The sequence below is a fragment of the Pseudomonas koreensis genome, assembly GCF_012986595.1.
In the GTDB taxonomy this organism is placed as follows: Bacteria; Pseudomonadota; Gammaproteobacteria; order Pseudomonadales; family Pseudomonadaceae; genus Aquipseudomonas; species Aquipseudomonas koreensis.
Window position 1 is genome coordinate 334,537 of the sequence record NZ_JAAQYM010000007.1, and the last position, 57,671, is coordinate 392,207.

At 62.6% G+C, this 57,671-nt stretch carries 43 protein-coding genes and 1 pseudogene (1 of these 44 running past the window's edge); 31 read left to right on the plus strand and 13 right to left on the minus strand.

The window, feature by feature from the left end; translation table 11 throughout:
* On the plus strand, window positions 1-8,130 hold the 3' portion of the coding sequence (locus HBN98_RS22670; RefSeq protein WP_083368910.1) for a filamentous haemagglutinin family protein. Its footprint begins 4,383 nt before the window's first position; only the last 8,130 of its 12,513 coding nucleotides appear in the window; its start codon lies off the left edge, out of view; its stop codon occupies window positions 8,128-8,130.
* Window positions 8,131-8,286: 156 nt separating this feature from the next.
* On the opposite strand, the gene HBN98_RS22675 is transcribed toward HBN98_RS22670, so the two are convergent.
* On the minus strand, window positions 8,287-9,234 hold the full coding sequence (locus HBN98_RS22675) for a SphA family protein (protein ID WP_083368911.1): 948 nt from the start codon (window positions 9,232-9,234) through the stop codon (window positions 8,287-8,289).
* A 211-nt stretch (window positions 9,235-9,445) separates the two neighbouring features.
* On the opposite strand from HBN98_RS22675, the gene HBN98_RS22680 reads away from it, so the two are divergent.
* The 11 genes from HBN98_RS22680 (at window position 9,446) to HBN98_RS22730 (ending at window position 20,168) form a co-directional block, all read left to right on the plus strand.
* Window positions 9,446-10,486 (plus strand): AraC family transcriptional regulator, encoded by a 1,041-nt coding sequence (locus HBN98_RS22680; protein ID WP_064587804.1) that lies wholly within the window; start codon window positions 9,446-9,448, stop codon window positions 10,484-10,486.
* 142 nt (window positions 10,487-10,628) lie between these two features.
* Window positions 10,629-11,516 carry a Dyp-type peroxidase gene (locus HBN98_RS22685; RefSeq protein ID WP_083368912.1) on the plus strand — a complete coding sequence of 296 codons (888 nt, stop codon included), beginning with the start codon at window positions 10,629-10,631 and terminating at the stop codon, window positions 11,514-11,516.
* A gap of 27 nt (window positions 11,517-11,543) precedes the next feature.
* A complete protein-coding gene (locus HBN98_RS22690; protein ID WP_083368913.1) occupies window positions 11,544-12,512 on the plus strand; it encodes a Gfo/Idh/MocA family protein in 969 nt (322 codons plus the stop codon).
* Between the two features lie 277 nt (window positions 12,513-12,789).
* The gene (locus HBN98_RS22695; protein ID WP_007968661.1) at window positions 12,790-13,542 is read left to right on the plus strand and encodes a GntR family transcriptional regulator; all 753 of its coding nucleotides are present in this window, start codon (window positions 12,790-12,792) and stop codon (window positions 13,540-13,542) included.
* Window positions 13,539-15,269 (plus strand): fumarate reductase/succinate dehydrogenase flavoprotein subunit, encoded by a 1,731-nt coding sequence (locus tag HBN98_RS22700; RefSeq protein ID WP_083368914.1) that lies wholly within the window; start codon window positions 13,539-13,541, stop codon window positions 15,267-15,269. Before HBN98_RS22695 ends, HBN98_RS22700 begins: the two co-directional genes overlap by 4 nt.
* Before the next feature lie 25 nt (window positions 15,270-15,294).
* Window positions 15,295-15,540 (plus strand): 4Fe-4S dicluster domain-containing protein, encoded by a 246-nt coding sequence (locus HBN98_RS22705; RefSeq protein ID WP_003225615.1) that lies wholly within the window; start codon window positions 15,295-15,297, stop codon window positions 15,538-15,540.
* A 228-nt stretch (window positions 15,541-15,768) separates the two neighbouring features.
* Window positions 15,769-17,172 (plus strand): ABC transporter substrate-binding protein, encoded by a 1,404-nt coding sequence (locus HBN98_RS22710; protein WP_083368915.1) that lies wholly within the window; start codon window positions 15,769-15,771, stop codon window positions 17,170-17,172.
* Window positions 17,173-17,303: 131 nt separating this feature from the next.
* Window positions 17,304-18,086, plus strand: coding sequence for an ABC transporter permease (locus HBN98_RS22715; RefSeq protein WP_083368916.1), 783 nt, complete (start codon window positions 17,304-17,306; stop codon window positions 18,084-18,086).
* Window positions 18,086-18,934 (plus strand): ABC transporter ATP-binding protein, encoded by an 849-nt coding sequence (locus HBN98_RS22720; RefSeq protein ID WP_083368917.1) that lies wholly within the window; start codon window positions 18,086-18,088, stop codon window positions 18,932-18,934. Before HBN98_RS22715 ends, HBN98_RS22720 begins: the two co-directional genes overlap by 1 nt.
* Window positions 18,931-19,893 (plus strand): HEAT repeat domain-containing protein, encoded by a 963-nt coding sequence (locus tag HBN98_RS22725; protein WP_083368918.1) that lies wholly within the window; start codon window positions 18,931-18,933, stop codon window positions 19,891-19,893. Before HBN98_RS22720 ends, HBN98_RS22725 begins: the two co-directional genes overlap by 4 nt.
* Entirely contained in the window at window positions 19,890-20,168 is a 279-nt protein-coding gene (locus tag HBN98_RS22730) for a DUF971 domain-containing protein (protein WP_064587787.1), read from the plus strand. Before HBN98_RS22725 ends, HBN98_RS22730 begins: the two co-directional genes overlap by 4 nt.
* Before the next feature lie 129 nt (window positions 20,169-20,297).
* On the opposite strand, the gene HBN98_RS22735 is transcribed toward HBN98_RS22730, so the two are convergent.
* A complete protein-coding gene (locus HBN98_RS22735; protein ID WP_083368919.1) occupies window positions 20,298-21,956 on the minus strand; it encodes a phosphoethanolamine transferase in 1,659 nt (552 codons plus the stop codon).
* A gap of 435 nt (window positions 21,957-22,391) precedes the next feature.
* On the opposite strand from HBN98_RS22735, the gene lexA reads away from it, so the two are divergent.
* From lexA to HBN98_RS22785, 10 genes are all read left to right on the plus strand, one after another.
* Window positions 22,392-23,009, plus strand: a complete 618-nt coding sequence (gene lexA / locus HBN98_RS22740; protein ID WP_064587783.1) for a transcriptional repressor LexA — start codon at window positions 22,392-22,394, stop codon at window positions 23,007-23,009.
* Complete coding sequence (gene imuA, locus HBN98_RS22745; protein WP_025109863.1) at window positions 23,009-23,626, plus strand: translesion DNA synthesis-associated protein ImuA; 618 nt, start codon at window positions 23,009-23,011, stop codon at window positions 23,624-23,626. The genes lexA and imuA overlap by 1 nt, the downstream gene beginning before the upstream one ends.
* Window positions 23,627-23,633: 7 nt before the next feature.
* A complete protein-coding gene (locus HBN98_RS22750; protein ID WP_083368920.1) occupies window positions 23,634-25,049 on the plus strand; it encodes a Y-family DNA polymerase in 1,416 nt (471 codons plus the stop codon).
* A complete protein-coding gene (locus tag HBN98_RS22755; protein WP_195826210.1) occupies window positions 25,025-28,123 on the plus strand; it encodes an error-prone DNA polymerase in 3,099 nt (1,032 codons plus the stop codon). The genes HBN98_RS22750 and HBN98_RS22755 overlap by 25 nt, the downstream gene beginning before the upstream one ends.
* Window positions 28,124-28,394: 271 nt before the next feature.
* Window positions 28,395-29,081 (plus strand): CsgG/HfaB family protein, encoded by a 687-nt coding sequence (locus HBN98_RS22760; RefSeq protein ID WP_162276313.1) that lies wholly within the window; start codon window positions 28,395-28,397, stop codon window positions 29,079-29,081.
* A gap of 29 nt (window positions 29,082-29,110) precedes the next feature.
* Window positions 29,111-29,479 (plus strand): DUF4810 domain-containing protein, encoded by a 369-nt coding sequence (locus HBN98_RS22765; protein WP_003225593.1) that lies wholly within the window; start codon window positions 29,111-29,113, stop codon window positions 29,477-29,479.
* Window positions 29,476-30,135, plus strand: coding sequence for a DUF799 domain-containing protein (locus HBN98_RS22770; protein ID WP_027613674.1), 660 nt, complete (start codon window positions 29,476-29,478; stop codon window positions 30,133-30,135). The genes HBN98_RS22765 and HBN98_RS22770 overlap by 4 nt, the downstream gene beginning before the upstream one ends.
* 349 nt (window positions 30,136-30,484) lie before the next feature.
* Complete coding sequence (locus tag HBN98_RS22775; RefSeq protein WP_064587776.1) at window positions 30,485-31,174, plus strand: GntR family transcriptional regulator; 690 nt, start codon at window positions 30,485-30,487, stop codon at window positions 31,172-31,174.
* A 133-nt stretch (window positions 31,175-31,307) separates the two neighbouring features.
* Window positions 31,308-33,419 carry a hybrid sensor histidine kinase/response regulator gene (locus HBN98_RS22780; RefSeq protein ID WP_083368922.1) on the plus strand — a complete coding sequence of 704 codons (2,112 nt, stop codon included), beginning with the start codon at window positions 31,308-31,310 and terminating at the stop codon, window positions 33,417-33,419.
* A 458-nt stretch (window positions 33,420-33,877) separates the two neighbouring features.
* Window positions 33,878-36,511, plus strand: a complete 2,634-nt coding sequence (locus HBN98_RS22785) for an excinuclease ABC subunit UvrA (protein ID WP_083368923.1) — start codon at window positions 33,878-33,880, stop codon at window positions 36,509-36,511.
* A gap of 42 nt (window positions 36,512-36,553) precedes the next feature.
* On the opposite strand, the gene HBN98_RS22790 is transcribed toward HBN98_RS22785, so the two are convergent.
* From HBN98_RS22790 to HBN98_RS22815, 6 genes are read right to left on the minus strand one after another with little or no spacing between them, the layout of a single operon-like run.
* Complete coding sequence (locus HBN98_RS22790) at window positions 36,554-38,476, minus strand: response regulator (RefSeq protein ID WP_083368924.1); 1,923 nt, start codon at window positions 38,474-38,476, stop codon at window positions 36,554-36,556.
* Window positions 38,466-39,341: a sensor histidine kinase gene (locus HBN98_RS22795; RefSeq protein WP_064587768.1), complete on the minus strand. Its 876-nt coding sequence runs from the start codon at window positions 39,339-39,341 to the stop codon at window positions 38,466-38,468. The genes HBN98_RS22790 and HBN98_RS22795 overlap by 11 nt, the downstream gene beginning before the upstream one ends.
* Complete coding sequence (locus HBN98_RS22800; protein ID WP_083369434.1) at window positions 39,334-40,344, minus strand: ATP-binding protein; 1,011 nt, start codon at window positions 40,342-40,344, stop codon at window positions 39,334-39,336. The genes HBN98_RS22795 and HBN98_RS22800 overlap by 8 nt, the downstream gene beginning before the upstream one ends.
* On the minus strand, window positions 40,341-40,745 hold the full coding sequence (locus HBN98_RS22805) for an anti-sigma regulatory factor (RefSeq protein WP_064587766.1): 405 nt from the start codon (window positions 40,743-40,745) through the stop codon (window positions 40,341-40,343). Before HBN98_RS22805 ends, HBN98_RS22800 begins: the two co-directional genes overlap by 4 nt.
* The gene (locus HBN98_RS22810; RefSeq protein WP_083368925.1) at window positions 40,742-41,104 is read right to left on the minus strand and encodes an STAS domain-containing protein; all 363 of its coding nucleotides are present in this window, start codon (window positions 41,102-41,104) and stop codon (window positions 40,742-40,744) included. Before HBN98_RS22810 ends, HBN98_RS22805 begins: the two co-directional genes overlap by 4 nt.
* A gap of 4 nt (window positions 41,105-41,108) precedes the next feature.
* Complete coding sequence (locus tag HBN98_RS22815) at window positions 41,109-41,960, minus strand: STAS domain-containing protein (RefSeq protein WP_064587762.1); 852 nt, start codon at window positions 41,958-41,960, stop codon at window positions 41,109-41,111.
* Window positions 41,961-42,209: 249 nt separating this feature from the next.
* Here HBN98_RS22815 and HBN98_RS22820 point away from each other — a divergent pair, with 249 nt between their 5' ends.
* Window positions 42,210-42,479: a hypothetical protein gene (locus tag HBN98_RS22820; RefSeq protein WP_083368926.1), complete on the plus strand. Its 270-nt coding sequence runs from the start codon at window positions 42,210-42,212 to the stop codon at window positions 42,477-42,479.
* Window positions 42,480-42,543: 64 nt separating this feature from the next.
* Here HBN98_RS22820 and HBN98_RS22825 read toward each other — a convergent pair whose 3' ends face one another.
* Window positions 42,544-43,065, minus strand: coding sequence for a DUF4142 domain-containing protein (locus tag HBN98_RS22825; protein WP_083368927.1), 522 nt, complete (start codon window positions 43,063-43,065; stop codon window positions 42,544-42,546).
* A 204-nt stretch (window positions 43,066-43,269) separates the two neighbouring features.
* Here HBN98_RS22825 and HBN98_RS22830 point away from each other — a divergent pair, with 204 nt between their 5' ends.
* Both HBN98_RS22830 and HBN98_RS22835 read left to right on the plus strand, forming a co-directional pair.
* A complete protein-coding gene (locus tag HBN98_RS22830; RefSeq protein WP_083368928.1) occupies window positions 43,270-43,512 on the plus strand; it encodes a DUF465 domain-containing protein in 243 nt (80 codons plus the stop codon).
* Window positions 43,513-43,621: 109 nt separating this feature from the next.
* A complete protein-coding gene (locus HBN98_RS22835) occupies window positions 43,622-43,786 on the plus strand; it encodes a hypothetical protein (protein WP_169841519.1) in 165 nt (54 codons plus the stop codon).
* A 131-nt stretch (window positions 43,787-43,917) separates the two neighbouring features.
* On the opposite strand, the gene HBN98_RS22840 is transcribed toward HBN98_RS22835, so the two are convergent.
* The 4 genes from HBN98_RS22840 to HBN98_RS22855 form a co-directional block, all read right to left on the minus strand.
* Complete coding sequence (locus tag HBN98_RS22840) at window positions 43,918-44,988, minus strand: SMP-30/gluconolactonase/LRE family protein (RefSeq protein WP_083368929.1); 1,071 nt, start codon at window positions 44,986-44,988, stop codon at window positions 43,918-43,920.
* A complete protein-coding gene (locus HBN98_RS22845; RefSeq protein WP_083368930.1) occupies window positions 44,985-46,130 on the minus strand; it encodes a sterol desaturase/SRPBCC family protein in 1,146 nt (381 codons plus the stop codon). Before HBN98_RS22845 ends, HBN98_RS22840 begins: the two co-directional genes overlap by 4 nt.
* Window positions 46,131-46,242: 112 nt before the next feature.
* Window positions 46,243-47,106, minus strand: a complete 864-nt coding sequence (locus tag HBN98_RS22850) for a LysR family transcriptional regulator (RefSeq protein ID WP_064587750.1) — start codon at window positions 47,104-47,106, stop codon at window positions 46,243-46,245.
* A 180-nt stretch (window positions 47,107-47,286) separates the two neighbouring features.
* Complete coding sequence (locus HBN98_RS22855) at window positions 47,287-49,005, minus strand: hydrogenase maturation protein (protein ID WP_083368931.1); 1,719 nt, start codon at window positions 49,003-49,005, stop codon at window positions 47,287-47,289.
* A 295-nt stretch (window positions 49,006-49,300) separates the two neighbouring features.
* Here HBN98_RS22855 and HBN98_RS22860 point away from each other — a divergent pair, with 295 nt between their 5' ends.
* The 6 genes and pseudogenes from HBN98_RS22860 to HBN98_RS22880 all read left to right on the plus strand — a co-directional run bounded on the left by HBN98_RS22860 (window position 49,301) and on the right by HBN98_RS22880 (window position 57,514).
* A complete protein-coding gene (locus tag HBN98_RS22860) occupies window positions 49,301-49,810 on the plus strand; it encodes a sigma-70 family RNA polymerase sigma factor (RefSeq protein ID WP_083368932.1) in 510 nt (169 codons plus the stop codon).
* The gene (locus HBN98_RS22865) at window positions 49,807-50,754 is read left to right on the plus strand and encodes a FecR domain-containing protein (protein ID WP_083368933.1); all 948 of its coding nucleotides are present in this window, start codon (window positions 49,807-49,809) and stop codon (window positions 50,752-50,754) included. The genes HBN98_RS22860 and HBN98_RS22865 overlap by 4 nt, the downstream gene beginning before the upstream one ends.
* A gap of 211 nt (window positions 50,755-50,965) precedes the next feature.
* The gene (locus HBN98_RS22870; RefSeq protein WP_083368934.1) at window positions 50,966-53,887 is read left to right on the plus strand and encodes a TonB-dependent receptor; all 2,922 of its coding nucleotides are present in this window, start codon (window positions 50,966-50,968) and stop codon (window positions 53,885-53,887) included.
* 269 nt (window positions 53,888-54,156) lie between these two features.
* Complete coding sequence (locus HBN98_RS22875; protein WP_083368935.1) at window positions 54,157-54,633, plus strand: antitoxin Xre/MbcA/ParS toxin-binding domain-containing protein; 477 nt, start codon at window positions 54,157-54,159, stop codon at window positions 54,631-54,633.
* Between the two features lie 22 nt (window positions 54,634-54,655).
* Window positions 54,656-54,754 (plus strand): annotated as a pseudogene (locus tag HBN98_RS27970) (RES domain-containing protein); the annotation flags it as partial.
* A gap of 117 nt (window positions 54,755-54,871) precedes the next feature.
* Entirely contained in the window at window positions 54,872-57,514 is a 2,643-nt protein-coding gene (locus HBN98_RS22880; RefSeq protein ID WP_083368936.1) for a TonB-dependent receptor, read from the plus strand.
* Window positions 57,515-57,671 lie beyond the last annotated feature (157 nt).

The following is a 57,671-nucleotide window of genomic DNA, read 5'->3' on the forward strand; positions in this document are numbered from 1 at the left end:
CGTGGCTTTGAACAGGTCACGCTCGACAGTCGAGGCGATCTGCGCTTTCTGGCACCCACCGGCAACGTCGAGAAAACCGAACTCTGGACACCGGGCGACCTGAACCTGCGTGCTGCGCAGATCTACCCCGCCAGTGATGTCACCGCCGAGGTGCGCGCCGGCTATCAGAGTGTCCAGCGTGACGCCAATCCTGAGCGGACCCTGCGAATCAGCAGTTCCGGGGCCGCGCCTGCCGCGTTGCCTTACTCGGTCTTCGGCAACCTGACGCTGGCGGCCGCCCATATCGAGCAGGGCGGGGTGATCCGTGCGCCTCTGGGCATGATCAATCTAGGCGACAACCTGGTCCTCAATACCCAGACCTTGCATCTGTTGCCTGGCAGCATCACCTCGGCCAGCGCCGCCGGGCTGGTCATGCCTTATGGCGGCACCACCGACGGCATCGACTATCGCTACAACGGCAAGTCCGTGCTGCTTCGAGGGATCACCGCCGAAACCGCCGGCGTGACGCTCACCTCGCAGTACGTCGATGTGCAAGGTGGCGCGTTGATCGACCTGGCGGGCGGCGGTGATTTGCGCGGTGCCGGTTTCGTTTCCGGGCGTGGCGGTTCCACCGATGCCCGCTACAACCCGCTGGTGCGCAATGCCGTTGAAGGCACCTTCAGCCTGCCGGGCCTGGCCAGCAACCCGGTATACGCTATCGTGCCGGGGAATCAGAGTGCTTATGCGCCGATGCTCGCCGAGGTGGGGGCGGTCGATCCGCGCATCGGCCAGCAGATCACCCTCGGGGCCGGCGTGCCGGGGCTGGCGGCGGGCACCTATACGCTGCTGCCTTCGACGTTTGCGCTGTTGCCGGGTGCCTTTCGGGTCGAGGTCAATGGTCAGGCGGCAGCGGGTGCAACCAACGCTGCGCTGCCACTGCGCAATGGTTCGTGGACAAGTTCGGGACAGATGTCGATTGCCAATACCGGCCTGCGTGACAGCCTGGCGAGCCAGGTCATCCTGACATCCGCCGACGTGCTGCGCCGTTACTCGCAGTACAACGAGACCTCTTTCAGTCAGTTCATCCAGAGCGATGCGACACGCCGAGGCGTGCCTCGGGCATTGGCGCCCATGGACGGCAAATCCCTCAGACTGAATCTGTCCCAGGGCGCCGCACCGGGTAACGCGCTGGACTTCAAGGGTCAGGCGCTGTTCCAGCCGGCCACGGGCGGTGTCGTCGGGACGGCCGTGGTGCAGGGCGCGGCGAACTTGGAAATTCTCGGCGCGGGGCATTCGAGCATTGACGGTTTCGCAGGTGTGTCGCTGTACGCCGACAGCCTCAATTCGCTCGGCGCCGGCCGCTTGACCCTCGGCGCGCAACCGACGATCGATTACAACACCTCGGGCAACATCATCGCGTTCAGCGGTGATACCGCAACGATCACCCTGCGTGAGGGCGCCGTGTTGTCGGCACCCGAAGTGCTGCTGCGCACCACCCGGACCGATGGTGGTATCACCCTCGAAGCCGGCTCGGGTATCAACACCTTGGGGCGTGGCAATGCACCTTATGATTCCAGCACCGGCTTCATCTACAAACCCGGTGCGGCAGGGCTGCTGGTGGTGTCGAACGGCTGGACCAATGTGCTGGCGCCAGAAGTGTCGGTCAGGACATCCGGCTCGGGTGACATCCGCATCGGCAACTGCCCGACGACAGCCTGCAACAACCCGACACTGCTCTATTCCAATGGCAGCATTACTGCTGCCACCGACAGGCAGTTCGAGCTCGACGAGTCGGTGCGCTTCGGCACCCGTCATCTGACGCTGGCCGTGGGCTCGGTGAATGCCGGCAGTGCCGAGGCCTTGAGCGCCGCCGGCAACCGGGTGCCGACCGGTCTGACCCTGAACCAGAATGTCTTGAATCGCCTGTTGCGGGGCGATACACAGTTCGGCGCGCCGGCGCTGGAAACCCTGAGCCTGACCAGCCGCGATGCGTTCAATTTCTACGGCAGTGTCAGCCTCGATACGCTGGATCCGCAGACCGGTGTCAGCAAGCTGCAAAACCTGATCCTCAGCACGCCGGCCATTTACGGCCTGGGTGAAAGCGGTGACGTGGCGTCCATTCGCACCGCCAATCTGATCTGGAACGGTGCGACTCAGGATCCGGGTTCGGTGATCACGGGCGGCGCCGGCACCGGTCGCGGTTCGCTTGATATTCAGGCGCAACGGATCGAGTTCGGTTACGGCGCCAATCCGCAGGCCAGCGGTCTGGATCAGAACAAGCGGCTGGTGCTGGGCTTTGCCGATGTCAATCTCACCGCCAGCGAACGCATCACCGCCAACCACAAGGGCAGCCTGGCGGTGTATCAGGCGCAGGGCGCTTTCGATCCGGTCAACGGTTATGCCTACAGCGGCGGCAATCTCACGCTGCGTACGCCATTGCTGACGGGAGAGGCGGGCTCGGTCAACCTGCTCAAGGCCGGTAATGACCTGACCCTGACGGGGGCCGGCACAGCGGCTGCCGCCAATGCGCTGGGGGCGGAATTGACCCTCGATGCGCGCAATGTCTTGCTGGACAGTCGCATCGCCCTGGCCAGCGGCAAGCTGGTGGTCAAGTCCGAGGATGATCTGACCCTCGCCGGTGGCGCGTATCTGGACATGGCCGGTCGCACCTTGCCTTTCAACGATGTGAACAAGTACAGCTGGGGCGGTGATGTGGCGCTGTACAGCCGCGACGGCAATATCCGCCAGGTGGCGGGTTCGCGAATCGATCTGTCGGCGCAGAACCATCAGGCCGGTAACCTGAGCGCCGTCGCGCTGGCCGCCGATGCCGGCATGGTCGATCTGCAGGGCGATATCCTCGGTGCCAGCAGCGGCTATTACGATGCCGGCGGCACGCGGGTGCCGTACAGGGCCGGTGGCGTGGATATCCGCGCGCAGCACCTCAATGGCGATCCGGGCCAGCAGTTCGCGGCCCTCAATCAGCGCTTGAACGCAGGGCAGGTCTTTGGCAGCCGCAGCTTGCAGCTCAAGCAAGGCGATCTGTTGATCGGCGACGGGCTCAAGGCGGGCGAGGTCAATGTTTCGGTAGACAACGGCCGGCTGACGGTGGCTGGCCTCATCGATGCCAGCGGCGAGCGAGTCGGCAGTATTCGCCTGTCGGCGCAAAACGGTCTGACCCTGGCAGGCAATGCGGTGCTTGACGCCCATGGTCGTGTGCTGCGGGTCGACAGCTACGGCAAAATAATCGACGCCCCGAACCGGGCAATGGTCGAACTCGACTCCGGCCAAGGCGTGCTGACCCTCGGCAGCGGTGCGCGCATCGATTTGCGCCATGGCACCGATGCCGTTCGCGGCGTTCTGCCGGGGCAGTCCGACGGGTTGCTGCGCGGCACGCTGGAACTGAACGCGCCACGCCTGGGAGCGGGTGACATTGCCATCGATGCCGGCGGTGCCCTGAGTATTCAGGGCGCGCGCTCGATTGGCCTCAACGCCACGCGCCGCTATACCGATGCCAGCGACGGCACGGACCCGGCGGCCAGCGGACGTCCGTATCAGGTGATCGATCAGGCGTATCTCGATCGCATCCACGGCGACAGCACGGCGTTCATCGACGCGGCGCTGGCCAACAGCAACTTGCTGAATAACAAACTGGCCGGTTTGAACAACGCCACGTATGCCGACGCCTTCCATCTGCGGCCTGGGATCGAGATCGCCAGCAAAACTGCCGACGGTGATCTGGTGGTGCAGGGTGATGTGGACCTGTCCGGTTACCGCTATGCCAGCCTGAATCCGCACACGCAGAAGACTTCGGTCTACGGCTCGGGCGAGGCGGGTAACCTGGTGATCCGTGCGGGCGGCAACCTCGATATCCACGGCAGCCTCAACGACGGTTTCGCACCGCCGCCGGAGACCGTGGACGATGCCGGCTGGAAATTACTGCCGGGGATTCAGCCGTTCGGCGGCGATCTGATCGTGCCGGGCGCGGGCGTTACGCTCGCCGACGGTACCCTGTTCCCGGTCGGCGCCACGTTGAACTACGACCTCCCGTTGCAAGCGACGACGCTGGCCAGTGGCACGCTGCTGCCGACCGAGGCAACGCTGGCGGCGCCTTACACCTTCGGCGCCGGCACGGTGCTCGCCGGCTCGGTTCGCGATGCTTCGGGCAACGTGCTGTATGCCGCTGGCACGCTGCTCGCCGACAGCGTGACCTTGCCGGCGGGCAGTCGCTTGGGAGCGGGTATCCGTTTGAACAACGCAACGGCGCTGCAAGCTCTGCGCTGGCCCAAAGGCGTGCCGTTGCCGGGCAGCGCCGAGGCCGGCGACAACGGGATCAAGGGCGTGCGCCTGAGCGGTTCGCTGGCCCTGTTGCGCGGCTCGCTGATTCCATCGATGACCAATGTCGTGCTGGCGGACGGTACGGCGTTCATCGAGTTGCGGCCATTGACCGGCACGACCCAGGGGCGCAATTGGGCGGTCGCCAGCATGTTGCCGGCCGGCAGCGCGTCATGGTCGATGCGCGTGGTGGCGGGGGCCGATCTGGACGCCGCGGACAGCCGGGCGATCAAACCGGTGTCCAGCGATGGCAATCTGCGCCTGGCCGACACCCATTACGGTCTGACCGTGACAGAAAAACCACCGACCCTGGTCTGGGGCGAGGGCAACCTGGGCGGCTTCACGCCGGGCGACCCCGTCCCCGAGGATCAAATGATGTGGTGCGACTGGGCGCCGAACTCCTGTGTGCCGGCGCCGCGTTGGGTCTGGGCACCGGACAACTGGATGGGCATGCCGCCTGGCTCGCCGATGACCGACGATGATGTACTCGCCTGGTGTGGTGCATTCCCGGAACTGTGCGTGGAAAACAAACCGGGTACCACGGTAAAGACCCACACACAGATGTTCAGCGTGCTGCGCACCGGCACCGGCGATCTGGACGTGCTCGCCGCCGGCGACCTGAGCATGGATTCGCCGTACGGCGTGTATACCGCCGGCACTCAGTCGCAAGACATCGACCCGCGCTTCAATCAGCCTCGCGGAAAACTGTCGGACAACGGCTCGGTGCTGGGCAGTGCCGGCGGCGACTACGAAAAATGGGTCAGTGGCAGCGACAGCCTGTATCAGGCCTGGTACCCGCAAATGGGCGGTAACCTGACTATCAATGCCGGCGGTTCGATTTCGGGCGATGTACTGGGGCGTCGCGGCTTGTCGCAAAACATGGACACCCGCGAGCAGGTTCCGAGTGTGGCCGTGGGCAACTGGCTCTGGCGACAGGGCACCGGCAACCGTGATGTGCCGACCGCGTGGTGGATCAACTTCGGTAGCTATGCGACGCAACCGTTGCCGGATCAAAGTGTTGATACCGGCCCGTACCTGGTCGGTTTCACCGGTTTCGGCACCTTGGGCGGCGGCAATATCAGCCTGCGCACGGGGGGCGATGCCGGCATGCTCAAGGCGATGGGCGACGCTAACAAAACCAACCTTTATCCGCGCGGGCAGGGGCTGGTCGTGGCGGTCGGCAGCACCGGGCGCGTGGGCAGCGACGGCAGCCTGCAATTGACCGGTGGCGGCGACATGGACATCCGCATTGGCGGATCGGTGAACCCGTCATTGCAGGCCCGGGCCGGAGAGAATGGCATCGGTGTCGCACAACACGACCTGCAAGGCGCGTTGATCAACCTGCGCGGTGCTGCGCGACTGGCGGGCGGCGCGCTGGGCGGGATCAATCTGCAATATGGCGCCGCAGCCGCGACCCAGGATCCTCGTGAAGTGCGCCCGTTCGACCCGTTCACGTCCACGATGGGCAGCGCCTCCGGTGGGCTGGTGCTGATTCCGGGGGATTCGGGGATGAGCCTCAGCACGCGCGGCGATCTGGTGTTGGGCGGGGCGGCGGACCCGGGTCGGGTGCGGCTGCAGAACTCCACGCCGTTCACCACTGACGACGGTGTCGTCCATGAGGGGGGCGGCTTGACGGGCTTCTCGTTGTGGACCGATCACACCGCCATCGACCTGTTTTCGGCGGGAGGCAACCTGACACCGAGTACTCAACTGGGTGATGTCACAGGTCAAGGCCCTGTCACCGGCCGTAATACGTCGCCTACCGACGGACGCTTCGTCTACCCGTCGATTCTGCGGGCGGTGGCGGCGCAAGGTTCGATTTATGCCGGACCTTCAGCGGTCTACAGCCAGGGCAGTGGAACGGTGCCGGCAACCGGTTATTCGCTGCTGCTGGCACCTTCCAGCACCGGGCAACTGGAGTTGTTGGCGCAGGACTCGATCTACGCGGGCGGCTATGCGATCAATCAGTCGGGCGCCAGTCCGCTGGCCATCGCCACACCGTTCGCGCCGGCCTTCAACGGGTACGGCAACAACACGTCGGCCACGCCGATCATGAGCAATCGCAACAGCGACGGGGTTTTGCCGGACAAAAACCTGCGCTATCCGTTATTCGCTTTCGGCGCCAACAGCTACTCGGGCTTGAGCGACGTCCAGACACCGGCGCGGTTCTATGCCTTGACCGGCGATCTGGTGGGTGTTCGCAGCGGTGAAACGCTGACGTTCAGCCTGTCGAAACGCACCTGGTACGAAGCAGCAGGCCCTGTCTGGATGCTGGCGGGGCGCGATATCGTGGCGTCCGGTACTTTCCTGGGCAACCCTGCGACGGTGCCGAGTGCCGAGATGGGCATAACGCCAACAGAAGGCATCACCTCGACCGGCAACCTGTTCGTGCATGACGACCCCAGGGACGTTTCGCGGGTATCGGCAGGGCGGGACATCCTCTACAGCAGCTTTGACATCGCGGGCCCCGGCGTCCTGGATATCAATGCCGGTCGCAACATCCTGATGGAAAACCGCGCCAGCATCACCAGCCTCGGCTCGCTGGTGGCAGGCGATAAACAGCCGGGCGCCAGCGTGGTGTTGCAGGCCGGTGTGGGCGCGCAGGGGCCGGATTATTCGCGGTTCATTGCCCGCTACCTGGACCCGCAGAATCTCGCCGACCCGAATGCCTCTCTCAACGGTCAGCCGGGCAAAGTGGTCAAGACCTACCTCGACGAGCTGCAGAGCTGGCTGACCTTGGGCTACGGCTTCAGCGGTAACGCCGAACAGGCGCAAGTGTTCTACGCTGCGCTGCCAAGTGCCGAGCAGGCGATCTTCGCCCGTCAGGTGTACTTCGCCGAACTGCGCGCTGGTGGCCTGGAATACAACGATGCCGACGGCCCACGCAAAGGCAGTTACCTGCGCGGTCGCAACGCCATCGCGGCGCTGTTCCCGAGCACCGATGTGGCCGGCAATCCGATCCGCTACGACGGCGACATCACCCTTTACGGTGGCGCCGGGGTCAAGACGCTGTTTGGCGGCGACATCCAGATGCTCACACCGGGCGGTGGCCAAGTGTTCGGCATCGAAGGCGCGGCGCCGCCATCCACGGCGGGGATCATCACTCAGGGTTCGGGCAACATTCAGCTCTATTCGCAGGGCAGCATTCTGCTGGGGCAGAGCCGGATCATGACCACGTTTGGCGGCTCGATTCTCGGCTGGTCGGCCGAGGGCGATATCAACGCCGGTCGTGGCTCGAAAACCACTGTGGTCTACACCCCGCCGAAACGCGTGTACGACACCTGGGGCAACGTGACCCTGTCGCCGTCGGTGCCGAGCACCGGCGCCGGTATCGCCACGCTCAACCCGATTGCCGAAGTGAAGCCCGGCGACATCGACTTGATCGCGCCGCTGGGCACCATCGATGCCGGTGAGGCGGGGATTCGCGTGTCGGGCAACGTCAATATCGCCGCACTGACGGTGGTCAACGCCGCGAACATCTCGGTGCAGGGCAAGGCGACCGGTGTGCCGGTGGTCTCGGCGGTGAACACGGGCGCGATCACCTCGGCCAGCTCCGCCGCATCGTCTGCCACCCAAGCGGCGGAAGATGTCGCGCGTCAGCAGCAAGCGGCGGCGCGACAGAACCAGGCGTCGGTGTTCACCGTGCAGGTGCTGAGCTTCGGCAACGAACAACTCGCGCCGTCCCGCGATGGCGCCAGCCGTGCTCCGGCCCCGGGTTACAACCCAAACAGCCCGGTGCAGGTGTTGGGCGCCGGAGCGCTGGATGAACAGGCGAAGCAGCAGTTGACCGAGGAGGAACGTGGGCAACTGACGTTGTAAAAGACTCTCGTGCAGTACGTTTGGGCGGCCATTTGGTCGCCCTTTTTTTATCACCTGTAGGAGCTGCCGCAGGCTGCGATCTTTTGATCTTGCTTCGAAAAGACAAAGTCAAAAGATCGCAGCCTGCGGCAGCTCCTACACGGGATTGCGGGGGGGTCAGAAAGCGTAGGGGATGCTGACTTTCGCCCAGAGCATCTCGCCTTCGGGGCGGTTTTCGACGTCGAATTCCTTGGCCCAGCGTATCTCCGCACTGGCGTATTTGAGAAAGGTGAAGTGCAGCGCCGGGCCGATGGCGAACACTTTGCCGCGCACGCCGTCATCCACGTCCTGCCCGGCGAACTGCACGGTGTGGCCGTACTGTTTGTCGTCGGTGGTCTGTTTGAGGTAGTAGCCGTTGACCCCGAGCATCAGGTCGTCGGTGATCTTGTAGCTGGCCGAATAATCGAAGTGGAAGATCTGCCCGGACTTGTAGTCGGTGTCCTTGTTCTTCTCGTTGAAGCTGTAGGTGGTCTTCATCGACACCTCGGTCTTGTCCGTCGGCAACCAGGTGAAGGAGAACAGCGGCTTGTAGGTGTAGAAATTGTTGCTGGTGTTGGCCAGTCGATCGACGCTGTACTCGCCGGTGGGCACGGTGATTTCCACGGCGGCGCCGAGGGTCAGGTTCTTGCCCATGTCCCACAGGATGATCGGCGCGATGGTGGTGTCGCCCATGCCTTCGCGGGTATCGCTGAGGCCGAATACCGACACTTCCTGCTTGAGCCAGGGCTGGGCGATGTAGCCCGCCAGGCGTCCGCCGAACACCCGCACCGGGCTCAGGTAGTCGAGGCGCGGAATCACGGCGGTGGACTCGATCTCGACGTTCGGCACCTTGCCGCCATACGAGCTGATGTTGAGCTTGGTCGCCTTGTAATGGTTGTAGTAGAGGTTGAACGCGACCATGTTCTCCGGAAGGCTGTCGACCTCCAGGGGCAGCATGAAGAAGCCGTCGGTGCCAGTGCCGATGTTGTCGACGCCGGCTTCGGTGGCCAGGGCGGGCAACGTCAGGGTGCAGCCCGCCATGAAAAGCGCGAGTGGCAAGAAGGAGGTCACACGGTTCGGGCTCATAACTGTCCTCATTATTATTGTGATTGGGACCTGGCACCGGTCGCACGGGGCGCCGGTACCATAGAAATAAGCGTTTGGCGGACGTTGGGGCAGGGTATTGGCGGACATAGAGGGGGGCTTCTGCGGACAGTCCGCGTCCCCTGTGCTAACTTTCTTCGACATAACCGGTTACAAAAATAACAATCAAGCGTGATCCGGAATGTCAGCCCCCATGAACGTAAAAGTCCAAGACCCGACCTTCGAACTGGCGCTGGTGTCGCCGTTCCTCCTGCAGACCCTTGCCGAAGTCGTGCACAACAAGGGCATCGACCCTGAAAGCCTGTGCCGTGGCCTGGGCTTTACGCTCGAGGATCTGCAGGATCCGGCACAACGCATCTCCTATCGCCAGGCCGTGGCCATGATTCAGCGCGCGCTCAAAGTGCTGCCCAATCAGGGGCTCGGCCTGTGGGTGGGCGCGCAAAACGTGCTGGGGACGCTGGGGCTGCTCGGGCATGTGTTGTCGCTGTGCAAGACCTTGCGCGATGCCTTTGCACTCGGCATCCGCCACCAGCACACTTCCGGCGGGATCGTGGTGTCCAGCGTCGATGTGGTGGGCGGGCAGGTGCACCTTGATGCGGAATGCCGCCTGCCGTTCGCTGATGTGCAGGTGTTCGCGGTCGAAGAGTTTTTCGCCAGTTTGCTGGTGTACGGGCGGGCGCTGGCGGGGGCTGATTTCAAGCCGATTGCCGTGGAATTCGTGCACGCCGCCCCGGATTATCTGAACGAATACCATCGCCTGCTTGGCCCGGACGTCCGCTTCGGCTGTCTGCACAATCGCATGCTGATCGACGCGCAATGGCTCGACGTCAACCTGCCCAATCATCATTCCCTGGCACTGCGTCAGGCCGTGGCCTTGCTGGAGCTGGAAGCGGCGCAGGTGCACCAGAAACTCGACCTGATTCAGGCGGTGGAGCGGGCGATTGCCCGGGACTTGAGCCGGGGCAGCCATATCGAGAAGATCGCCGGTGACTTGAACATGAGCAGCCGCACCTTGCGCCGGCGCCTGACCGAGCATGCGCTGACCTTCGAGGCGCTGCTGGAGCAGGTGCGTCAGGCACGCACCATGAGCCTGCTGGCCAATCCGGACATGCCAATCGAGCGCATCACCGAAGAAGTGGGTTACAGCGATGTGCGCAGTTTTCGTCGGGCATTCAAGCGCTGGACGGGAATGAGCCCGAGTGCGTGGCGTACCGAGAGCACCGCTAGCATTTAGAAGATCAAAAGATCGCAGCCTTCGGCAGCTCCTACACCGTTCCCTGTAGGAGCTGCCGAAGGCTGCGATCTTTCGACTTTCAGAGCCCCCACAAATCCTCCGGCTACAGGTAAACTCCCGCGCACTTTTCCAAGGAGTTCACATGAGTTACTACCAGCCTGGCATTCTCGCCACCCCCGTTCCTGCACAAGCGCGTCACCTGTTTTTCGCCCTTGAGTCGGTTGAAGCACTGTCGCAGGCGTTCGACAACTTGCTGAACCTGGTGGACGGCAAGTCGGCGGTGGTCGGTTTCGGTGAACCCTTGGTCAAGGCCCTGAACGTGCAGATCGACGGCCTGCGCAGCTTCCCGGCGATGAGCGGCGTCGGCGTGGAAAACCCGTCGACCCAGCACGCACTGTGGGTCTGGCTGCACGGTGTCGACCGTGGCGAACTGCTCAACCGCTGCAATGCTTTCGAAGCCGCGCTGGCCCCGGCCTTGCGTCTGGTCGAGATGCAGGAAGCCTTCCGCCACAAGGAAGGCCACGACCTGACCGGCTACGAAGACGGCACCGAAAACCCGCACGACGACGCCGCCATCGCTGCCGCGTTGCTGGGTGAGGGCGCCGAAGGTCTGGTCGGCGGCAGTTTCGCCGCAATCCAGCAGTGGCAGCACGACCTCAAGGGTTTCCATAAATTGTCCGGTGAAGACAAGGACAACATCATGGGCCGTCGCCTGAGCGACAACGAAGAGATCGACGACGCGCCAGTCTCCGCCCACGTCAAACGCACCGCCCAGGAAAGCTTCGCCCCGGAAGCCTTCGTCGTGCGCCGTTCGATGCCGTGGATCGAAGGCGATCGCGCCGGCCTGATGTTCCTCGCCTTCGGCTTTTCGCTGGATGCCTTCGAAGCACAACTGCGGCGGATGAGCGGGCTGGAAGACGGCATCACCGACGGTCTGTACCGCATCAGCCGGCCGATCACCGGCGGCTACTACTGGTGCCCGCCCATCAAGGACGGCCACCTCGATCTGCGCGCCGTGCGCCTGGGCTGAGTCGTTTCAAATCAAAAGGAGTTGACCATGGACGTGGTGCGTTGGGGCATGATCGGTTGCGGCAGCGTCACTGAGCGCAAGAGCGGGCCGGCGTTCTACAAGGCGCCCGGCTCGGCGCTGGTGGCGGTGATGGGGCGGCGCCTCGAAGCCGTGAGCGATTACGCCGCGCGCCATGCCATCGCCCGGGTCTACACCGATGTCGATGCGCTGATCAACGACCCCGAGGTGGACGCGGTGTACATCGCCACGCCACCCGACAGTCACCACGCCTACAGCCTCAAAGTCGCCGCTGCCGGCAAGCATTGCTGCGTCGAAAAACCGATGGCGCTCAACGCCGGGCAAAGCCGCGAGATGCAGCAGGCGTTCGCCGATGCCGGGCTGCACCTGTTCGTCTCCTACTACCGCCGCTCTTTGCCGCGTTTTCAACAAGTGCGGCAATGGCTGGCGCAGGGCCGTATCGGCGAGGTGCGGCACCTGAGCTGGACGCTGACCAAGGCCCCATCGACGGCGGATCTGGCCGGCAGCGCCAATTGGCGAACCGACCCGAGCGTGGCCGGCGGCGGTTACTTTGCCGATCTGGCCAGCCATGGTTTTGACCTGTTCCAGTATTTGCTCGGCGACATCGTCGAGGTCGCCGGTTTCACGGCGCGGCAGGCCGGTCTGTACGCCGCCGAAGATGCCGTCAGCGCCAGTTGGCGGTTCGCCTGCGGAGCACTGGGCATGGGCTGCTGGAGCTTTGTCGCGGATCGGCGCGAGGATCGGGTCGAGATTATCGGCAGCCTCGGTCGGATCAGTCTTTCCGTATTCGATGAACATCCCGTGCAGCTTCATGCGGATGAAATCATCAGCCTGGAAATCCCCCATCACGACCACATTCAGTGGCATCACGTCCTAGGCATGAACGCGCACATCCGTGGCGATTCGCAACATCCCGCTGTCGCCGCACAAGCCCTCAAGACCGATTGGGTGATGGACCAGATCCTCAAACGCCACTGATTTACGCGTTAAACCACAACCCTGTGGCGAGGGAGCTTGCTCCCGCTCGGCTGCGCAGCAGTTGTAAAACCATGCTCCTCGGTACACCCGACGGGCTGCGACCGCCGGGTTTTGGGGCCGCTTCGCTGCCCAGCGGGAGCAAGCTCCCTCGCCACAGAATCAGACATGATCTTCATGTTCTGTGCTCAGCTCTAAGGTTATGCCCAAACAATATTTCTCAAGCTTGTCATAACGTCTCTAAGATCACGTCATAACTCGTTATAACAAGTGATCCCTGATGACCGATAACGTCCTGTCCCTCAGCAGCGTCCCGCTGCACACCCAACTGCGCGATGTCCTGCGTGCGCGCATTCTTGACGGCGAATACCCGCAAGACAGCCAGATGCCCTCCGAAAGCGAGCTTGGCACGCTGTTCAAAGTCAGCCGCATTACCGTGCGCCAGGCCTTGGGCGATCTGCAGAAAGAAGGGCTGATCTTCAAGATCCACGGCAAGGGCACTTTCGTCGCCAAGCCGAAAACCTTCCAGAACGTCAGCAGCCTGCAAGGCCTCGCCGAGTCCATGACCGGGCGCGGCTACGAGGTGATCAATCGCCTGCGCAGCTTCAAATTCATCCCCGCCGACAAACGTGTGGCCGAGCGCCTGCAAGTCGCTGAAGGCGAGACTGTGGCGCAGATCAAACGCGTACGGCTGATCAACCGCGAGCCGATTTCGCTGGAAATCACCTACCTGCCCAAAGCCGTCGGCGAACGCCTGGAGAAGGCGGATCTGGTGACGCGCGACATCTTCCTGATTCTGGAAAACGACTGCGGCATCGCCCTCGGCCACGCTGACCTGGCGATCGACGCCGTGCTGGCCGACAGCGACCTGACCCAGGCGCTGAACGTCGAAGCCGGCTCGCCGATCATGCGCATCGAACGTCTGACCCACGACGCCAACGGTCAGCCGCTGGACTTCGAACACCTTTACTACCGTGGCGATGCGTTCCAGTACCGCCTGCGGATCGACCGGCAAAAAGGGGAGCAGGCATGACACGCAACACGTTGGAGCAGGAATACGACATCGTCGTGATCGGCGGCGGCACCGCCGGCCCGATGGCGGCGATCAAGGCCAAAGAGAAGAACCGCGACTTGCGCGTGCTGCTGGTGGACAAGGCCAACGTCAAGCGCAGCGGCGCGATCAGCATGGGCATGGACGGCCTGAACAACGCGATCATCCCCGGCCACTCGACGCCGGAGCAGTACACCAAGGAAATCACCATCGCCAACGACGGCATCGTCAATCAGGCCGCCGTTTACGCCTACGCCACGCACAGTTTTGAAACCATCGAGCAGCTCGACCGCTGGGGCGTGAAGTTCGAGAAGGACGAAACCGGCGATTACGCGGTGAAAAAAGTCCACCACATGGGCGCCTACGTGCTGCCGATGCCGGAAGGGCACGACATCAAGAAGGTGCTTTACCGCCAGTTGAAACGCGCACGGGTCAGCATCACCAATCGACTGGTCTGCACCCGCTTGCTGACCGACGAGGAGGGCGCGGTCAATGGCGTAATGGGCTTCGATTGCCGCACCGCCGACTTCCATGTGATCAAGGCCAAAGCGGTGATCCTTGCCTGCGGTGCGGCCGGTCGCCTCGGTCTGCCGTCCTCCGGCTACCTGATGGGCACCTACGAAAACCCGACCAATGCCGGCGACGGTTACGCGATGGCGTATCACGCCGGGGCCGAGCTGGCGAACCTCGAATGCTTCCAGATCAACCCGCTGATCAAGGACTACAACGGCCCGGCCTGTGCCTACGTCACCGGACCCTTGGGCGGCTACACCGCCAACAACAAGGGTGAACGCTTCATCGAGTGCGACTACTGGAGCGGGCAGATGATGTGGGAATTCCACCAGGAACTGGAAAGCGGCAACGGCCCGGTGTTTCTCAAACTCGATCACCTGGCCGAGGAAACCATCCAGAACATCGAGGAAATCCTGCACAGCAACGAACGCCCAAGTCGCGGCCAGTTTCACGCCAATCGCGGCACCGATTACCGCACGCAGATGGTCGAGATGCACATCTCGGAGATCGGCTTTTGCAGCGGTCATTCGGCGTCGGGCGTGTGGGTCAACGAGCGTGCCGAGACCTCAGTGAAAGGCCTGTACTCGGCGGGCGACATGGCTGCCGTGCCGCACAACTACATGCTCGGCGCGTTCACCTACGGCTGGTTTGCCGGGCACAACGCGGCGGATTTCGTCGCCGGGCGCGCGTTTTCGGCGCTGGATACCGGGCAGATCGCGAAGGAAAAAGCCAGGGTCTACGCACCGCTGGACCGTGAGCACGGCCTGCCGCCGGCCCAGGTCGAGTACAAGCTGCGACGCTTCGTCAACGACTACCTGCAACCGCCGAAAGTGACCAAGAAGATGCAGATCGGTCTGCAACGCTTCAGCGACATCGAACGCGACCTCGAGCAGATGAAAGCCAACAACGCCCACGAACTGATGCGCGCGATGGAAACCAGCGTGATCCGCGACTGCGCCGAAATGGCCGCGCGCGCCTCGCTGTTCCGCGCCGAAAGCCGTTGGGGCCTGTATCACTACCGCGTCGATCACCCGCAGCGCAACGACGCTGAATGGTTCTGCCATTGCCACCTGAAGAAGGGTGACGACGGCCAGATGACCAGTTTCAAGAAGCCCGTCGAGCCGTACATCATCCCGCTCGATGCCGAAGAAATGCAGGCTTACGACCGCTTGCGGGTGGGCGCTTTTGCCGCTTGATGCATCACCAGAGAGAGTCCGAACCATGGCCTATCAAGCCCAGGAAATCTTCTTCCGCTCCAACGCCCCGGTCACCGTCGATGAGGACAAATGCATCGCCGAAAAGGGCTGCACCGTGTGCGTCGACGTCTGCCCGATGGACCTGCTGGCGATCAACCCGGCCACGCAAAAGGCCTACATGGCGTTCGATGAATGCTGGTACTGCATGCCGTGTGAAAAGGACTGCCCGACCGGGGCCGTAAAGGTCGATATTCCCTATCTCCTGCGCTGAAACCCGGTCCCTGTAGGAGCTGCCGAAGGCTGCGATCTTTTGACTTATGTTTTTTCAGATCAAGATCAAAAGATCGCAGCCTGCGGCAGCTCCTACAGGGGATTGTGGTAAGCCATAAAGCCATCCGGAACACCCGGACGCTGGAATCACCAAAACCCCCTCGTTTCCCACCGCGCCCTGATCGCGGCGGAGACGAACAGCCAATCAATGATTCGAGGGGAAACAACCATGTTGCGTGCAGCAATCGCCGGTCTGGTACTGGCTTCATTCACCTTGTCGGCCTCGGCCGAAACCATTCGCATCGCCATCGGCACCCAGGACACCACCATCAACTGCGCTGCGGGCGGCCTGTTGATTCGGGAGCTCGGTCTGCTCGACAAATACCTCCCGCACGACGGCGCCTACAAGGACGCGAAATACGACGTGCAGTGGAAGAACTTCACCAGCGGCGCGCCGCTGACCAACGAGATGGTCGCCGGCAAACTCGACTTCGGCGCCATGGCCGATTTCCCCGGGGCGTTCAACGGGGTGGCGTTCGAGACCGCCGGCAAGCACAGCCTGTTCATCAGTGTGTTGTCGGGCAGCATCAAGGGCAGCGGCAACGGCATCGTGGTGCCGAGCGCGTCCGGGGTGCAGTCGCTGAGCGAGCTCAAGGGCAAGACCATCTCGGTGCCATTCGCCTCGACGGCCCACGGCATGTTGTTGCGTGCGGTGGCAGAGCAGGGCTGGGACCCGCTCAAGGACGTGAACATCATTGCCCAGCCACCGGAAGTTGCCGGCTCCGCATTGCAGGCGGGCAAGATCGACGCCCACGCCGATTTCGTGCCGTTCGCCGAACTGTTCCCCAGCCGTGGCTTCGCCCGCAAGATCTACGACGGTGCCCAGGCCAACGCACCGACCTTCCACGGTGCGCTGGTGGATCAGGCCTACGCCAAGAAGTACCCGGAAATCGTCGTCGCCTACCTGCGGGCGAGCATCGAGGCCAATCGGTTACTCACTGCCGAGCCTGAGAAGTACAGCGAGCTGATCGCCAAGGTCACCGGCGTCGATGCCGAGGTCAATTACCTGTTCCACGGCCCGCTCGGCGTGCAGACCCGCGACCTGAGCTGGAAGCCGGAATATCGCCAGTCCGTCGGCACCGCAATCGATACGCTGAAGCTGCTGAAGAAGGCCGATCGTGGCCTCGACCTGAATACCTTCATCGACGACCAGTACATCCGCGCCGCGTTCAAGGCGTCGAATCTGGACTACACCGCGCAGCTCGCCAATTACGCGCAGACCCCGCTGAAGGCCACGGATGCGGCGACTGGCAAAGCCATCACTGACTTCAGCCACGTCGCGGAAATCTGGGTACGCGGCGAAGACAAGGTGCGCCAGTACGCTTCCGCTGAATCGGCTTTCACCGCGTTGGCCGCTTTGAAGCAGGAAGGTAAAAACATCCGCGCGGTGTATGCGCAGGCCAGTGACAGCGGGATCAAATTGCTCGCCGATCAGGCGTGGTTTGCCAGTGATGCCAAGGGGCGTTTGAGCGCGTTTCTGCTCAAGGGCCAGGCGCAGCAGTTCGCGGCGGCGCAGGGCGGCAAGGTTCTCGATTTCACCGATGCCACGACCCAGGCTGTGGCGATCCACTAACCCGCAGAACATCGCTGCCACCTGTAGGAGCTGCCGAAGGCTGCGATCTTTTGATCTTGATTCTGAAAAACAAAGTCAAAAGATCGCAGCCTGCGGCAGCTCCTACAGGGGGCGTGGTGAAAGGAATATTTATGTTCAGATCTATTCAGCGCTGGGTTCCAAGGGCCGCTTCTTTGCTGCTCTGCCTGCTGTTCTGGCAACTCGCCGCCAGCCACCATTGGAACCTCGGACTGGTCACCTTCGCCAACGTGCCCGCCCCCTTGGCGGTCATTGAAGCGGCGCTGGGCCTGGGCGATTCCGGCAAGCTGCTGCAGCACCTGACCGCCAGCCTCAGCCGCGTGTTCGCCGGTTACCTTGCGGCACTGCTGATCGGCATCGCCCTGGGCCTGGCCATCGGCCGCTCGAAATGGGCCGAAGACCTGCTGCTGCCACCGCTGGAAGTGCTGCGGCCGATCCCGGCGGTGGCGTGGATTCCGCTGGCGATTCTGATGTTCCCGTCGTCGGAGCTGTCGATGGTGTTCATCACCTTCACCGGCGCGCTGTTCCCGATCCTGCTCAACACCGTGCACGGTGTCGAAGGCGTCGATCCGCGCCTGATCGCTTCAGCGAAAAGCCTCGGGGCAGGACGCCGGGCGATGTTGCTCGAAGTGATTTTGCCCGGTGCCGCACCGAGCATCATCACCGGCCTGGCGATCGGCATGGGCACCTCGTGGTTCTGCCTGGTGACCGCGGAAATGATCTCCGGCCAGTTCGGCATCGGTTACTACACCTGGGAGTCCTACACCATCCAGAACTACGCCGACATCGTCGTCGGCATGCTGCTGATCGGCGTGCTGGGCATGGGCAGCAGCCTGTTGATAAAACGTCTGGGCGGGCTGTTCACGCCTTGGCACCGACCACGAGGAAAAGCCTGATGAGCGCAATGCAAACCCCGGAAGGGCGGATCGATATTCGTCAGTTGTCGATCGTCCTCGGCGAAGGCCAGCACGCGTTCGAAGCCGTGCACGGTCTGGATTGCCAGATCGAACCGGGCCAGTTCGTGTGCATTCTCGGCCCGTCCGGTTGCGGCAAATCGACCTTGCTTGGCGCACTCGCCGGGCACTTGAGCGCCCATGCCGGCAGCCTGAAAGTCGATGGTGGCGAGGTGTCCGGGCCGTCGCCGCAACGTGGCATGGTGTTCCAGCATCACACGCTGTTCCCGTGGCGCACGGTGCGCGACAACGTTGCCTTTGGCCTGAAGATGCGTGGCATCGGAAAGACTGAGCGCCACCGAGCCGCCGACGACATTCTCCAACTGGTGGGCCTTGAAGGCTTTGCCGAACGCTGGCCCGATCAGCTTTCCGGCGGCATGCAGCAACGGGTGGAAATCGCCCGGGTGCTGGTCAACCGTCCGCGCCTGCTGCTGATGGACGAGCCCTTCGGCGCGCTGGATGCCTTGACCCGCCTGAACATGCAGGAACTGCTGCTGGACATCTGGACGCGCATCCGCACCACCGTGGTGTTCGTCACCCACGACATCGACGAGGCGCTATTCCTCGCCGACCGCCTGCTGGTGATGAGCGCGCGGCCGGGGCGAATCATCGAAGACCTGCGCCTGGATTTCCCGCGCCCGCGCACCACTGAGCTGGTGACCAGCGCCGAGTTTTCTCGGCTCAAACGCCACTGCCTCGACCTGCTGCGCCATGACAACGACCGACCGCTGCCGCGCCTCAATCCGCTCGGCCTGCCTCCCGAAAACCCTTTGCCGCGATTTGCCTTATGACCTCTATTTTTGCTGTGACCGATAACCCGGACATTCTCGCCCTGCAACCGCGTCTGACCGCTGACGATGCCGGCGTGCGGCGCATTGCGCTGATTGATCTCGCGGACCTGGAAGAGCCGGACGGCTTGCTCTGGCTGGTCGAACGGCTGAGCGATGATCCGGCGCAAGAAGTCCGCGCCGAAGCCGCGCGACTGCTGGAAGCCTGGGAGGACGAACCGGTGGTGGCGGCGCTGTGTCAGGCGCTGACCGACCCGTCGCCCGCCGTACAAACCGCAGCAGCGCAAAGCCTGAGCCTGCTCAAGAGCGAAGCCGCTGGCCGGGTGATTCTGCCGTGGACCGATCACGCGCAAGTCAGTGTGCGGATCGCTGCGTTCCGCGCCCTGCGCGAACTGCGTTTCGTCGCCGCCGCGCCTGCTGCGGTCGCGGCACTCGACGACGCCGATGCCAATGTGCGGCGCGAAGCGGTCGGCGTGCTCGGCTGGCTCAAGCAACTCGACGCGCTGCCGGCGCTGGCACGCCTGGCCAGCGCCGACCCGGACACCGAAGTGCGGCGCGCCGCCACCGGCGCCCTCGGCCTGGCCTCCGGCGCCGAGGTGCTGCCGGCGTTGCGTCAGGCCTTGCAGGATCACGCCTGGCAAGTGCGTGAAGAGGCGGCCACCACGCTGGGCAAGGTCGGCCACAGCGATGCCGGTCCGGCGTTGATCGAAGCGCTGGGCGATGATTACTGGCAAGTGCGCCTGCGCGCCACTCGCAGCCTCGGTCGCCTGCGTTTTGCCCCGGCGCTGGACGCGTTGATCGAGACCCTCGGCCATCGCATCAGCAACCTGCGCAAGGAAGCCGCGCTGGCCCTCGGTGAGTTGCATGATCGCGGGGCGGTGGCGGCGTTGCAGGCGGCGCAGGACGACGGTGACCCGGAAGTGCGCAAAGCGGTGCGGATTGCCTTGAGTCAGTTGCAATGAATCCGCTGTCGGTAGGCAATTCACAAAGCGCGCAGACGTTGCGCCTGAGTTGGCCGGACGGCCGTGAATCGGTGCTCAACCACGCCGAACTGCGCCGCCAGTGCCCGTGCTCGCAGTGCCGTGCGTTTCGCCTGAAAGGGATGACCCCGCGGGTCGATGACCGTGTTCGGCTGATCGAGATCAATCCGCAGGGCTACGGCGTGCAACTGGTGTTCAGCGATGGGCACCAGCGCGGGATCTACCCGTGGGATTACCTGGCACAACTCAATTCTTGACCCAACAAATATCCAATTGTGGGAGCGAGCCTGCTCGCGAATGCGGTGGTTGATTCAGCATTGATGGCGACTGATACGCCGCCTTCGCGAGCAGGCTCGCTCCCACAGTGGGGTTGTGTAATTCCCGGGTTATTGGGCAGCCGTCATCGCCGGCCGGCATCCCCGAAACACATCCAGCCCTGGCTGATACAGCGCCGTTTTCACCTCAAACAACCCCAGCACCGAATGGAACAGGTTGTCATGGCTCAAGTCCGGCTGCCCGGTCTTGCCTTGCAGGCAATCCCGATCAATCCCCAGTTGCGCCAGGGTGTTGTTGCCGAACCACATCACCATCGGCACATGAGTCTGCGCCTCGGGCGCCAGTGCATACGGCGCCGCGTGCAGGTACAGGCCGTTTTCGCCCAGCGATTCGCCATGGTCGGAGACGTACAGCATCGAGGTGTCCAGCGTGTCCTGATTGCGCTTGAGCAACTCGATCACCTTGGCGAGGAAGTGGTCGGTGTAGAGGATCGTGTTGTCGTACACGTTCACCAACTCATCGCGACTGCAACTGCCCAACTGGTTGGTGTGGCAGATCGGCGTGAAGCGTTCCAGGGTCTTCGGGTAACGCTCGTAGTATTCCGGGCCGTGGCTGCCGTCGGCGTGCAGGACGATGATCGCGTGGCCCTTGAGGCTGTCGATGTAGGTCTGCAGATCGGCCAGCAGCGCTTCATCGAGGCAGTTGTTGCCGTCGCAGAACGGCCCCGGCTGGTTCTTCGCGATGTCGCGGTGCGGCACGCGCAGGCAGGTGCCCTTGCAGTCGCTGTTGTTGTCCAGCCACAGCACCTGCACGCCGGCGCGTTGCAGGATGTCGAGCAGGCCTTCGTAGGTTTTGCCTTTCTTGTCGCTGTAGTCCTCACGCGGGAACATCGAGAACATGCACGGCACCGACACCGCCGTGGACGTGCCGCAGGAATGCACCTGGGTGAAGTTGAGGATGTCCAGCTGGCTCAGTTCGGGATTGGTCTCGCGTGCATAGCCGTTCAGCGAGAAGTGATCGGCGCGGGCGGTTTCGCCCACCACGAACACCATCAGCGATTTCTTCTCGCGGCTGGCGGCTTTCGCGCTCATCACCGCGTCTTCACCGATGGCCTGCACCACGAAGTGCTTTTTGATGCCCAGGCGCTGTTTGGTGTACTTGCTGATGGCGTAGATGTAGTTGGTCGGGTTGATGAAATGGGTGAGCTTGTCTTCTTCACGGAAGATCGGCGCGTAGGTCGAATAGAACGCGCCCACCGAGGCGCCGATCAGCAGCACGCAGGCGGTGATCACCAACAGCTTGTTGAGCAGGCCACGAAAGAACGGCCGATAACTCACCGGCCAACGCCAGATCAGCGCCGCCGGCAGCACGCCGAGCAGCAGCACGTAGGCCAGCAGCTTGCCGTTGAACAGCGCGGCGGCTTCGGCCGGGTTGGTTTCGAACACGTTCTGGATCATCACCGTGTCGATGGTGATCCCGTATTCGTTCATGAAATACGCAGCGCAGGCCGAGAGCAGGGCGACCACCGTCAGTGCCGGTTTCAGCGTCCAGCGAAACGACACCAACGTCAGCAACAGGCTGATGGCGGCCCACAGAAACAGCCCGAACGAGGCGAAAAACGCCAGTTTGTGCGCTCCTTGCAGGGTGATCAGCGTGCCCAGCGCCTTCCAGGTCGCCAGGTTGTACAGCGCCACCAGTGCCAAAGAAAACAGCAGCACCAGGCGGGTTGAAGTGATGGACGGTAAACGCAGTCCTTTGCCCAAAGCCATTTCAGACATTCCTCTACACGAATAGAAAACTCGTACGGTTACGCGCGTAACTGTAGAAGAACATTAGTAAAAATTCCGTAAACATCCCGTAACAAACACCGAGTGCACAGCGAAACCCTGTAGGAGTGAGCCTGCTCGCGATAGCGGTATTGCATTCAACATTGTTGTTGACTGACACACTGCTATCGCGAGCAGGCTCACTCCTACAGGTAATGCTGCTCGCTTAAGCCCGGCAATGTGACTGTGGCGAGGGAGCTTGCTCCCGCTGGACTGCGTAGCAGTCCCTCTTTTGGGGGCGCTTCGCGACCCAGCGAGACGAGGCGGCGATCCTACAAGCTCCCTCGCCACAGGTTTCAATTGAATGGGGAACGATCAATCAGTGTCCGGCCCGGGCCGACTGGCGGTCATTGTCAGAAAAACCCGGGAAGAGTACAAATGTACTCCATGACCAATCTGACTCCCCGCCGTACCGCCATCCTGACCTTTATCCGCGAACGCATCGCCGAACACGGTCAGCCCCCAAGCCTCGCTGAAATCAGCGAGGCTTTTGGTTTTGCCTCGCGCAGCGTGGCGCGCAAGCATGTGCTGGCGCTCACCGAAGCCGGGTTTATCGAGGTCAATCCGCATCAGGCCCGGGGCATTCGCCTGCTCGGGCAACCGCCGCGGCCGGAGCTGCTCGACATTCCCGTACTCGGCCGCGTCGCTGCCGGTGCGCCGATCGGTGCCGATGCCGAGATCCATAGCCGCTTGATGCTCGACCCGGTGCTGTTCTCCCGCACACCCGACTACATGCTGCGGGTGCAGGGCGACTCGATGATCGAGGACGGCATTCTCGACGGTGATCTGGTGGGCGTGAAGCGCAATCCCGAGGCGCTCAACGGCCAGATCGTGGTGGCGCGGCTCGACGGCGAGGTCACGATCAAACGCTTCGAGCGTGTCGGCGCGACGGTGCGCCTGCTGCCGCGCAACCCGGCGTACCAGCCGATTGTCGTGCGCGACGATCAGGACCTGGCCATCGAAGGGGTGTTCTGCGGTCTGGTGAGGCAAGGCTGATGGGCGCCGTCGTTGCACTCGATACGCTGTTCAATGGCGGCCAGGTCTGGAAGGGCCGTCCTGCGCCTCCGGCGGCCAGCCCGCAACCCACCGGCCATGCCGCGCTGGATGCGGCATTGCCCAGCGGCGGCTGGCCGGAAGCGGCACTGAGCGAAATCCTTCTGGCCGGCCCCGGGGTCGGTGAGTTGCAACTGGTCTGGCCGACCCTGGCGCGGTTGTCGGCGGCGGGCGAGCGCATCGTGCTGGTGGCGCCCCCGTTCGTGCCGTACCCGCAGGCGTGGGAGAACGCCGGGATCGATCTGCGTCAGTTGTCGGTGATCCAGGCCAGCGAACGCGATGCCTTGTGGGCGGCGGAACAATGCCTGCGTTCGGGCAGTTGCGGCGCCGTGCTGTGCTGGCCGCACAAGGCTGATGACCGCGCGTTGCGGCGCTTGCAGGTGGCGGCGGAAACCGGGCAGACCCTGGCCTTTGCCTGGCGCCCGCTGAGCGAGGCGGTCAACCCGTCGCCGGCGGCGCTGCGCATTGCCATCGATGCCAGACCTGCCCAGTTGCGCGTGCTCAAATGCCGTGGCGGACTGGCGCGCACGGCGCCGATTGCGTTTGCCGTGGGGCACTGAGGTCGTCATGCGCTGGGTCTGCATTCTGTTCCCGCAATTGGCGCTCGACGCAGTCCTGCGTCAGCGTCCCGATCCCGATCAACCGTTGGTGCTGCTCAGCGGCCCGGCCCAGCGCCGGGTGCTGCAAGCGGTGAATACGTCGGCGCGCCAGCTCGGCCTGCGCGCCGGCCAGTCGATGACCGCCGCGCAAGCGTTGAGCAAAGGCTTTGCCACCGCCGATTACGACCTCGCCGAGGTCGAGCACTGGCAGCAGTTTCTGGCGGCGTGGGCCTACCGGTTCAGCGCGCAGGTCAGTGTGCATTACCCGCGTACCGTGGTGTTCGAGATCGAATCCAGCCTGGGCCTGTTCGGTTCCTGGACGCAGTTTGAAGCGCGGCTGCGCAAGGAGCTGACCGAGCTGGGCTTCCGCCATCGCATTGTCGCCGCACCGAACCCGGTGGCGGCGCGGGTGCTGGCCAATGCTTACGATGGCCTGGTGGTGCCGGACGGTGAAGCCTTGCAGCATCATCTCGGGCAACTGCCTGTCGATCGCGTCGGGCTGGAGCCGCCCGTCGCCACGGCGCTGGCGCGTATGGGCCTGCGTAACCTCAGCCAGGTGCAGAGCCTGCCGCGTCAGGCCCTGGCCCGACGTTTCGAAGCATCGATGCTCAAACACCTCGACACCCTGTTCGGCGCACGTCCACTGGCCTTGGCGTTCTATCTGCCGCCAGACCGCTTCGATGTGCGCATCGAACTCAACTTCGACGTGCAATCTCATCAGGCCTTGCTGTTCCCGTTACGCCGGTTGACCGGCGACCTGTCGGCGTTTCTCTGCGGGCGCGACAGCGGTGTGCAGCGTTTCGATTTGCATCTGGAGCACGCCGGGCTGCCGGACACGCTGATCAAGGTCGGCTTGCTCAGCGCCGAGCGCGATCCGGCGATGCTCTTCGAACTGGCGCGGGGCCGGCTGGAGCAGGTACAGGTCGAGGCGCCGGTGCGCGGTTTCCGCCTGCGCGCCGAAGATCTGCCGAGTTTCGTACCGCAGTTTCAGGAACTGTTCGATGAGCGTCCGCAACAGACCTTGCCCTGGGAGCAATTGCGCGAACGCCTGCGCGCGCGGCTCGGCGACGATGCGGTGCAGGGCCTGCGCTTCCAGGCCGACCATCGCCCCGAATGTGCGTGGCAGAACGGCGTCGACAAGCAGCGTTGCAGCGGATTGCCGAGCGTTCAGCGCCCGGGCTGGCTGCTCGGCGAACCGCAAAGCGTGGCTGAAGGTTCGGCGCGGATCCTCATGGGCCCGGAACGCATCGAATCCGGCTGGTGGGACGGGGACGATGTACGCCGCGATTACTACCTGATCCAGAACCGCGCCGGTCAGCAGGGCTGGGCGTATCGGGCGGTGGGCGAGGGCGGTCCGTTGTGGCTGCAGGGCTGGTTTGCATGAACGAGGGCTATGCCGAGCTGCACTGCCTGTCGAACTTCAGCTTCCAGCGCGGTGCCTCCAGTGCCCTTGAGCTGTTCCAGCGGGCGAAAAAACACGGTTATCAGGCGCTGGCGATCACCGACGAGTGCACGCTGGCCGGGATCGTGCGTGCCTGGCAGGCGGCGAAATCGGTTGAACTGCCGCTGATCATCGGCAGCGAAATCCGCATCGACAACGGCCCGAAACTGCTGCTGTTGGTGGAGAACCTCGCGGGGTATCAGGCCTTGTGCGGCTTGATCACCCAGGCCCGCCGGCGTACGCAGAAAGGCCAGTACCAGGTGCTGCGCGAGGATTTCAGCGCGCCGTTGCCGGGGTTGTTCACGCTGTGGGTGCCGGACACTGTGGAGGATGTGGAGGAGGGCCGCTGGCTGAAACAGACCTTTGGCGAGCGTCTGTTTCTGGCGGTGCAGTTGCATCGCGGGCAGGACGACCAGCGTCGGCTGGCGGCACTGCTGAGTCTGGCGGAGCAGGTGCAGATTACCGCTGTCGCCAGCGGTGACGTGCACATGCACGCCCGGGGCCGGCGCGCCCTGCAGGACACCATGACCGCGATCCGCCATCACGTCCCGGTGGCCGAGGCCGGATTGCGCCTGCACCCCAACGGCGAACGCCATCTGCGCAGCCTCGATGTATTGCGCGAGCTGTATCCGCCGGCGTTGCTCGACGCCTCGGTGCAACTGGCCCGGCGCTGCACGTTCGAGCTGGGCGAGTTGCGCTATGAGTATCCGAAAGAACTGGTGCCGCAGGGGCACACCGGCCGTTCCTGGCTGCGCCAGTTGACTAAAGAGGGCATCGTCTGGCGCTGGAAAAAAGGCGCGCCCTTCAAGGTGCTGAGGCAGATCAACAAGGAACTGAAACTGATCGCCGAACTCGGCTACGAAAGCTACTTCCTCACCGTGCACGATGTGGTGCGTTTCGCCCGCGAGCAAAATATTCTCTGTCAGGGCCGGGGTTCGGCGGCCAACTCGGCCGTGTGTTTCGCCTTGGGCATCACCGAGATCGACCCGGACCGCACCACGCTGCTGTTCGAGCGCTTCATGTCCAAGGAGCGCAACGAGCCGCCGGACATCGACGTGGATTTCGAACACGAACGCCGCGAAGAAGTCTTGCAATACGTGTTCCGCCGTTATGGCCGGGGGCGGGCGGCGCTGACGGCGGTGGTCAGCACCTACCACGCCGCCGGTGCGGTGCGCGACGTCGCCAAGGCCTTGGGGCTGCCGCCGGATCAGATCAATGCGCTGGCCGATTGCTGCGGCCACTGGAGCGATGAAACCCCGCCGCTGGCGCGCTTGCTCGAAGCCGGGTTCGATCCTGACAGCCCGGTGCTGCGCCGGGTGCTGAGCCTGACCGGGCAACTGATCGGCTTTCCCCGGCACCTGTCGCAGCACCCCGGTGGTTTCGTGATTTCCGAGCAGCCGCTGGATACGCTGGTGCCAGTGGAAAACGCCGCCATGGCCGAGCGCACGATCATTCAGTGGGACAAGGACGACCTCGATGCGGTCGGGCTGCTCAAGGTCGATATCCTTGCCCTCGGCATGCTCAGCGCGATCCGTCGCTGCTTCGATCTGCTGCGGCGTCATCGCCATCTGGATCTGAGCCTGGCGACGATTCCGGCCGAAGACCAACTGACCTACGAAATGATCAGCCGCGCCGACACCATCGGCGTGTTCCAGATCGAGTCGCGGGCGCAGATGTCGATGCTGCCGCGCCTGAAACCGGCGAAGTTCTACGATCTGGTGATCGAGGTGGCGATCGTCCGCCCGGGGCCGATTCAGGGCGGGATGGTTCACCCATACCTGCGCCGCCGCAACAAGGAGGAAGAAGAAACCTACCCGTCGCCAGAACTCAAAGTGGTACTGGAGCGTACCCTCGGCGTGCCGTTGTTTCAGGAACAGGTGATGCAGATCGCTATCGTCGCCGCCGACTACAGCCCCGGCGAGGCCGACCAGTTACGCCGCTCCATGGCCGCGTGGAAACGCCACGGCGGGCTGGAACCGCACAAGGAACGTCTCGCCGCCGGCATGAAGAAAAACGGCTACACCCCGGAATTCGCCGCGCAGATCTTCGAGCAGATCAAGGGTTTTGGCAGCTACGGGTTTCCCGAATCCCACGCCGCCAGTTTTGCTTTGCTGACCTACGCTAGTTGCTGGCTCAAGTGCCACGAACCGGCAGCGTTCGCCTGTGCGCTGATCAACAGTTGGCCGATGGGTTTCTACAGCCCGGACCAGATCCTTCAGGACGCGCACCGCCATCAGTTGCAGATCCGTCCGGTGGACGTGCGCGCCAGCGACTGGGATTGCAGCCTGGAACCGATCAGCGGTGCACAACCGGCGATCCGCATGGGCCTGCGGATGATCAAGGGCTTTCGCGAGGACGACGCTCGGCGCATCGAAGCGGCGCGCGCGCGCGGGGCGTTTGCCGATGTCGCCGACCTGGGCGAACGCGCCGCGCTCGACAGTCGGGCGCAGGCGCTGCTCGCCGATTCCGGGGCGTTGCGCGGCATGGCCGGGCATCGGCATCGCGCACGCTGGGAAGTGGCCGGGGTGCAGAAACAGCTGGGCCTGTTTGCCGGGTTGCCGAGTCAGGAAGAACCCGATGTGCTGCTGCCCAAACCGAGTGTCGGCGAGGACCTGCACGCCGATTACGCGACGCTCGGCACCACGCTGGGGCCGCATCCACTGGCGCTGCTGCGTGGCGAACTCAAGGCGCGGCGCTGCCGCAGCTCGCAGGAGTTGCTGGACGTCGAACACGGCCGGCCGGTGAGCATCGCCGGGCTGGTCACCGGCCGCCAACGACCGGGCACCGCCAGTGGTGTGACCTTCGTCACCCTGGAAGACGAGTTCGGCAACGTCAACGTGGTGGTCTGGCGCGATCTGGCCGAGCGTCAGCGCCAGGTGCTGGTCGGCTCGCAACTGCTCAAGGTCGATGGCCGCTGGGAGCGCGAAGGCGAAGTCCGGCATTTGATCGCCGGACGGCTGAGCGACCTGAGTCCGCTGCTCGACGGTATTCGCGTGCAGAGTCGCGACTTCCATTAATACCAATCCCCTGTAGGAGCTGCCGCAGGCTGCGATCTTTTGACTTTGATTTAAAAAAACAAGATCAAAAGATCGCAGCCTGCGGCAGCTCCTACAGGAAGGGCAGTTCGATCATGGCGGAGCAGTGAGCGGCATGGGCGGTCAATCCATTGGCGTCAAAAAAAGCCTGTCGCGAATGATGGCACTTTGTCATAATGCCGGCCCTTTTCCGCTCCCCACCGCCTTGCCGTGCCGGGACACACCGTTTTTTCAGAAGGAATGCACAGTGAGAATGATCTCCCGGATGTTGGTCTCAGGCGTTGCGATTGCCGTGCTCGGCACCCTCGCCAGCTCCCTTGCCGGCTGCGCCACCGAAAGTTCCCGCGCCCTGCCGGTGGCCAAGGTCGAGAGCGCCACGCAAGTCTGGACCGGTGCTCGCGTGCCGATGGCAGTGGGCAAGTTCGATAACCGTTCCAGCTACATGCGCGGAATCTTCTCCGATGGCGTCGATCGTCTCGGCGGCCAGGCCAAGACCATCCTGATCACGCACTTGCAGCAGACCAACCGTTTCTCCGTCCTGGATCGCGACAACATGGGCGAGATCCAGCAGGAAGCCGCCATCAAGGGCCAGACCCAGCGCCTCAAGGGTGCCGATTACGTGGTCACCGGTGACGTCACCGAGTTCGGCCGCAAAGAAACCGGCGACCATCAACTGTTCGGCATTCTCGGCCGGGGCAAGACCCAGGTCGCCTACGCCAAGGTCAACCTGAACATCGTCAACATCAGCACCTCCGAAGTGGTGTATTCGACCCAGGGCGCCGGCGAGTACGCCTTGTCCAACCGCGAAATCATCGGCTTCGGCGGCACCGCTGCGTACGACTCCACGCTCAACGGCAAAGTCCTCGATCTGGCCATGCGCGAGGCGATCAATCGTCTGGTCGATGGCATGAACGCCGGTGCCTGGAAACCGGGTAACTGATCGCTATTCATTGCAAGGAGCACTACCCCATGAATCTGACTTTGTCGCGGTCGTTGCTGGCCCTGACGCTGGCCGCCAGCGCCTTGCTGGCCGGTTGCAGCAGCCCGAAAACCCTGTACCAGTGGGAAGATTATCAACCGCAGGTCTACGAATACTTCAAAGGCGAAGAGCCGAAGGAAGCCCAGGCCGAAGTGCTGGAGCGTGACCTGCAGAAGATCCGTTCTACCGGCAAGGCCGTGCCGCCGGGCTACCACGCCCACCTGGGCCTGCTGTACCTGAGCATGGGCAAGGACGATCAGATGGTGCAGCAGTTCCGCACCGAGAAAGCGCTGTTCCCCGAGTCCGGCCCGTACATGGATTTTCTGCTTAAAAACGCCAAGACCGGAGACGCCAAATGATTTCGCGCACCCTGAAACTGCTGGCCGCCGGTCTGGCCCTGACTGTACTCGGTGGTTGCGTTGCGCCGAAAACCGTCGATTATTCGGCGTATAAACAGGCGCGCCCGAAGACCATTCTGGTGCTGCCGCCGCTGAACACCTCGCCGGACGTGAAAGCCTCCTACAGCCTGTTGTCGCAAGTGACGTTTCCACTGGCCGAGGCCGGTTACTACGTGCTGCCGATCACCCTGGTGGACGAGACCTTCCGCCAGAACGGCCTGACCACGCCGGATGACATCCATCAGGCACCGGCCAACAAGCTCAAGGAAATTTTCGGCGCCGACGCCGCGCTGTACATCACCGTGACCGAGTACGGCACGCGGTACATGGTCATCAGCAGCGAAACCGCGGTGACCGCCACCGCGAAACTGGTGGACCTGAAATCCGGCACTACGCTGTGGACCGGTTCGGCACGCGCGTCGAGCGAAGAGGGTGGCAACAACAGTGGCGGCGGGCTGGTCGGCATGCTGATCACGGCGGCGGTGAAGCAGGTGATCAACAGTTCGACCGATGCCGGCTACCCGATTGCCGGTGTGGCGAGCAATCGCTTGCTGTCGGCCGGGCAGCACGCAGGCCTGTTGTACGGCCCGCGTTCGCCGAAGTACGGCACTGACTGATTTAGCAGGTACGACACAAAAACCTTTGTAGGAGTGAGCCTGCTCGCGATAGCGGTGTGTCAGACAACATCAACGTGGCTGATGCACCGCTATCGCGAGCAGGCTCACTCCTACAAGGGAATGTGTTAATCAGTGTTATTTGGCAGCGGCCAAAACCGCTCGTCCCCACCATCGAAAAATCCCCGGCCTGTGCTGCCCACGCGAGCCTCTCGCTGCCTCAATCCCATTCAACTTGCGATTCATCCCCTGCATCTCGGCGCCGAAGGCGATATCCTGCGCCACACTTATCTGTGCAAACGGCGCATAACGCTGGAACACCGTGTTTGCCCGAGGCTAAAGGAGTGTTCGAATGACCGAGAAGAAACTGGAAACCACGGTCGACCGCGTCTACCAAGGGATTTACCTGGCGATCAGCAAGCGTTCACTGCGTCCGGGGATGAAGCTGGGCGAAGCCTCGCTGGCTGAACTGTTCAATGTCAGTCGCACGTCGGTACGTGCCGCGCTCAAGCAACTGGAAGCCGAGGGGCTGGTCACCACCGAGCCGAACAAAGGGGCTTCGGTATCGTTGCCCAGCAATGAAGAAATCCGCTCGTTGTTCGAAACCCGGCGCCTGATCGAGATCGGGATCGTCACCGAACTCTGCCGGCGCAAGGACACCGCCGCCATGCAAGTCCTGCGCGAGCACCTGCTACTGGAAGACGCCGCCCACGCGGCGGGTGACCACGAGCAACTGATTTACCTGCTTGGCGAGTTCCACATCAAGCTGGCGCGCAGCCTCAACAACCCGGTGCTGCTCGACTGGTTTCAGAAGCTGATTTCCCGCGCCTCGCTGTACGTCGCCGCACTGGATGACGACAGCCATGAAGCCTGCCGCGACAACGAGCATCTGCGCCTGATCGAATACATTGAGGCCGGCGATCAGAGCGCCGCCATCGAGCTGACCTGTACGCATTTGAACGGCATTGAAAAGGCCATTCTGGATGTCGCTGCGAAGATGAAAACTGGCTACCATCCGCTCAAGCACCTGATCGGGGTCTAATCCGGGCCGGGTCTGAAATCGGCTATACCTTCAATGAAACCAAAACGGCCGACGAGGCTCGAAACAGACGGGCGTCGCCTCGTTCCGGCGGCGCGACGTATCGGGCAAACACCACAGGACACCGAGTCAATCGATGCAGTTTTTATCCGATAGCTACGGTTGTGAGGGCTGGAAAGGCGAGATGGCCGAGCGCATTTGCGCGTTCGACTGGCGCCAGACTGAACTCGGCCCGCTCGACACCTGGCCTGCCAGCCTGTGCAGCGCCGTGCAACTGATGCTGGCCTCGCCCTTGCCGATGGTCATGCTCTGGGGCCATGCCGGTTACATGATCTACAACGACGCCTATTCGCGGGTTGCCGGTGGCCGCCATCCGTACCTGTTGGGCGCACCGGTGGAGCTGGGCTGGCCGGAAGTTGCCGACTTCAACCGGCAGGTGGTCGACACCTGCCTGGCGGGCGGTACCTTGTCCTTCCGCAACAAGGAACTGGTGCTGCTGCGCAATGGCGTGCCCGAAGACGTCTGGATGGATTTGTATTACAGCCCGGTGCCCGACGATGACGGCGTGCCGGCCGGGGTCTTGGCGATGGTCGTCGAGACCACCGAGTTCATGCGTTCCGAACGCCTGCGTCAGGCCGCTGAAGATGCCTATCGTGCAGATAACGAGAGGGTGCGTCTGGCACTCAATGCCGGCGCCTTGCTGGGTTCGTTTGTCTGGGACGTGAAAAATAATATTCTTTCGGCCGACGAGCGTTTTGCCCGAACCTTTTCCTGCCCGCTGGAACAGGACTTGAGCAACCTGTCGCAGGCCTTCACCGAATCGCGAATCCATCCAGACGATCTGGCCTGGGTTCGAGACCGGGTCAATCATTCGTTGCAGACCGGTGAAGCGTATAACGCCGAGTACCGGGTGTTGTGCGCCGATGGCAGCTACCTGTGGGTGCTCGCCAGTGGCGCCTGCGAATATGACGAACACGGCGCGCCGTTCCGTTTTCCCGGGGTGTTGATCGACATCCATGAACGCAAGATCGCCGAAGAATCCCTGCTCAAATTCACCCGCAACCTTGAACAACGAGTCGCCGATGAAGTGAATGCGCGGCTGGCGACCGAAGAGCAATTGCGCCAGTCGCAGAAGCTCGAAGCCATCGGCGGACTCACCGGCGGCGTGGCCCACGACTTCAACAACCTGCTGCAGGTGATCGCCGGCAACCTGCATTTGCTGGCGCGGCATGAACCGGACAATGCCAACGTGCAACGCCGGGTCAGCGCTTCATTGGCGGCGGTCGAGCGCGGCGCCAAGCTGTCGTCGCAATTGCTCGCGTTTGCCCGGCGTCAGCCGTTGTCGCCAGCGGTGTGTGATCCGCAACAGATCTTCGATGGCGTCGGTGAATTGCTCCAGCGCGCGCTGGGCGAAACCATTCAGATTGACGTGCAATTGCCGCAAGACCCGTGGCACATCAACGTCGATCGCAATCAACTGGAAAACGCCATTCTCAATCTGGCGATCAACGCCCGGGATGCGATGAAGGGCGAGGGCACGATTGTCCTCAGCGCCCTCAACACCCGACTGGACAACACGTTCTGCGCAGGCAAAGGCATCGTCGCCGGTGACTACGTGCGGGTAGTGGTCAGCGACACCGGCGCCGGCATTCCCCCGCAAATGCTTGAACAGGTGTTCGAGCCGTTCTTCACCACCAAGGCTGATGGTCAGGGCACCGGGCTCGGCTTGAGCATGGTGTTCGGCTTCGTCAAACAGAGCGGCGGCCACGTCGAGATCGACAGCACCGTGGGCGAGGGCACGCGGGTGCAACTGTACTTCCCGCGCAGCCTGCGCCCGGTCATCGATGAGACACCGGGTTTCGACCCGCAGCAGGGCGGCGGCCATGAAACCATTCTGGTGGTCGAGGACAACGAAGCGGTGCGCGCCTCGGCCGTGGAGTTGCTACGCGAAGAAGGTTACCGCGTGCTCACCGCCGGCAATGGCGACGTGGCGATGCAGATGTTGCTGCAAGGCATCGACGTCGATCTGATTTTCACCGATGTGGTCATGCCAGGGCTGATCAAGAGTTCCGACCTGGCGGCCTGGGCCAAGGTGCAGACGCCAGCGGTGGCGGTGCTGTTCACCTCCGGGCACACCCGCGACATCATCTCGCGCAACCACCAGTTGAGTCCGGACACGCACTTGCTGAGCAAACCGTACGGACCGGAAGCGTTGTTGCAGATGATTCAGTCGGTGCTCAGTGCCTAGCTGGCTAATTCCCAAGTCCCTGTGGCGAGGGAGCTTGCTCCCGCTCGGCTGCGCAGCAGTCGTAAATCCGGGAACCGCGGTTTGTCTGCCGGGTTGATTCGTCCGGGATTGGGGCCGCTTCGCAGCCCAGCGGGAGCAAGCTCCCTCGCCACAGGTTTTGTGTTCGGCTCACATCACCAGTTGAGTGCGGACACGCACTTGCTGGGCAAACCGTACGGACCGGAAGCGTTGTTGCAGATGATTCGCTCGGTGCTCAGTGCTTAGCTGGCTAATTCCCAAGTCCCTGTGGCGAGGGAGCTTGCTCCCGCTCGGCTGCGCAGCAGTCGTAAATCCGGGAACCGCGGTTTGTCTGCCGGGTTGATTCGTCCGGATTTGGGGCCGCTTCGCAGCCCAGCGGGAGCAAGCTCCCTCGCCACAGGTTTTGTGTTCGATTCACATTTTCCGATCAAGGCCCGCCAATGACTGCCAAACGCACCTCCAAAGCACCCGCCGGCATGGTTCGGGTGCGTGGCGCCCGTGAACATAATCTGCAGAACGTCGACGTCGACATCCCCCGCGATGCGCTGGTGGTGTTCACCGGGGTTTCCGGTTCGGGCAAGTCGTCGCTGGCGTTCTCGACCTTGTACGCCGAAGCCCAGCGGCGCTATTTCGAATCGGTGGCACCGTACGCGCGGCGGCTGATCGATCAGGTCGGCGTGCCGGATGTCGACTCCATCGAAGGCCTGCCGCCGGCCGTGGCCCTGCAGCAGCAGCGCGGCACGCCGAGCGCGCGTTCGTCGGTGGGCAGCGTGACCACCTTGTCGAGCCTGATCCGCATGCTCTATTCCCGGGCCGGCAGCTATCCGCCGGGGCAGCCGATGCTGTACGCCGAGGACTTCTCGCCGAACACCCCGCAAGGCGCCTGCCCGCAGTGCCACGGGCTCGGACGGGTGTATGAGGTGACCGAAGCGCTGATGGTGCCCGACCCGAACCTGACCATCCGCCAGCGCGCCGTCGCTTCCTGGCCTCTGGCGTGGCAGGGACAGAACCTGCGCGACATCCTGGTGACCATGGGCATCGACGTCGACATCCCCTGGAAGAAGCTGCCGAAAAAACAGCGCGACTGGATTCTGTTTACCGAAGAAACCCCGACCGTGCCGGTGTACGCCGGGCTGACCCCGGAAGAAACCCGGGTCGCGCTCAAGCGCAAGATGGAGCCGAGTTATCAGGGCACCTTCACCGGCGCCCGGCGCTACATCCTGCACACCTTTACCCATTCGCAAAGCGCGCTGATGAAGAAGCGTGTTTCGCAATTCATGCTCGGCAGCCCATGCCCGCTGTGTGACGGCAAGCGCCTCAAGCGCGAGGCGTTGGCGGTGACCTTTGCCGGTTACGACATTGGCGAGCTGTCGCAGATGCCGCTGCTGCAAGTGGCCGAAGTGTTGAAGCCGGTGGCAGCCGCAACCTACCTGGAACACGCCGAGGAAACCGGCGAAACCTTGAGCCATGCGCAAACCCGCGAGGCCCGCCAGCAACGCGTCGCCCACGGTGCCAGCGGCCACGCCAGCGCGCCGGATGTGCGCCATACGCCGAACCTGTCGCTGGAGAAACGTCTGGCGGCGCAGCGCATTGCCGAAGATCTGCTGGAGCGGGTCAGCACCCTGACTGACCTGGGCCTGGGTTATCTGGCGCTGGAGCGCAGCACGCCAACGCTATCGTCCGGTGAGTTGCAGCGCCTGCGTCTGGCGACGCAATTGGGTTCGCAGCTGTTCGGCGTGATCTACGTGCTCGACGAACCCTCCGCCGGCCTGCATCCGGCCGATGGCGAGGCGCTGTTCGAAGCCCTGCAGCGCTTGAAGGCCGACGGCAATACGCTGTTTGTGGTCGAGCATGATCTGCAAACCATGCGCCGCGCCGACTGGCTGATCGATGTCGGCCCGGCGGCGGGCGAGAAGGGCGGCCGGGTGCTGTACAGCGGTCCGCCGGCAGGGCTGGCCGAGATCGACGAGTCGCAGACCCGCGCTTACCTGTTTGCCGACACCCAGGGCCCTTCGCGCAGCGCACGCCAGCCGAATGGTTGGCTGAGACTCGAGGGCATCAGTCGCAACAACCTGAACCACCTCAGTGCCGAATTTCCCTTGGGCTGCTTCACCTCGGTGACCGGGGTCTCCGGCTCCGGCAAGTCGAGTCTGGTCAGTCAGGCGCTGCTGGAACTGGTGGGCGCGCACTTGGGGCGTCCGACGGTTGAGCAGGAACCTGAAGAGCTCAGTCTTGAAGACGATGCGCCGCAGGCCAGCAGCGGTCAGGTGACGGCGGGGCTGGAGTCGATCAAGCGGCTGGTGCAGGTCGATCAGAAACCGATTGGCCGTACGCCGCGCTCGAACCTGGCTACCTACACCGGGCTGTTCGACAACGTGCGCAAATTGTTCGCCGCCACCCCCGAGGCGCGGGCGGCGGGATACGACGCCGGGCAGTTTTCCTTCAACGTCGCAAAGGGCCGTTGCCCGACCTGCGAAGGCGAGGGGTTTGTCAGCGTCGAGTTGCTGTTCATGCCCAGCGTGTACGCGCCGTGCCCGACTTGCCATGGCGCGCGCTACAACCCACAGACGTTGGCGATTCAGTGGCAGGGCTTGAGCATTGCGCAAGTGCTGCAACTGACCGTGGACGAGGCGGTTGAGGTGTTCGCCGAACAGCCAGGGATTCGCCGTTCATTGGAGGTGCTGCGTGATATCGGCCTCGGCTATTTGCGTCTGGGCCAACCGGCCACCGAGCTGTCTGGCGGCGAGGCGCAGCGGATCAAACTGGCCACCGAGCTGCAACGCAATCAGCGCGGCGCGACCCTGTACGTGCTGGATGAGCCGACCACCGGACTGCATCCGCGAGATGTCGATCGGCTGCTGGAGCAATTGGACAACCTGGTCACGGCGGGGCACACGGTGATCGTCGTCGAGCATGAAATGCGCGTGGTCGCGCAGAGCGACTGGGTGATCGACATCGGCCCGGGGGCCGGGGATCAGGGCGGCAAGATCGTTGCCGCCGGGACGCCGCAGAAAGTCGCGGCGAGCAAGAAGAGCCGGACGGCGCCGTTTCTTGCCCAGGCATTGAGGCGATAGGCGAGCTGTTCCCATCGCCAGCAGGCTGGCGATGGGCGGCTGTCAAGCACCATCCAGGGTGCGGCGGATCTTGTCCAGCAGTTCGCTGATCTGGAACGGCTTGATCAGCATTTCCATGCCGTCGCCCAGGAACACCTGACGGTTGATCGCGTTCTGCGCATAGCCTGTCATGAACAGAATCGGCAGCTCTTCGCGCCAGCCACGGGCTACATCGGCCAGTTCGCGGCCGCTCATGCGCGGCAGACCGACATCAGTCAGCAGCAGCTCGATCGAGGGATCGTTCTGCAAATGCTTCAGCGCCGTTTCGATATCCGCCGACTGGGTGCAGCGATACCCCGCATCCTCCAGTACTTCGGTGACGAACAGCCGCACCGCAGGCATGTCCTCGACGATCAGCACATGCTCACCGCAACCCTGCGGATCGACCAGGACCGGCGCCGGATCGACCGCCGTCGGATCGCTGGTGGCCGGCAGCATGATCGTCACTTCGGTACCGCATCGTGCCACGCTGCGGATGTGCGCATCGCCTCCAGACTGCCGGGCGAAGCCGTAAATGGTCGACAAGCCGAGCCCGGTGCCCTGGCCTAGTGGCTTGGTGGTGAAAAACGGGTCGAACACTTTGTCGATCACGTTGTGTTCGATGCCGGTGCCGTCATCGCGCACGGACAAGGCTACATAGGCGCCATCCGCCAGATTCGGATCGCCATGGGAATACGCCGCATAGGTGTTGACCCAAATGTTGCCGCCCTTAGGCAAGGCATCGCGGGCGTTGATCACCAGGTTGAGCATTGCGCTTTCAAGTTGACTCGGGTCGACCAGGGCGATGGCCGGTTTGCTGGTCAGTTCAAGCTTGAGGGCGATCCGTTCACCGATGGTGCGCATCAGCAGCTCTTCCAGCGAGCGTACGTGCTTGTTGATGTCCACTGGACGTGTGTCGAGCGGCTGCTGGCGCGCGAACGCCAGCAAGCGTTGGGTGAGGGCCGCTGCACTCGTCGCCGAATTCAGCGCCGATTCGGCATACAGCCTGACTTTGTCCGGGCGGTTGTCGGCGATGCGTTTCTGGATCAGCTCAAGGCTGGTGATGATGCCGGTCAGCAGATTGTTGAAGTCGTGGGCGATACCGCCGGTGAGCTTGCCCAGTGCGTCCATTTTTTGCACTTGCAGCAATTGCAATTCGGCGCGGGCCAATTGCGAGGTGGTGTCGTCCAGCCGCGCCAGATGCGAGCGCTCACGGTGGCGATGCTCAGTCACGTCTTCGACGAATACCAGGCTCAAGTGCGGCGTGCGGTAAGGTGAAATCTGCCACAGGGTTTCACGAATCTCGCCCTGCACCCGCATGTTCAGCGTGCCTTTCCAGCGCTCGCCATCGACCAGGCGCAAGCGCAGTTCATTGAGGATGGCGCTCTGCTCGTCGGCGAAGCACTCCTTCAGGCTTTGCGGATCTTGGTTGTCGAGAATCAGTTGGGTAAAGGCGTGGTTGCATTCGTGCACTTTGAGGTTGGCGTCGAGCACTGCAATCGGTGCGGACACATTGACGAAAATCTCGCGGAATCGCGCTTCGCTCTCACGCAGGGCGTTTTCCGTGTCACGCACCCGCAGCAAGGTGCGCAGGGTCGCCAGCAATACGTCCGGGTCCACCGGGTGAATCAGGTAGGCATCGGCGCCGGCGTCGAGGCCGGTGATGATATCGCCGGTCTGGATCGAGGCGGCAGACACGTGAATCACCGGCAGCAATGCGGTGCGCGCATCGGCGCGCAGGGCGCGCACGATGTCGAAGCCGCTCATGTCCGGCAGGTTGACGTCGAGAATCAGCGCATCGGGCAGCTCGCTCTCGATCAGGGCCAGGCCCTCGGTGCCAGTGCCGGCCTCCAGCACTCCATAATCGTGACGTTCCAGACGCTTGCGCAAGGCATAGCGAGTGGCGACGTTGTCATCGACGATCAACAGGCGAATGTCACGTTTCATCGACGTTCTCCAGAGCGATCGCCAACGGAATGATCACGAAAAAGTTCGAACCGACCCCTGGCGCGCTGTCCATGCCGACCTCGCCACCCAGCAGGGCGGCAAAGCGTTTGCACAAGGACAGCCCCAGGCCGGTGCCGCGCAAGCGTTTCTGCAGCGGCGAGTCGACCTGGGAAAAGTCCTCGAACAATGCGCCATGCAATTCCGGCGCGATACCTATTCCGGTGTCGCTGACGGCAAAGCGCACCTTGTCGGCGCCTTCGAGTCGCGCAGAGACCCGCACTTCGCCACGGGTGGTGAATTTCAGCGAGTTGGAAATGAAATTGCGCAGGATCTGCGCGAGCTTCTTGTCATCGGTATACAAACGCGGCAGGCCGACCGGCTCTTCGAAAATCAGATCGACAGCGCTGGCGTCGACAATCGGCCGAAACATCCCGCGCAGGGCAGAGAACAGATCGAACATGTCGAACCAGGCGGGTGAGATGCTGATCCGTCCGGCCTCGATTTTTGCCAGATCAAGCAGGTCATCCACCATGTCGCTGAGTTCGCGGGCGGCGCTGCTGACGAATGCCACTTGCTTGTGCTGCTCGGGGCTCAGCGGGCCGTCGATTTCGTCGGCGAGCAGGCTGTTGATGCTAAGGATCGAGCCCAGTGGGGTGCGGAATTCATGGCTCATGTACGACAGAAAGCGGCTCTTGAGGTCCGACGCCTGACGCAGCTCTTCGGCCTGGGTGTCGAGTTCGGCATACAGGGCCAGCACGCCCTGATTGGTCTCATCGAGTTCTTCGCGCAAGGCGGCGGTTTCGCTTTGCAATCGAGCGATAAGCGCGGCCTGTTCGGCACTGCTCAGGTCAGGCAATTCAGCCATGGGCGGCCTCCAGGGCGACAACCAGTACCGTGACATCGTCGCGCCCGCGACAGAAATCGCGGTGCAGGACGCTGGCGATGACGGCAGGATGGCGGTGCGCCAGCCCCGGGTAGTCTTGAAGGTTCCAACGGGACTGCAAGCCGTCGCTGTACATGATCAATAGATGTCCGTTCACGTGAGCATAGTCAAAGGGCTGGGCTTTCCGGTACTGGCCACCGACGATACCCGGGTGCGAGGCCAGACCGCGGGATTTGCCACCGGCAATCAGGCTCGCGCCAATGTTACCGACACCGGCGAACGTCAGGCTGGCCCGATCAGCGCGGAACTGGGCAAACGCCACCGCACCGCCGCGTGTGCCGATCATGTCGCGGTGCAAATCTTCCATCAACAGCGTCGGTGCGCTGAACGGTGCCCGGGCAAACGCGTCCTCTCCGGCTCGAGCCGCACGCTCGGCGTCTTCACCGTGACCGAGGCCGTCAATGATCATGGCGCTGATATCACCATGGTGATACGCCAGATGCCAGACATCGCCGCAAGCCGGGTCGTTATGCAGCGAGTGCTGACTGACGCCATACGCCAGATCCGGCTGACGGTCGCTGCGCGGATACAGACGAGCGAGGAGGACGGCTCCACGCTGATCAGCAAATGCGTCGAACACATCGGCCTGTCGGGCTACCGCACCCAAACCGATGCCCTGGGTGCCGCCAGTGGAAAAACCGTCGGTCAGACAAGCGTCCAGATCGAAGCCTTGGGCCCGGTCGATCGCGATCATCTCGATACCGTTGTCGCCCTGGCGTGGCAGCACGCGCAAATGAATTTCACCGCGAAGGGCATGTTTGAGCACATTGCTGGCAAGCTCCGTGGCCACCAGGGCCACGCGGCCGGCATCACTCTCACCAAAGCCATTCTGTTCGGCGAGCCGCTGTGCCGTGCGCCGGGCAAAGCCGATCTGGCTGCTGTCTTCGATCAGCAGCACCTGGGTCATTGACCCTGTGATATTCATGTCCATCGGGTGATCGTTATACGTGTACCCTTGCCGGGCTCTGTGTCCAGTTCGAATTCTTCGACCAGGCGTTTTGCCCCGGTCAGGCCCAGGCCCATGCCGCTGCCGGAGGTCCAGCCGTCGGTCATCGCCAGTTTGATGTCGGCGATGCCCGGGCCTTCGTCGCGGAACGTCAAGCGCAGACCGACCTTGTGATCTTCATCGAGAATCTGCCAGTCCATGTCGCCGCCGCCACCGTAAACCATGGTGTTGCGGGCCAGTTCACTGACCGCCGTGACCATTTTGGTCAGGTCGATAAGGCGCATCCCGCACTCGGTGGCCAGCTTGCGGGCGGTCTGGCGTGCGAGCACGACATCCTGCTCGATATTGATCGGTTGAGTACCGCTGCTGCGTACGGTCATTGCCGGTTCACTCGTTCCTGCAGCAGTTTCATCCCGCGCTCGACGTTCAGTGCGGTGCTGACACCCGGCAGGGTCAGGCCGAGTTCGACCAGGGTGATTGCCACCGCCGGCTGCATGCCGACCAGCATGGTTTCGGCGTCCATGATTTTCGAAAGGGCGGAAATCGTGCTGATCATCCGGCCAATGAACGAATCGACCATGTCCAGCGCCGAGATGTCGATCAGCACGCCACGCGCCGAGGTCGTGCTGATGCGTTCGGACAAGTCGTCCTGCAACGTCAGGGCGAGCTGGTCATGCATGTCGACCTGAATGGTCACCAGCAGGAACTTGCCCATTTGAAGAATCGGAATGCGCTCCATTGGCTCAGACCGCTTTGCCGAGGCTGATGCCCAGGCGGGTGAGGGCGAGTTTCAGGGCGTCGGCCAGGTTGGCCTTGGTCACCACGCCTTGCAGGTCGAGACCCAGGTGCACGATGGTCTGGGCGATTTGCGGACGCACACCGCTGATGATGCAGTCGGCGCCCATCAGGCGGATTGCGGTCACGGTTTTCAGCAAGTGCTGGGCGACCAGGGTGTCGACCGTCGGCACGCCGGTGATGTCGATGATGGCGATTTCCGAACCGGTGTCGACGATACGTTGCAGCAGCGACTCCATCACCACCTGCGTGCGTTGCGAGTCGAGGGTGCCGATCATCGGCAGGGCAAGCACACCGTCCCACAACTTGACCACCGGCGTGGACAGCTCCAGCAGTTCTTCCTGCTGGCGCTTGATCACCGCTTCCCGGGATTTCTGGAACGTGCGGATGGTGTGGAGGCCGAAGGCGTCGAGCAGCTCGGAGACTTCCCACAGCTGTTCGGCCAACAGCGCTGGCTGCTCGCGATAGTGATTTTGCAGCAGTGAAAACAACGGGCCCTTGAGCGAGAAAATGAAACTGGCGGTCTGTTGTGAATCCTGACCCAGCTGTGCGCGGCTGTGGGACAGCTTTTCAAGGAACTGGCGAGTCTCCTCCCAGCCTGGTGCATTGACGTTATTGCCGTTGTCGTTTTCCAGACCGCTGACGATCAATTGCAGGAACTCGCTGGTCTGTTGCTGCAGGTCGTGATCCTTGAGGTTGCGGCTGGCACCGCTGGTTTGCAGTCCGTTGATCCATTCGCCCAACAGTTGCGCCTGTTTGTTTTTCATCGCATCAAGTGTGCTGTTCTGCAATGCTGCCATGTGTCTGTTGCTCCGTAGCGAATTGGGGCCGGTTCTGCAAAAAATGACCGACGCGGAATCAGTGACATTTGCCGTTCGAAATAGTTGTTCGTGCCCGAAAGGATATTTTGATCGGGCACAAGGAACGCCCCGGTAACTGTAGTAGGCGTGTTTGAAAGCCGTGATGTTTTGAACGTTGGCGCCGCACGGGCTTCGAATCTTCAAGGCCGGACGGTATTGGTCTCGCCGGTTTTGAAAAACGAGGTGAGTATGAACGAGCAAACGAAACAGCAACAGAACCAGAGCACAGAATCGATCAATCGCAATGACCCGGCGATCGACCCGCAGGTGCCGGGGCAGAGCCCGACCATGCCACCCTCGGGCAACACCGAACAGGCACAGAGTGCCGATCCGGCGGTGGATCAGAAGAACAAACACACCGACAACGACAACGAGTTCAGCCCGGGTTTCGAACCTGAGCCCGATCGTCCGAAGCCCGGTGAAGAAACCGATGCCGACATCGATACCGACGGCGGTTAGGCCGCACTGAAATGGAAAGAGGCCGCATTCACTGAATGCGGCCTCTTTTTATGCAGCGCCCGGTTTATTTGCTCGGATGCTTGGCCTGCAGCTCTTTGGCGGCGGTCAGGTGTTTTTCCAGCGCCGGCAGCATTTTCTGCGCGAAGGCTTTCAGCTCGGGAGCGCCTTTGACCTTGTCATCGGTCACGGTATTGGCTTCTTTCTTGAACAGTTCGATGGTTTCTTCGTGGGCCTTGACCTGGTTGTTGGCATAGGCCGCGTCGAAGGATTCATCGCGCATGTCGAGGATCTTTTCCTTGGCCTGCTTGACCAGGGTGGTGGTGTCCGGAACCTTGATGTCATTGGCCTTGGCAATGCTGGCCAGTTCATCGTTGGCCTTGCTGTGGTCGGTGATCATCATGTTGGCAAATTGTTTGATGTCGGCCGACTGGCTTTTCTCCAGGGCGAGGCGACTGGTCTCGATCTCCGAGATGCCACCGGCCGCAGCGTTGTCGACGAAATCGTTCGAAGTGGCGGCGAAGGCACTGCCCATGCCGCTGCTCAAAGCGACAGCCAGAACCAGATGACGCAGGTTGAATCCGTCCATTGGTGTTTCTCCACACAGGTTTTTGTTGACGATATTCAATGGAGGGAGCGAAGCGGGCAAAGGTTTGATCGCGTTTCCGACAGGGCGACGAACGGCAACCGCTGGTCTGACAGGTGGTCGACAGAACGGCGCAAGCAAGGCCATTCTGATACTGGCTGACGCCATCGCTCGCGTCGGCTGCCGATCAACTGACGGAGGTGTTCCATGCCGGTTTCCCATGACCTGTTTCAGGACTTGAGCTGCACGAAGGAAGAGATCCAGCAAAAACGCACCCAGGATCCACGACTGGATTCACTGATCAACAAATACTCCCTGGCTGACGCCGAGGTGGTCAAGGCCGAAACGGCCAGCTCGGATGCACCCAGTGACGACGAACTGAAAAAACTCAAAGAGAAGCGTCTGAGGGTCAAGGACGAAATCGTCAGCCATTTGCAGGCGCCGTCCTGATAACCGGATGATCCGCCGACCCACGGTGGCGGATTGATTGGAACGACAACCACCCTCGGCACCTCGAATGTTCAGAGTCTTCATTCAGCGACTCTTTGCGAGGTGCCTCATGAACAAACCCAGATTCCCCAGTGAAGAGCAGGGCGCATTTGACCCGGTGCCGACGCATCCGGAGCCCAACAGCCCGGCGCACACCACGACCCTGCCCGAAGAGCCGGACCAGGATCTGCCGGAAGACGAAGATCCTGACAAGTTCGACAGATCCGGTAACTGATAGTCCGCTATCGCTGGCAAGCCAGTTCCCGCGAGATTCCGGGTGTGCCGAAAATTATCAGGCACTCGCAAATCCTCAGGGACTGGCTTGCCAGTGATGACGTCAGTCAGTCCAGCACCCATTCTGCGGCCTCACTTCAACGCATCCGCCAACGGCAACCGCGCCATGTGCGATGCCTTCAACGAACCCAGATACAACCAGTCCCCATACTCCCGCGCCGTGGTGATCGGCGAGTAATTGCCGCTGCTGGCATCCTGCAGATTGGCAACCACCTTGCCTTGCAGATCCAGCCCCAGCACAAACCCGCGTTTCTCCACCGGTTTGGGCAGCACGGTCAATGCGCGCACGATCACCTTGCGTACCCACGGATGCCCGGCGGTGCCATCGAGCAAGGCACTGCGCGGTGCATAGAGCGCCACCCAGAAGCGGTTGCTGCCATTGAACGCGAGGTTGTCCGGCAGGCCCGGCAGGTTGTCGATGAACAGGTCCTGGGTGCCCGCCTTGGGGCCGCTCAGCCAATAACGGCTGATACGGTAGGCGCCGGTTTCATTGACCAGCACATAGGCGTCATCCGGGCCCAGGGTCACGCCGTTGGCGAACTCCAGCTTGTCCAGCAGCACGCTGGTCTTGCCGCTCTGAAAGTCGTAGCGCAACAGGCGCCCGTCGCCACCGTGTTCGATGATTGCCTCGCCGTCATGGCCGTAGCCCCAGCGGCTGCTGGCATCGCTGAAGTAGGCGTAATGCCCGGACTGGTCGATGGCCACATCGTCGGTGAAACCGAACGGCACACCGTTGGCCTCGGTGGTCAGTGCGGTCAACCGGCCCTGGGCGTCGAGCGATAACAAGCCCTTGACCCCGTCAGCGATCACCAGCAAACCGTTGGGATGCCGCGCCAGGCCCAGAGGGCGGCCGCCAGTGTCGATGAGGACCTGGCGTTGCTTGCCGTCGAGGCTGCTGCGAAGCAGGCGTCCGTCATGCAGGCCGGTGATCAGGAAATCGCCTTCCAGCAGCAGGGCTTCCGGGCCATCGATGTCGCCCGGGCCGACCTGTTTGGCCGCCTTGAGCCGCTGGTTTTCGGCATACGCTCCTTCACTCAGTGACGGTGCCGGCGGCGGCTTCCAGGCCACCGGTTGCACCTTGGTCGGCATCAGCAACAGAAACCCGATGACAAGAATGACCAGCAGCAACAGCACGCGCTTCATGGGTGTTGCCCCGTCAGCGCCAGGTGTTTGAGCGCCATCTCGCGCAGGGCTTGCATCGACGTGGCCGACTCACGCTCGATGCGGCGTTTGAGCAGCAACCGATTGGCAACGCGCATGCCCAGTCCGTCGAACTGATAATCCAGGGTGCGCACGAACCGCGTGCCATCGGCTTCGGCCGCGCATTCGTAGGTCAGCAGCAACGACAAACCATGATCGCCCCGCGCCCGTGCACACCAACGCCGGCCCGGCAGGTATTCGCTGACTTCCCAACGCAAGTGACCGGCGCGGCCGCCGGCATGGATGTCTTCTTCAAAGCGCGCCCCGGCATGCAGCGGGCCTTGCGGGCCGTCGATCTTCAGCGACGACGGGTGCCATTGCGGCCAGTGATGGACGCTGGCGGCGTAGCGGAGCACGGCGATCGGTTCGCCGGCGATGTCGATCTGGTGCTGCATGCGGGTCATGGGCGGTCTCGAATAGCGCAACGGGGCGGGTTGCGGCTCCCAATACAGGGTGCCGAACAGGTAGTCCATCAGCGGAAAAACGATATTGAAATTGCGCTCCTGCATGCGCTCGCGACGGTGATGCAGCTCATGCAGATGACGCATCTGGCAAATCCACGGCAGGCGGGTCAGCGGATTGTTTGGCGGCAAATGCTCGCAGGCGTGAAACACCTCGTAGGTCAGGTAACCCAGCACCATGCAGCCGCCGAACAGTCCGGCGACATTGGCGTTGACCTGTGCGAACAGCCACCACAACGGCAGCGTGATGAGCAGCGTATGCACGACGATCAGCCAGGCCGGAAACAGAATCACCCGCCAGTCGCGGGCGCCGTCGTAAGTCATGTGCCCGGGGGTGAAAAAGCTGTGGTGGTCACCGGCATGCCGGGCATAGAACAGCTTGGCGAAGGTCTTTTTGTGGTGGCCGAGATGGCGATGGACCATGTACACGCCAAAGTTGAAGAACAGTAACGTCAGCGGCACCGTCAGCCATTCCAGCGCGCGTACCTGCTGCACGCTGCTCCAGAACGCGCCGATCGCCAGCACGCCGAACAGCAACACGAAAACCCCGTGCAGCCAGGGGTTGTAGCGCGGATGAATGGCCGCACGGTAGCGGCTGCGGAATGCCTCGGTGGTCTGCCTCACTGCGTTCACCTGTGGGTATTGTTGTTATACCCGGCAGATTAGCCGATCCGGCCGTTTGTGCAGGCCGGACCTTGAGGCCACTTGCGCCATGCTTCGGTGTAAAGCGGCCGATTCAGCTCAACGGGTTCCAGCGCTGTGACCAGTCGTCATCGGTCGCGATCACCTGACGCAGCAGATCGAAGGCCTGCTGCAGCGTCGTCGAGTCACGTTCTCGCGCGTATACCAGATAGGTCGGGTAGCCGAATTCCGGGGCCTTGGTCACCGCTTCCAGTGCGCCGGTTTCCAGATAGCTGCGCACCACGCGCGTGCGGAAGTAGCCGCTGCCGCCGTGTTCGAGGATGTATTGCAGGGCCAGCGGGCCGAGGTTGAAACTCAGTGCGGCCTTGGCTTTGTCCGGCAGGGCGGCGTCGTGCTGACGGCGGAAGTCCGGCCCCCAGTCGATGTAGACGTAGGGATCGGGGCGGTTCGGCGCACGCACCAGAATCAGTTTTTCTTCAAGCACCTGCTCGACCTGCAGGCCGGGCCAGTATTCCGGTTGATAGACCAGCGCGGCATCGAGCACGCCGAGTTCGAGCTGGCGCAGCAGGTTTTCACCGTCGCGGATTTCCATGCGCAGGGCGTGACCGGGGATTTTTTCGCGCAGCTCGGCGGCCCAACTGAGCATCAACGGGTTGCACAGGCTGACTTCGCCACCGATGTGCAGCACGTTGTGATAGCCGTCCAGCAGCGGCAGGTCGCGCCGCGCTGCTTCCCAGGTCTGCACCAGTTGATTGGCGTAGACCACGAAGGCTTCACCATTGGCCGTCAACTTCGCCCCGGCCCGGTTGCGCACGAACAGCGTACTGCCCAGCTGACTTTCGAGTTTCTGCACGCGTGCGGTGATTGCCGTTTGCGTGACAAACAGCTTCTGCGCAGCGGCGGCAAGGCTGCCGTGGCGGACGATTTCCAGAAAGGTGCGGGCGAGGTCGATGTCCATGGGCGGGCCGGTGTTTGAGGTGGGGGGCATTGTAAGTGCCGGCTCGATATCCCGTCATCGTCCATCGCGAGCAGGCTCGCTCCCGCAAGAGTTCTGCGATTGACTTGGATTTTGCGAACGACGCAGGACCCTTGTGGGAGCGAGCCTGCTCGCGAAGAGGCCCGCCCAGTCACCCAGGCATCAGCCCGCCAACTCAACCTTGCGCACCCGCGCCCAGTCCGCCACCAGCCGCGCCGGCGTGCCGCAGGCTTTGCGCTTGTAGACGAAGTGGCTGCATTTCTCGGCAAACTGGTTGCGGTTGTAGAGCATGTCCTCCTGCATTTCCTGCAGTTCGCTGTCCCGGCATTGCTTGATCAGCACCTGATCCACGCGCAACTTGCGTTCACGCACGGCGGCATAGGTCGGATCGCTCAGCACGGCGTTGGCCCGCTGCAGCAGCCACAGCGAAAACTCGTCCGGGCAGCGCGGGCCGATTTCCTGAACCATGCCCAGTTGCAGCGCCTGCGTGGCGCTGACCGGCAGACAGGCCTGGGTCAGTTGCTCGGCCAGCGCCGGACCAACCGCGCGCGGCAGGCTGTAGGTCCAGTATTCCGAGCCATACAGGCCCATGCTCTTGTAATGCGGATTGAGCACGATGTCGGCCCGGGCAAATACGATGTCGGCGGCCAGCGCCAGCATCACCCCGCCAGCTCCGGCATTGCCGGTCACGCCGCTGACCACCAATTGCCGCGCACTGAGCAGTTCGGCGCAGACGTCGTCGATCGCCTGAATATTCGCCCAGGCCTCGGCGCCCGGATCCTGTGCGGCCTGAATCACGTTCAGGTGCACACCGTTGGAAAAGCTGCCGCGTCCGCCCTTGATCAACAGCACGCGGGTATCCCGAGCCTTGGCCCAGCGCAGCGCTTCGACCATGCGCTGGCACTGTTCAGTGCTCATCGCACCGTTGTAGAACTCGAAGGTCAGCTCCCCGACATGCCCGGATTCGCGGTAGCGCAGCGGCTGATATGCCTCGTCGTTGAACGGCTGGCTGGCGATCGACCAGTCGAGGCTCGGCACACCGGCCAGTTGCCCGGCCAGCACATGCCGCGCCGGTTGCTTGAAGGTTTCTTCGCCAGGTTGCGGTTTGCGCCGCAGCGAGCCGATCCACAGGCTGTGATCACCGGTGGCGACCAGCACCGCGTCGTCATGCACGGCAAGAATCTGGCCAGGGATGCCCGTGCGCTGATCGAGGTGCGCGTCGTACACGTAATACTGCCCGCCGGCCAGACTCGCCAACACCCCGGGCTGGCCGTCGGCGGCGTCGATGCAGCGTTTGATGAAGCGCGAGCAGTCGTGCCAGCTGAAGGTGCGGTCGGCCTGTTTCATGTTCGGCTGCAGGCGGCCACGGACCTTGGGATCGGTGTAGTCCAGCGCGACAGGCACAAAGCCTTCAATGAATTTTTCGACCACTTCGCGAATGCAACGGATCGCCGCATCGCTGACCCGACCGTTGTACAACTCGGACTTGCGCAAGTCCGGCGGCAGGTTGAATTCGCAGGTCGCCCAGACCGGGCCGGCGTCCATTTCTTCCACCGCTTGCAGGGCCGTCACGCCCCAAAGGGTCAACTCGTTGGTGATTGCCCAGTCCAGCGCACTGGCGCCACGATCGCCGACGATGCCCGGATGAATGATCACTACCGGACGCCGGGCATTGCTCCACAGTGCCTGGGGTACGCGATCCTTGAGGAACGGACAGATCACCAGGTCGGCGCCGCTGTGTTCGATCTGCTCGCACACTGAGGCTTCGTCGGTGAACACCACGACACTGGGTGAGTGCCCGGCCTGCCGCAGTTCCAGCCAGGCGCGTTGGGTCAGGCCGTTGAAGGCCGAGGACAGCAGAATGATCTTGAGTGATCGCATGGTTTTCTTCCTTGAAGGGGCAGCCGCGGGCTCTCGGTGAGCCGTCCCTGGCTTTCGATGGAGCGCGCAGATTAGTCAGTGCTTGCGGGCTGACCACTGACCGGGGTCAACGTTGTGTGAGTCAATATTTCTGCGGCGACGGAGCGCCTTATTCTTAATGGTTTGATTATCCTGATTTTTTATTACTTCAAATGTAAGCAGCGCTATTGCACAGTCGCCCCTGATCAAGAGCCGGACGATCCCGGCAGAACGATGGTTTTTCGCAGCGGGTGGACCCCGTTTCAGGGAGCAAGGCATGGGTGAGGGTCAGAACCCGCATTACCGGATGATTGGGCAAATGTTCCAAAAGGACTATCGCTGGCTGTGCGCTGCCGTTGGCCGCACGCTGGGTTGCCCGCACAGCGCACAAGACATCGCCTCGGAAACCTTTCTTCGGGTGCTGGCCTTGCCGGACCCGACCGCGATTCGCGAGCCGCGTGCGCTGTTGACCACCATCGCCCGGCGTCTGGTCTACGAAGGCTGGCGCCGTCAGGACCTGGAGCGCGCCTATCTGGAAAGCCTGGCGCTGGCACCGGAACCGGTGCATCCATCACCGGAAGAGCGGGCGCTGGTGATCGAGGCGCTGCTGGCGGTCGATCGCTTGCTCAACGGCTTGTCGGCCAAGGCCAAGGCGGCGTTTCTCTACCATCAACTGGACGGTTTGACCTACAGCGAAATCGGCGCACGCCTCGGCGTTTCCACCAGCCGGGTGCAGCAGTACATGGTCGAGGCGTTCAAGCGTTGCTATCAGGCGATGCAGGCATGAGGCCCGATGAAGCGGTGATCGATGAGGCGGCGCAGTGGATGGCGCTGTTGCAGTCCGGCGAAGCCAGCAGCGCTGAACGTGCAGCGTTCGAGGCGTGGCGGGCGGCTGATCCACGCCATCAGCGGATCATCGAACAAATGGGGGGCGGCCTGAACCTGCTGCGCCATCCCACCTTGCGCGGGCTGCCGCGCAACAGTCTGCTGCACAGCCTGAATGCGCCGTCGAGTCGCCGGCGGTTTCTCAGCGGCAGCTTGAGTGTGCTCGGTATCGCCGTGCTCGCCGGTTTGCTCGGGCGGCGTTACGGCTGGTTGCCGGAGGCAGGGGAGTTGGCGACCGGCACTGGCGAGCGGCGCGATTTCACGCTCGAGGACGGCAGTGCGCTGAGCCTGAACGCGCGGACGCGGGTGGTGGCGCAGTTCGATGCGCTGCAGCGCCTGTTGACGTTGCACACTGGCGAGTTGCTGGTAGATGTGGCCAAGGACCGTGCGCGGCCGTTTGTGGTCGAGACGGAGCACGGCCGGATGCGTGCGCTGGGGACGAAATTCCTCGTGCAACAAAACGATGATTTCACCCGGCTGGTGATGCTGCATTCGCAGGTCGAAGTGGTCACGGCCGGCGGGGCGCGGCAAGTGGTCGAGGCGGGGGAGAGCCTGTCGTTCAACGCGCAGGACATTCTGTCCCTGGAACGCAGCAACGGCCAGGAAAGCGCCTGGGTGCAAGGTCGACTGGAAGTGCGCGACCGACCGCTGAGCGAAGTGATCGACAGCCTGCGCCGTTATCGCCGGGGCGTCCTGCACTTGAGTCCCGAGGTGGCCGATCTGCGTCTCAGCGGTCTCTATCCGCTCGACGACAGCGACCGCACGCTGCAACTGCTGGAGCGTTCGCTGCCGATCCGCGTCACCTGGCACAACCCGTACTGGGTCAGCATCGACCCCCGTTCTTGATTCCAACGCGTACCCCTGTAGGAGCTGCCGCAGGCTGCGATCTTTTGATCTTGAAAAACAAAGTCAAAAGATCGCAGCCTGCGGCAGCTCCTACACAAAGGTGCGTTTATTCCGGTTATAGGTTTATGACTTCTTGGCCTAATCGCTGCCCTATAAAAAGCGCCGGCCCGCTGCTCATTCCCTGCAGACGCCTTCAACAGGGAAGCCCTTGATGATTTCATTCAAACAACAATTACCGCGCCTGACCTTCGCCGCCGCACTGGCGATGGGGCTCGGACCGACAGTGGTTCATGCGCAGGATTCTGCCACCCAGGTGTACACCTTCGACATCGCCAGCGGCCCGCTTGATGAGGTGCTGCTGGATATCTCGCGCCAGACCGGCGTGCCGATTTCCTTCAGCCAGAACCTGGTGCAAGGCAAGCGCAGCCGTGCGGTGCGGGGTGCCTTGGGCGGGCGTCAGGCGGTGGAGAAGGCGTTGCTCGGCAGTGGCCTGCAAGTCGAGCAGAGTGCCCAGGGCCTGAGCGTGCGCGAAGGCGAAGCGAGCACGCCGGTGGCGGCCAAAGTCAGCGCCGTGGCCCCGGCGACCAGTGCCGATTACCGCATGGAAAAAGTCACCGTCACCGGCTCGCGAATCGCCCGTGCGCAGAGCGATGGCGCGACTCCGGTCAACGTCATCACCCATGAAGAGATGGAAGCCCGCGGTTATAAAAACGTCTACGACGCGCTGGCAACGCAGACGCAAAACACCGGCATGACCCAGGGCGAAGACTACGGCAATACCTGGCAACCGGCGGCCAGCGCGATCAACCTGCGGGGCCTCGGACCCAATCACACGCTGGTGTTGATCAACGGCCGGCGCGTGGCCGATTACCCGACACCATACGACGGCAAGGTCAACTTCACTAACCTTGCGAACATTCCTTCGGCGGTGATCGAGCGGATTGAAATTCTCAGCAGTGGCGCGTCGGCAATCTACGGTTCGGACGCGATCGCCGGGGTGGTCAACATCATCCTCAAGAAGCAGATCAATGGCATCGACGTCAATCTCAAGGGCGGCACCAGCGAGCGCGGCGGTGGCGACAACCAGCGCCTGCAAATCAGCGGCGGCGGCAGTTGGGGCGATTTCGACGGTCTGTTCGGCCTGGAGCTGACCAATCGCGACCCGATCTGGGCCGACGACCGTGGCTTCATGCAGAGCGGGCCGTTGGCGGACGTCGGTTACCGCCGCGACCTGAGCAACAACCGTTACCTCGGTCCCGGCTGTGGCGCCTATCAAGGCACCTTCGACAACATGCTGTACAACAACGCCGGCCGCTGTCGCACTGACCAGATGTACAACGACTACTGGACCATTCAGACGCAAAAGGAAAACTACGACGGCTACACCCGCGGCACCTGGCATTTCAGCGACAGCGGCCAGGTGTTTGCCGACTTGATGTATGGCCTCGACCACATCCAGAACAACACCCGTGGGCCGACCTTCACCTCGCCGGATTTCATCAACCAAAACAGCGGCAATCTGGAGCGTTGGTATCGGCGGTACGGCGAAGAAGAAATCGGCGGGCGCACCGGCAATAACAGCAAGTGGACCGACACCTCATGGACCGGCACCCTCGGCCTCTCGGACAAGATCGCCGACACGGGCTGGCGCTACGATCTGGCGGCCAACCGTTCGGAATACCGCAGCGTCAGAACCACGCGCTACACGCCGCTGTCCTCGATTCAGGATTTCTACCTTGGCCCGCAACTGGGCACGCGTGACGGCTACCCGGTGTTCGCCCCGGATGCGTCGCGCCTCGACCGCCCCCTGACGCCACAAGAGTGGGATCAGTTTCGCAGCAACCTGACCCAGCGCAGCAAATCGGTTTCCACCAGTTACAACGCTTCGGTCAACGGCGACTTGTTTGACTTGCCGGCCGGCCCGGTGGGCTTTGCCGGCGTGCTGGAGGCGGGCAAGCAGGAATATCGCGTCGACCCGGACGACGGTCTCAATGACGGCACGTTCTATGGCGTGAGCCCGGCACAAAGCTCCGGCGGTTCGCGCAAGCGTTATGCGGCTGGCGGCGAGTTCAGCATTCCGGTCACCGACACTGTGCTGGCGACCGCCGCCGGGCGTTGGGACCAGTACAAATTCAGCGGCCGCAGCGAGCAGCAGAAAACCTACAACCTCGGCCTGGAATGGCGGCCGATCAGCAGCCTGTTGCTGCGCGGCAGTTACGGCACCAGTTTCCGTGCGCCGGACCTGAACTACATCTACCAGTCCGACAGTAACGGCTATTACCCGGCGCAGATCGACTACTACGGTTGCAGTCAGGGCGTGCAGGGCGCGTGTGATCGCGGGCGGGTCGACTACACCCAGAGCGGCACCCCGGACCTTGAGTCCGAACGTGGCAAATCCTGGACATATGGGTTTGTCTGGTCACCGTCGCGCAACTTCGATTTCTCCACCGATTTCTGGCGCGTCGAGATCGACGACCTGCTGACCACCGTTGATGAAAACCGCCTGTTGCAACAAGAGAACGAATGCCGCAATGGTACTCAGGACATCAACTCGGCCAACTGCCAGTCGACTCTGGCACGCATCGACCGCAACCCCGGCAATGCCGCCATCGATCCCAATCAGTTGCAACGAGTGCGGGTCAACGCGATCAACGCTGCCAGCGAGCGGGTCAGCGGTCTGGACTTCAAGAGCAACATCCGCTGGGGCGCCGGCCAGTACGGTGCGTTCAGTTCGGCGCTGGGCTACACGCTGGTGCTGTCGCATTTCTACAAGGAGTCGGACGAAGCGCCGACCCAGGACTGGCGCACTTCGCGGACCAATTACGACTGGCGCAGCAAGGTCAACGCCAGCCTGACCTGGGATTACCAGAAGGCCACGGCAACGCTGATGGGTATTCGCTACGGTTCGGTCACCAACGGCGCGGGTGACGGGCGGCTGTCGCCATGGACGGTGTTCAATGCCAGTGCGCGCTACAAACTCAATGACCGCGCCAGCGTCGGCCTGACCGTGAACAACGTGCTTAACCAGATCAAGCACGATGATTCGGCTGGCTGGCCGTATTACCCCACCGGCAACTACGACCCGTACGGACGGCAGTGGTGGCTGGATGTGAGTTATCACTTCGGCAGTTGAGCACGCGGTATTCGTGAATAACGTCCTACGGAAACAGGTGGAGATTCAGCAAAAGTGGGGATATTTCCGACGACATTCTCAGGTTGGTCGTCGGAAGCATGATCTATAGCATCGGGCATGACATTGAAGTCGTAAACGGCTTGGACGCTCAGGCCTCTGCTAACGGATGGATTATGCGAACTCCCCACCTCGAATACGAAACGCCTGCTTATTCCCATCGCCTTCAATGGCGTGACGATCGTGCCAGATGCCCAGTGGAGGATGTCGCGATGCCCAGCGTCAAGGTACCCCGGCTGACGGGTGTGAAGAGGGCCGAGGGCAAACCTGTCGACGTGCTCGTGAATGGCCAGAACATCGGTGACGACGCCTTTCTGATCGTGCACCTTACCGACGAAGGTTTTGAGCTGAACGATGTCGTCAACATGCTCTCAACCTCTGAGCTTTATCTGCAAGGCGATATGGTCAGACGTATCACCGGCAAGTCGGTCAGAACCATACGGCGATTACTGAAGGAAGGTAAAACGGTACGGCTTGATCCGCAGCAGAGCGTCGTCGCCTACCAATATGCGTTGGTGCTGGAAAAGGCCACTCGCGCCTTCGGGCGTCAGTCACGGGCCGAGGAGTGGCTGCGCAAACCCAGTACCTACCTGGGCGGTCGCGTACCCGGGGAGTTGATCCGGCATTCACTGGGGTTCCAGATGGTGGAGCAGTATCTGGGGCAACTGATATACGGGGTTTACCCATGAATCCCTTGCCCTGGGACGAGCACTGGTGAGCTGCGAACTGGCCGAGGGGCAGTTCAGGATGATCTCCCAGGAACGTTTTGGACTGGATACACGGTTGCTGAGGGAGATGGCATTGGCTTGATGTGTTCTTGTCATTTTTTTGCATAACCTCATCACCCAACGGTCTAAATCGGCCTCTATAAAACACCGCTGTCCATTGCACATCCCTGCATAAACCAAAACGCAGGGATGGCTGTTCATGATCCATTTTTCACCCGTTAGATCCCGTTTGATCCTGGCCTTGCTGCTGGCGATCAATACCTTGCCGGCAGTCGCTGCCGACGAGCCCACTACTCAGTTGCAACGGGTCGAGGTCACCGGTACGGCGATCCGTCGGGTCGATGCGGAAACCGCGGTGCCGGTCACCATCCTGCGAGTTGAAGAACTGCGCGAGCAGGGGGTGAGCACCACGGAAGAACTGGTGAGCCGGATTTCCGCCAACCAGTCCTCGGTTGGCTCCGGCCGTTCGGTGGGTTCGAGCAGTGGCGGGGCGTCGTATGCCGATTTGCGTGGTATCGGCCCGAACAAGACCCTGGTGCTGCTCAATGGCCGCCGGTTGAGCAACAACGCGACCAATGCGATCAATGGTTCCGGCGTTGACCTGAATACCATTCCGTTCGCCGCCATCGACCGCGTGGAAGTACTGCGTGACGGCGCGTCGGCGTTGTACGGCACCGATGCGATTGGCGGGGTGATCAACTTCATCACCAAGACCAGTCTTACCGAAGGCCAGCTCAGCACCAACTACGACACCCCGACCCATGCCGGCGGTGGTGAAAGTCGCAACTTCAGCGGCAGCTGGGGCTTTGGCGATTTACAGGATGATCGTTTCAATGTGTTCGGCGTAGTCAGTTATGACAAGCAGCAACGTCTGGCCGCCGAAGACCGTGGCTACACCTACAACTACCAGCCCGGACGTGGCCTGGATTACACCTCCGGCACTGCATCGCCGGCCAACTGGAGTCAGGGCAGCAACGCCACCAACCCGTTGGCCGGTTCCGGTTGCAACGCGCCGGGGCTGTTGGCGCGCAATGGCATCTGCCGCCAGAGCCTGTGGAATTATCTTGATCTGGTGCCGGAAACCGAGAAGACCTCGGCGTTCGCCAAAGCCACCGGCAAGCTCGCGGACGATCACAACGTCAGCCTCGAATACTTCTGGGCCCGCAACGAAAACCGCACGCAGATCGGCCCCGGCACGCTGATGGGCAATCAGGTCAATCCCGGCACCACGTTCTATCCCGGTAATGGCATTACCCCCGGGCCTAACGGTTTCGCCCTCGACCCGACGCAACCGGTGGACGTGAATTGGCGCGAAACCGCCGTCGGCGCCCGCCAGCATGAAGACGACAACACCGGCCAGCGCTTGCTGTTGAGTTTTGACGGCAGCGTGGTCGGCTGGGATTACAACGTCGGCGCGTCGTACAACCAGAACAAAGTGGTGAATGCCATCGAGGCCGGTTATGTCAACGACCGCGCGGTCAGCGCCGGTATTGCCAACGGCATCATCAACCCGTTTGGCGCGCAGACTGCTGCCGGGCAGGCGTTACTGGCCGCCAACGCAGTGGACGGCGATTACTCGACGGCGGTAGGACGGGTCAAGGCGATTGACGGGCGGGTCAGCCGCGAGATCGGTGACTGGTTCGGTGCCGGCCCCTCGGCGTTGGCGCTGGGCGGCGAATATCGCAAGGAGGATTTCCATCAGGACTTCGCCCAATTCGCCGCCGATGTGCAAAGCCTGGGCGTCGATCCGAATGCCAGTGTCGCTGGCGACCGCAGCGTCTCGGCGCAGTACGCCGAGGTCAACGTGCCGGTGCTCGACAGCCTCGAATTGTCTGCGGCTGTGCGTCACGACAAGTACAGCGACTTCGGCAGCACCACCAACCCGAAATATTCGTTTCGCTTCCAGCCGTTCAAAGAGCTGGTGGTGCGGGGCGCCTACAGCGAAGGTTTCCGCGCGCCGTCACTGTACGAGTTGTACAACCCCAACTTCACTACCTTCACCGTCGCCAACTACAACGATCCACGGCTGTGTGCCGGCGGCAACCCGAGCAACGGCGGCATCGCCAACCGCGACTGCGCCCAGCAGTTCTACAGCCGCACCGGTGGCAACACGGACCTCAGCCCGGAAACCGCGCGCAACGTCACTCTCGGGTTTGTTTACCAGCCGTTCGAGCGCCTGACCGCCGGGCTGGATTTCTGGTGGATCAACATTGCCAACCAGATCGCCGAATTTCCGGAGTCAGCGGTGTTCGAGAACCCGGAGCTGTACCCGGACCGCCTGGTTCGCAAGGCTGATGGCTCCATCGATCACATCGTCACGGGCCTGGCCAACCTCGGCAAGATCAAGACTAACGGCGTTGACGTCAGCTTCGATTACCGCCTGCCGAGCACCCCGTACGGCAACTTCGGCATCGGCCTGCAAGGCACTTACGTCAGCCGTTACGAGTATCAGCAGCAGCTCAAGGGCGACTACATCGACAAGCTCGGCGATTTCCGTGGCGGCGACTTTTCCTCGGCCGGTGCCGTGGCGCGCTGGCGTCACAGCCTGACCGGCAGCTTGAACTACGGCCCCTACGGTGTGGCGCTGACCAACCGCTACACCAGCGGTTACCACGACTCCGACCGCGAGACCCACGACTACGTCGGCTCGTACAACGTTTGGGACCTGGCCGGCACCTACACCTGGCGCAAGACCCTGAGCGTGACCCTCGGTGCGAAAAACCTGTTCGACCGCGAGCCACCGTTCAGCAACCAGACCTACACCTTCCAGAGCGGTTACGACCCGAAATACGGCGACCCGTTTGGGCGGACGCTGTACACGCGGGTCAATTACAAGTTCTGAAAATGCCCAGAGGGGTCGGGTTTTAGTCACTTATCGTTCTAAAACCCGCCCTATAAAAATCGCCGGCCTGTTGCACATCACAGGTAGGCAGAAAGTTTGGTGACTGTTGCGCCGCCATCGCCAGCAGGCTGGCTCCCACATGGGTTCTGTGTCCAAC

What these genes read in the sequence shown, in the direction of transcription:
- HBN98_RS22760 (WP_162276313.1), top strand. Translation starts at nt 28,395, where the DNA reads ATGATCTCCCGGATGTTGGTCTCAGGCGTTGCGATTGCCGTGCTCGGC.
- HBN98_RS22820 (WP_083368926.1), top strand. Translation starts at nt 42,210, where the DNA reads ATGAACGAGCAAACGAAACAGCAACAGAACCAGAGCACAGAATCGATC.
- HBN98_RS22715 (WP_083368916.1), top strand. Translation starts at nt 17,304, where the DNA reads ATGTTCAGATCTATTCAGCGCTGGGTTCCAAGGGCCGCTTCTTTGCTG.
- HBN98_RS22850 (WP_064587750.1), bottom strand. Translation starts at nt 47,106, where the DNA reads ATGGACATCGACCTCGCCCGCACCTTTCTGGAAATCGTCCGCCACGGC.
- HBN98_RS22780 (WP_083368922.1), top strand. Translation starts at nt 31,308, where the DNA reads ATGCAGTTTTTATCCGATAGCTACGGTTGTGAGGGCTGGAAAGGCGAG.
- HBN98_RS22795 (WP_064587768.1), bottom strand. Translation starts at nt 39,341, where the DNA reads ATGGCTGAATTGCCTGACCTGAGCAGTGCCGAACAGGCCGCGCTTATC.
- HBN98_RS22720 (WP_083368917.1), top strand. Translation starts at nt 18,086, where the DNA reads ATGAGCGCAATGCAAACCCCGGAAGGGCGGATCGATATTCGTCAGTTG.
- HBN98_RS22880 (WP_083368936.1), top strand. Translation starts at nt 54,872, where the DNA reads ATGATCCATTTTTCACCCGTTAGATCCCGTTTGATCCTGGCCTTGCTG.
- HBN98_RS22830 (WP_083368928.1), top strand. Translation starts at nt 43,270, where the DNA reads ATGCCGGTTTCCCATGACCTGTTTCAGGACTTGAGCTGCACGAAGGAA.
- HBN98_RS22860 (WP_083368932.1), top strand. Translation starts at nt 49,301, where the DNA reads ATGGGTGAGGGTCAGAACCCGCATTACCGGATGATTGGGCAAATGTTC.
- imuA (WP_025109863.1), top strand. Translation starts at nt 23,009, where the DNA reads ATGGGCGCCGTCGTTGCACTCGATACGCTGTTCAATGGCGGCCAGGTC.
- HBN98_RS22805 (WP_064587766.1), bottom strand. Translation starts at nt 40,745, where the DNA reads ATGACCGTACGCAGCAGCGGTACTCAACCGATCAATATCGAGCAGGAT.
- HBN98_RS22855 (WP_083368931.1), bottom strand. Translation starts at nt 49,005, where the DNA reads ATGCGATCACTCAAGATCATTCTGCTGTCCTCGGCCTTCAACGGCCTG.
- HBN98_RS22710 (WP_083368915.1), top strand. Translation starts at nt 15,769, where the DNA reads ATGTTGCGTGCAGCAATCGCCGGTCTGGTACTGGCTTCATTCACCTTG.
- HBN98_RS22840 (WP_083368929.1), bottom strand. Translation starts at nt 44,988, where the DNA reads ATGAAGCGCGTGCTGTTGCTGCTGGTCATTCTTGTCATCGGGTTTCTG.
- HBN98_RS22865 (WP_083368933.1), top strand. Translation starts at nt 49,807, where the DNA reads ATGAGGCCCGATGAAGCGGTGATCGATGAGGCGGCGCAGTGGATGGCG.
- HBN98_RS22790 (WP_083368924.1), bottom strand. Translation starts at nt 38,476, where the DNA reads ATGAAACGTGACATTCGCCTGTTGATCGTCGATGACAACGTCGCCACT.
- HBN98_RS22690 (WP_083368913.1), top strand. Translation starts at nt 11,544, where the DNA reads ATGGACGTGGTGCGTTGGGGCATGATCGGTTGCGGCAGCGTCACTGAG.
- HBN98_RS22770 (WP_027613674.1), top strand. Translation starts at nt 29,476, where the DNA reads ATGATTTCGCGCACCCTGAAACTGCTGGCCGCCGGTCTGGCCCTGACT.
- HBN98_RS22680 (WP_064587804.1), top strand. Translation starts at nt 9,446, where the DNA reads ATGAACGTAAAAGTCCAAGACCCGACCTTCGAACTGGCGCTGGTGTCG.
- HBN98_RS22685 (WP_083368912.1), top strand. Translation starts at nt 10,629, where the DNA reads ATGAGTTACTACCAGCCTGGCATTCTCGCCACCCCCGTTCCTGCACAA.
- HBN98_RS22750 (WP_083368920.1), top strand. Translation starts at nt 23,634, where the DNA reads ATGCGCTGGGTCTGCATTCTGTTCCCGCAATTGGCGCTCGACGCAGTC.
- HBN98_RS22695 (WP_007968661.1), top strand. Translation starts at nt 12,790, where the DNA reads ATGACCGATAACGTCCTGTCCCTCAGCAGCGTCCCGCTGCACACCCAA.
- HBN98_RS22730 (WP_064587787.1), top strand. Translation starts at nt 19,890, where the DNA reads ATGAATCCGCTGTCGGTAGGCAATTCACAAAGCGCGCAGACGTTGCGC.
- HBN98_RS22870 (WP_083368934.1), top strand. Translation starts at nt 50,966, where the DNA reads ATGATTTCATTCAAACAACAATTACCGCGCCTGACCTTCGCCGCCGCA.
- HBN98_RS22875 (WP_083368935.1), top strand. Translation starts at nt 54,157, where the DNA reads ATGCCCAGCGTCAAGGTACCCCGGCTGACGGGTGTGAAGAGGGCCGAG.
- HBN98_RS22700 (WP_083368914.1), top strand. Translation starts at nt 13,539, where the DNA reads ATGACACGCAACACGTTGGAGCAGGAATACGACATCGTCGTGATCGGC.
- HBN98_RS22675 (WP_083368911.1), bottom strand. Translation starts at nt 9,234, where the DNA reads ATGAGCCCGAACCGTGTGACCTCCTTCTTGCCACTCGCGCTTTTCATG.
- HBN98_RS22735 (WP_083368919.1), bottom strand. Translation starts at nt 21,956, where the DNA reads ATGGCTTTGGGCAAAGGACTGCGTTTACCGTCCATCACTTCAACCCGC.
- HBN98_RS22835 (WP_169841519.1), top strand. Translation starts at nt 43,622, where the DNA reads ATGAACAAACCCAGATTCCCCAGTGAAGAGCAGGGCGCATTTGACCCG.
- HBN98_RS22765 (WP_003225593.1), top strand. Translation starts at nt 29,111, where the DNA reads ATGAATCTGACTTTGTCGCGGTCGTTGCTGGCCCTGACGCTGGCCGCC.
- HBN98_RS22785 (WP_083368923.1), top strand. Translation starts at nt 33,878, where the DNA reads ATGACTGCCAAACGCACCTCCAAAGCACCCGCCGGCATGGTTCGGGTG.
- HBN98_RS22825 (WP_083368927.1), bottom strand. Translation starts at nt 43,065, where the DNA reads ATGGACGGATTCAACCTGCGTCATCTGGTTCTGGCTGTCGCTTTGAGC.
- HBN98_RS22800 (WP_083369434.1), bottom strand. Translation starts at nt 40,344, where the DNA reads ATGAATATCACAGGGTCAATGACCCAGGTGCTGCTGATCGAAGACAGC.
- lexA (WP_064587783.1), top strand. Translation starts at nt 22,392, where the DNA reads ATGTACTCCATGACCAATCTGACTCCCCGCCGTACCGCCATCCTGACC.
- HBN98_RS22705 (WP_003225615.1), top strand. Translation starts at nt 15,295, where the DNA reads ATGGCCTATCAAGCCCAGGAAATCTTCTTCCGCTCCAACGCCCCGGTC.
- HBN98_RS22815 (WP_064587762.1), bottom strand. Translation starts at nt 41,960, where the DNA reads ATGGCAGCATTGCAGAACAGCACACTTGATGCGATGAAAAACAAACAG.
- HBN98_RS22810 (WP_083368925.1), bottom strand. Translation starts at nt 41,104, where the DNA reads ATGGAGCGCATTCCGATTCTTCAAATGGGCAAGTTCCTGCTGGTGACC.
- HBN98_RS22725 (WP_083368918.1), top strand. Translation starts at nt 18,931, where the DNA reads ATGACCTCTATTTTTGCTGTGACCGATAACCCGGACATTCTCGCCCTG.
- HBN98_RS22775 (WP_064587776.1), top strand. Translation starts at nt 30,485, where the DNA reads ATGACCGAGAAGAAACTGGAAACCACGGTCGACCGCGTCTACCAAGGG.